At 68.7% G+C, this 57671-nt stretch carries 48 protein-coding genes and 6 pseudogenes; 25 read left to right on the forward strand and 29 right to left on the reverse strand.

The genetic code is table 11. The features are described 5' to 3' along the window. Positions 1-319, reverse strand: a 319-nt coding sequence (locus ACGFML_RS17400) for a beta-ketoacyl synthase N-terminal-like domain-containing protein (protein ID WP_393544699.1), incomplete at its 3' end; no start/stop codon positions are given. A gap of 326 nt (positions 320-645) precedes the next feature. On the opposite strand from ACGFML_RS17400, the gene ACGFML_RS17405 reads away from it, so the two are divergent. Then, entirely contained in the window at positions 646-1641 is a 996-nt protein-coding gene (locus ACGFML_RS17405; protein ID WP_393544534.1) for a hypothetical protein, read from the forward strand. Between the two features lie 448 nt (positions 1642-2089). Here ACGFML_RS17405 and ACGFML_RS17410 read toward each other — a convergent pair whose 3' ends face one another. Continuing rightward, positions 2090-2632, reverse strand: coding sequence for a DUF1707 domain-containing protein (locus ACGFML_RS17410; protein ID WP_393544536.1), 543 nt, complete (start codon positions 2630-2632; stop codon positions 2090-2092). Between the two features lie 408 nt (positions 2633-3040). Next, complete coding sequence (locus ACGFML_RS17415) at positions 3041-3739, reverse strand: hypothetical protein (protein ID WP_393544537.1); 699 nt, start codon at positions 3737-3739, stop codon at positions 3041-3043. A gap of 115 nt (positions 3740-3854) precedes the next feature. Between ACGFML_RS17415 and ACGFML_RS17420 the strand changes: the two genes are divergently transcribed. After that, positions 3855-4505 carry a TetR/AcrR family transcriptional regulator gene (locus ACGFML_RS17420; RefSeq protein ID WP_393544539.1) on the forward strand — a complete coding sequence of 217 codons (651 nt, stop codon included), beginning with the start codon at positions 3855-3857 and terminating at the stop codon, positions 4503-4505. 210 nt (positions 4506-4715) lie between these two features. Here ACGFML_RS17420 and ACGFML_RS17425 read toward each other — a convergent pair whose 3' ends face one another. From ACGFML_RS17425 to ACGFML_RS17435, 3 genes and pseudogenes are all read right to left on the reverse strand, one after another. Beyond that, positions 4716-5954, reverse strand: a complete 1239-nt coding sequence (locus ACGFML_RS17425; protein WP_393544541.1) for an aldehyde dehydrogenase family protein — start codon at positions 5952-5954, stop codon at positions 4716-4718. Positions 5955-6105: 151 nt separating this feature from the next. Beyond that, a pseudogene (locus ACGFML_RS17430) lies at positions 6106-6366 on the reverse strand (aldehyde dehydrogenase); the annotation flags it as partial. Positions 6367-6770: 404 nt separating this feature from the next. Continuing rightward, positions 6771-7898 (reverse strand): PP2C family protein-serine/threonine phosphatase, encoded by a 1128-nt coding sequence (locus tag ACGFML_RS17435; RefSeq protein ID WP_393544543.1) that lies wholly within the window; start codon positions 7896-7898, stop codon positions 6771-6773. 438 nt (positions 7899-8336) lie between these two features. Here ACGFML_RS17435 and ACGFML_RS17440 point away from each other — a divergent pair, with 438 nt between their 5' ends. Both ACGFML_RS17440 and ACGFML_RS17445 read left to right on the forward strand, forming a co-directional pair. Beyond that, entirely contained in the window at positions 8337-9557 is a 1221-nt protein-coding gene (locus tag ACGFML_RS17440; RefSeq protein ID WP_393544545.1) for an MFS transporter, read from the forward strand. Positions 9558-9980: 423 nt separating this feature from the next. Next, positions 9981-10880 (forward strand): MBL fold metallo-hydrolase, encoded by a 900-nt coding sequence (locus ACGFML_RS17445; RefSeq protein WP_393544546.1) that lies wholly within the window; start codon positions 9981-9983, stop codon positions 10878-10880. A 217-nt stretch (positions 10881-11097) separates the two neighbouring features. Here the strand turns inward: ACGFML_RS17445 and ACGFML_RS17450 are convergent, their stop codons facing one another. The 3 genes from ACGFML_RS17450 to ACGFML_RS17460 form a co-directional block, all read right to left on the reverse strand. Further along, positions 11098-11628, reverse strand: a complete 531-nt coding sequence (locus ACGFML_RS17450) for a GNAT family N-acetyltransferase (RefSeq protein WP_393544548.1) — start codon at positions 11626-11628, stop codon at positions 11098-11100. Positions 11629-12013: 385 nt separating this feature from the next. Beyond that, positions 12014-13492, reverse strand: a complete 1479-nt coding sequence (locus ACGFML_RS17455; protein WP_393544550.1) for an MFS transporter — start codon at positions 13490-13492, stop codon at positions 12014-12016. Positions 13493-13867: 375 nt separating this feature from the next. After that, entirely contained in the window at positions 13868-15226 is a 1359-nt protein-coding gene (locus ACGFML_RS17460) for a diacylglycerol/lipid kinase family protein (RefSeq protein ID WP_393544551.1), read from the reverse strand. A gap of 424 nt (positions 15227-15650) precedes the next feature. Here ACGFML_RS17460 and ACGFML_RS17465 point away from each other — a divergent pair, with 424 nt between their 5' ends. From ACGFML_RS17465 to ACGFML_RS17480, 4 genes are all read left to right on the forward strand, one after another. Continuing rightward, complete coding sequence (locus tag ACGFML_RS17465; RefSeq protein ID WP_393544553.1) at positions 15651-18341, forward strand: LuxR C-terminal-related transcriptional regulator; 2691 nt, start codon at positions 15651-15653, stop codon at positions 18339-18341. 106 nt (positions 18342-18447) lie between these two features. Further along, positions 18448-18648 (forward strand): hypothetical protein, encoded by a 201-nt coding sequence (locus tag ACGFML_RS17470; protein ID WP_393544555.1) that lies wholly within the window; start codon positions 18448-18450, stop codon positions 18646-18648. Positions 18649-18901: 253 nt separating this feature from the next. After that, positions 18902-20206 (forward strand): hypothetical protein, encoded by a 1305-nt coding sequence (locus ACGFML_RS17475; protein WP_393544556.1) that lies wholly within the window; start codon positions 18902-18904, stop codon positions 20204-20206. Between the two features lie 184 nt (positions 20207-20390). Further along, the gene (locus ACGFML_RS17480) at positions 20391-20804 is read left to right on the forward strand and encodes an SHOCT domain-containing protein (RefSeq protein WP_393544558.1); all 414 of its coding nucleotides are present in this window, start codon (positions 20391-20393) and stop codon (positions 20802-20804) included. Between the two features lie 198 nt (positions 20805-21002). Here ACGFML_RS17480 and ACGFML_RS17485 read toward each other — a convergent pair whose 3' ends face one another. From ACGFML_RS17485 to ACGFML_RS17525, 9 genes and pseudogenes are all read right to left on the reverse strand, one after another. Further along, a complete protein-coding gene (locus tag ACGFML_RS17485) occupies positions 21003-22187 on the reverse strand; it encodes a PP2C family protein-serine/threonine phosphatase (RefSeq protein ID WP_393544560.1) in 1185 nt (394 codons plus the stop codon). A 1849-nt stretch (positions 22188-24036) separates the two neighbouring features. Next, entirely contained in the window at positions 24037-24591 is a 555-nt protein-coding gene (locus ACGFML_RS17490) for a hypothetical protein (protein ID WP_393544561.1), read from the reverse strand. Positions 24592-24661: 70 nt separating this feature from the next. Then, positions 24662-25129 carry a hypothetical protein gene (locus tag ACGFML_RS17495; protein WP_393544710.1) on the reverse strand — a complete coding sequence of 156 codons (468 nt, stop codon included), beginning with the start codon at positions 25127-25129 and terminating at the stop codon, positions 24662-24664. A gap of 313 nt (positions 25130-25442) precedes the next feature. Further along, positions 25443-26026, reverse strand: a pseudogene (locus ACGFML_RS17500) (acyltransferase domain-containing protein); the annotation flags it as partial. Further along, entirely contained in the window at positions 25969-27120 is a 1152-nt protein-coding gene (locus ACGFML_RS17505; protein WP_393544701.1) for an acyltransferase domain-containing protein, read from the reverse strand. The pseudogene ACGFML_RS17500 and the gene ACGFML_RS17505, both read right to left, overlap by 58 nt. Positions 27121-27132: 12 nt before the next feature. Next, positions 27133-27833, reverse strand: a pseudogene (locus ACGFML_RS17510) (polyketide synthase); the annotation flags it as partial. 255 nt (positions 27834-28088) lie between these two features. Beyond that, positions 28089-28643 (reverse strand): EF-hand domain-containing protein, encoded by a 555-nt coding sequence (locus tag ACGFML_RS17515; protein WP_393544563.1) that lies wholly within the window; start codon positions 28641-28643, stop codon positions 28089-28091. A gap of 367 nt (positions 28644-29010) precedes the next feature. Beyond that, the gene (locus ACGFML_RS17520; protein WP_393544565.1) at positions 29011-29817 is read right to left on the reverse strand and encodes an alpha/beta hydrolase family protein; all 807 of its coding nucleotides are present in this window, start codon (positions 29815-29817) and stop codon (positions 29011-29013) included. 122 nt (positions 29818-29939) lie between these two features. Continuing rightward, on the reverse strand, positions 29940-31484 hold the full coding sequence (locus ACGFML_RS17525; protein WP_393544567.1) for an FMN-binding glutamate synthase family protein: 1545 nt from the start codon (positions 31482-31484) through the stop codon (positions 29940-29942). A 611-nt stretch (positions 31485-32095) separates the two neighbouring features. Between ACGFML_RS17525 and ACGFML_RS17530 the strand changes: the two genes are divergently transcribed. After that, positions 32096-32278 carry a DUF5132 domain-containing protein gene (locus tag ACGFML_RS17530; protein ID WP_393544569.1) on the forward strand — a complete coding sequence of 61 codons (183 nt, stop codon included), beginning with the start codon at positions 32096-32098 and terminating at the stop codon, positions 32276-32278. Positions 32279-32411: 133 nt separating this feature from the next. Here ACGFML_RS17530 and ACGFML_RS17535 read toward each other — a convergent pair whose 3' ends face one another. Together ACGFML_RS17535 and ACGFML_RS17540 are read right to left on the reverse strand one after the other, a co-directional pair. After that, positions 32412-33050 carry an ABC transporter ATP-binding protein gene (locus ACGFML_RS17535; RefSeq protein ID WP_393544702.1) on the reverse strand — a complete coding sequence of 213 codons (639 nt, stop codon included), beginning with the start codon at positions 33048-33050 and terminating at the stop codon, positions 32412-32414. Positions 33051-33132: 82 nt separating this feature from the next. Next, positions 33133-34572, reverse strand: coding sequence for an ABC transporter permease (locus ACGFML_RS17540; RefSeq protein ID WP_393544570.1), 1440 nt, complete (start codon positions 34570-34572; stop codon positions 33133-33135). Positions 34573-34761: 189 nt separating this feature from the next. On the opposite strand from ACGFML_RS17540, the gene ACGFML_RS17545 reads away from it, so the two are divergent. The 6 genes from ACGFML_RS17545 to ACGFML_RS17570 all read left to right on the forward strand — a co-directional run bounded on the left by ACGFML_RS17545 (position 34762) and on the right by ACGFML_RS17570 (position 41599). Continuing rightward, positions 34762-35424, forward strand: coding sequence for a response regulator transcription factor (locus ACGFML_RS17545; RefSeq protein ID WP_393544572.1), 663 nt, complete (start codon positions 34762-34764; stop codon positions 35422-35424). Next, entirely contained in the window at positions 35421-36644 is a 1224-nt protein-coding gene (locus ACGFML_RS17550; protein WP_393544574.1) for a sensor histidine kinase, read from the forward strand. Before ACGFML_RS17545 ends, ACGFML_RS17550 begins: the two co-directional genes overlap by 4 nt. A gap of 413 nt (positions 36645-37057) precedes the next feature. Next, positions 37058-38341 (forward strand): NAD(P)/FAD-dependent oxidoreductase, encoded by a 1284-nt coding sequence (locus tag ACGFML_RS17555; RefSeq protein WP_393544575.1) that lies wholly within the window; start codon positions 37058-37060, stop codon positions 38339-38341. A 180-nt stretch (positions 38342-38521) separates the two neighbouring features. Then, positions 38522-39145 (forward strand): TetR/AcrR family transcriptional regulator, encoded by a 624-nt coding sequence (locus ACGFML_RS17560; RefSeq protein WP_393544577.1) that lies wholly within the window; start codon positions 38522-38524, stop codon positions 39143-39145. Then, the gene (locus tag ACGFML_RS17565; protein WP_393544579.1) at positions 39138-40802 is read left to right on the forward strand and encodes an FAD-binding dehydrogenase; all 1665 of its coding nucleotides are present in this window, start codon (positions 39138-39140) and stop codon (positions 40800-40802) included. The genes ACGFML_RS17560 and ACGFML_RS17565 overlap by 8 nt, the downstream gene beginning before the upstream one ends. After that, the gene (locus ACGFML_RS17570; protein WP_393544580.1) at positions 40799-41599 is read left to right on the forward strand and encodes an SDR family oxidoreductase; all 801 of its coding nucleotides are present in this window, start codon (positions 40799-40801) and stop codon (positions 41597-41599) included. The genes ACGFML_RS17565 and ACGFML_RS17570 overlap by 4 nt, the downstream gene beginning before the upstream one ends. Before the next feature lie 577 nt (positions 41600-42176). Here ACGFML_RS17570 and ACGFML_RS17575 read toward each other — a convergent pair. Then, positions 42177-42773, reverse strand: coding sequence for a DUF6461 domain-containing protein (locus ACGFML_RS17575; RefSeq protein WP_393544582.1), 597 nt, complete (start codon positions 42771-42773; stop codon positions 42177-42179). Between the two features lie 260 nt (positions 42774-43033). Next, positions 43034-43685 (reverse strand): annotated as a pseudogene (locus ACGFML_RS17580) (phosphotransferase); the annotation flags it as partial. 295 nt (positions 43686-43980) lie between these two features. On the opposite strand from ACGFML_RS17580, the gene ACGFML_RS17585 reads away from it, so the two are divergent. Then, positions 43981-44394, forward strand: coding sequence for a hypothetical protein (locus ACGFML_RS17585; protein ID WP_393544584.1), 414 nt, complete (start codon positions 43981-43983; stop codon positions 44392-44394). Here the strand turns inward: ACGFML_RS17585 and ACGFML_RS17590 are convergent. Then, a pseudogene (locus ACGFML_RS17590) lies at positions 44360-44738 on the reverse strand (IS5/IS1182 family transposase); the annotation flags it as partial. The gene ACGFML_RS17585 and the pseudogene ACGFML_RS17590 sit on opposite strands and share 35 nt — an antisense overlap. Before the next feature lie 205 nt (positions 44739-44943). Between ACGFML_RS17590 and ACGFML_RS17595 the strand changes: the two are divergent. Further along, positions 44944-45870, forward strand: a complete 927-nt coding sequence (locus ACGFML_RS17595) for an endo-beta-N-acetylglucosaminidase H (RefSeq protein ID WP_393544586.1) — start codon at positions 44944-44946, stop codon at positions 45868-45870. 137 nt (positions 45871-46007) lie between these two features. Then, positions 46008-46433 carry a transposase gene (locus ACGFML_RS17600; protein ID WP_393544588.1) on the forward strand — a complete coding sequence of 142 codons (426 nt, stop codon included), beginning with the start codon at positions 46008-46010 and terminating at the stop codon, positions 46431-46433. Between the two features lie 608 nt (positions 46434-47041). On the opposite strand, the gene ACGFML_RS17605 is transcribed toward ACGFML_RS17600, so the two are convergent. Beyond that, complete coding sequence (locus ACGFML_RS17605; RefSeq protein WP_393544589.1) at positions 47042-47602, reverse strand: GNAT family N-acetyltransferase; 561 nt, start codon at positions 47600-47602, stop codon at positions 47042-47044. A 69-nt stretch (positions 47603-47671) separates the two neighbouring features. Further along, positions 47672-48506 (reverse strand): annotated as a pseudogene (locus tag ACGFML_RS17610) (transposase). A gap of 616 nt (positions 48507-49122) precedes the next feature. Here ACGFML_RS17610 and ACGFML_RS17615 point away from each other — a divergent pair. The 5 genes from ACGFML_RS17615 to ACGFML_RS17635 all read left to right on the forward strand — a co-directional run bounded on the left by ACGFML_RS17615 (position 49123) and on the right by ACGFML_RS17635 (position 52832). After that, on the forward strand, positions 49123-49965 hold the full coding sequence (locus tag ACGFML_RS17615; RefSeq protein WP_393544591.1) for a DUF1206 domain-containing protein: 843 nt from the start codon (positions 49123-49125) through the stop codon (positions 49963-49965). A gap of 136 nt (positions 49966-50101) precedes the next feature. Next, complete coding sequence (locus ACGFML_RS17620; protein WP_393544592.1) at positions 50102-50308, forward strand: DUF6207 family protein; 207 nt, start codon at positions 50102-50104, stop codon at positions 50306-50308. 984 nt (positions 50309-51292) lie between these two features. Further along, positions 51293-52150, forward strand: a complete 858-nt coding sequence (locus ACGFML_RS17625) for a SigB/SigF/SigG family RNA polymerase sigma factor (protein ID WP_393544704.1) — start codon at positions 51293-51295, stop codon at positions 52148-52150. A 152-nt stretch (positions 52151-52302) separates the two neighbouring features. After that, positions 52303-52437 carry a hypothetical protein gene (locus ACGFML_RS17630; protein WP_393544594.1) on the forward strand — a complete coding sequence of 45 codons (135 nt, stop codon included), beginning with the start codon at positions 52303-52305 and terminating at the stop codon, positions 52435-52437. Between the two features lie 266 nt (positions 52438-52703). After that, complete coding sequence (locus ACGFML_RS17635) at positions 52704-52832, forward strand: LPFR motif small protein (RefSeq protein WP_350254921.1); 129 nt, start codon at positions 52704-52706, stop codon at positions 52830-52832. A 105-nt stretch (positions 52833-52937) separates the two neighbouring features. On the opposite strand, the gene ACGFML_RS17640 is transcribed toward ACGFML_RS17635, so the two are convergent. From ACGFML_RS17640 to ACGFML_RS17655, 4 genes are all read right to left on the reverse strand, one after another. Further along, positions 52938-53267, reverse strand: a complete 330-nt coding sequence (locus ACGFML_RS17640; protein WP_393544596.1) for an STAS domain-containing protein — start codon at positions 53265-53267, stop codon at positions 52938-52940. Continuing rightward, positions 53264-54553, reverse strand: a complete 1290-nt coding sequence (locus tag ACGFML_RS17645) for a PP2C family protein-serine/threonine phosphatase (RefSeq protein ID WP_393544598.1) — start codon at positions 54551-54553, stop codon at positions 53264-53266. Before ACGFML_RS17645 ends, ACGFML_RS17640 begins: the two co-directional genes overlap by 4 nt. Continuing rightward, positions 54553-55356 (reverse strand): alpha/beta fold hydrolase, encoded by an 804-nt coding sequence (locus tag ACGFML_RS17650; RefSeq protein ID WP_393544600.1) that lies wholly within the window; start codon positions 55354-55356, stop codon positions 54553-54555. The genes ACGFML_RS17645 and ACGFML_RS17650 overlap by 1 nt, the downstream gene beginning before the upstream one ends. Before the next feature lie 273 nt (positions 55357-55629). Then, positions 55630-56277 (reverse strand): type III effector protein, encoded by a 648-nt coding sequence (locus ACGFML_RS17655; RefSeq protein ID WP_393544602.1) that lies wholly within the window; start codon positions 56275-56277, stop codon positions 55630-55632. Between the two features lie 130 nt (positions 56278-56407). Here ACGFML_RS17655 and ACGFML_RS17660 point away from each other — a divergent pair, with 130 nt between their 5' ends. Beyond that, a complete protein-coding gene (locus ACGFML_RS17660) occupies positions 56408-56842 on the forward strand; it encodes an Hsp20/alpha crystallin family protein (protein ID WP_393544603.1) in 435 nt (144 codons plus the stop codon). A 332-nt stretch (positions 56843-57174) separates the two neighbouring features. Then, positions 57175-57618, forward strand: a complete 444-nt coding sequence (locus ACGFML_RS17665; protein ID WP_393544604.1) for a DUF2267 domain-containing protein — start codon at positions 57175-57177, stop codon at positions 57616-57618. The last annotated feature ends 53 nt before the right edge of the window (positions 57619-57671 follow it).

Consider the following 57671-nt stretch of genomic DNA (forward strand, 5'->3'; position numbering starts at 1 on the left):
CGTCCGCTCGCGCCAGAGTCGGTGAGGAGGGCAGGGGGGGACCGCGACGTCGCACCGAGCCCCATAGAGAAGTCGATTTCGTCCGGGTCGGCGATATGGCGCAGCCAGAAGTCGCTGTAGCAGCTGCCGACGAACACCCCGCCGGCCGTTGGGCGTGACGGTCGCCGGGAATGCCCGCGTCCTCGATCGTCTCGTGGGCGGTCTCCATCAGGATGCGCAACTGCGGGTCGACGCACGCGGCTTCACGCGGCGAGATGTCGAAGAACCCGGCATCGAAGCGGTCGATGCCCGGCAGAAGGCCGCCGCGAGCGGTGGGAATGCGTGAAGTCCGACGAAGACCACACGGGCAAGAACGGCCGAGCCGGTACGGCCCTCACCACCCGCACCACCTCCACCAGGCGGGCGAGCAGGCTCTGTCACGGCGTTTCGCCCTGGTGCTCAGCCGCTTCGGCCCCCTTGGGCGCAGGCGACCGCGGAGGATCGGTGCGGCCGCCGGCCGCGTGCTGGTGCGCACGCACGATGGTGGAGTCCACCGAGAATGGGTAGGTGGTGCGCCGGGCTGAGCCATTTGATACCAGGGCGACCTTCCCACGACAACAATGGACTTTGTTGCCAACACAGTTGGGGGTGCTGATGGTTGAGACAGTGGTTCAGATCTTCACGCAGATGGCCGGCGGGGCTCTGACTTCGGTGGGAACCGGGGTGGGGCAGGCGGTGTCAGACATCGTGCGCGAGCGCTTCGCGACAGATGAACGTGGCCGTTCGGCGGTACAGGCAGTCGACGACCAGCCCGGAAGCCCGGAGGCGACAGCCTCGCTCAGATCCGTGCTGCGCGCCGAGTTGGAGGCCGACCCGGAATTCGCCCGGAAGATCTCCGCCGCCTTGGAAGAGTCCCCGCCTGCCGCCTCCTCACGCTCGGCCTCTGGCAGCATCACGATCGACGGCACAACGATGCGGGGTAACCAGACAATCGCCCTTGGCCCCGTGACATTCCACAACACACGCAATGTCCGTCTGTCCCTGGCCGGAGCCGCCTTGGTCTTTCTCGCCCTGGTGGCCTTGGGAATTTACGGCGGGACACGGCTGGTCACCGGGGGCGATCCCGGTCAGGAGAGAGCTGTGACGGCGCTGAGCGTCGCAGATCTGCGTCAGGTAATTCCCGGCCCGGGAAGCCTGCCGGCAAAGTGGACGCGGCCCAAACCGCCCGAGCACCTGACGGGAAAGCAGGCTCCAGGGTTGGTCGCGGTCGAGGCCGTCGACTACCTGATGGGGGACCCGGATGCCGAGCTGTCCATTATCGCCGCCGGTTTCACGGACGCGGGCAGGGCCGGCGACTTTCTCCGCGCCGCGAAGAAGTCGAGGGACCCGGACGGACAGGCGGAGAAGGAGGGCGCCGGCGTTCCGATGCCGAAGATCGGGGATGAACTCTGGGCCGTAGCAGGGCCCGCCGGCAGCACGCACCCCGGCGGCGCCTACCTGGTTCTGCGTGTCGGGACAGTTGTCGTGAGTATCAATGGCTATGACACTGACGACCAGTCATTCGCCACATCGCGGCTGGAAATTCTGACGAGAATGATGGCTGAACGGGCGCAGCAGGCGCAGAACGGCCAAGCTCCGACCGCCTATGTACGCGATGCCTGAATCGCGCGTCAGCCCCGGGCCGGCGAGCCGACTGCACCCAGTTCGTGGCGGTGCTGGAGCAGATCCGCGCTCCCCGGCCCGGGCTGGGCAGGTCCCGCAAGAAGCCCGACAGCATCGCCGCTGATAAGGAGAGGGCCGTCAACAAGCTCAAGAACTCCCGGGCCGTGGCCGGCGGTTATGACAAGCGCGGCTACGTCTTCCTCGGCACTGGCGCCGCTGCCGCTCGTGTCATCCGGCTTCGTGGAGGGGCGGCCGGACGAGAGTGCGGCACCCCAGAAGCCACGAGCCGGGTTCGGCCGACAGGAGGATTCGGGACGGTTCGAGGTCGACGGTGATGATCCGCACGGAGATCTCCTGGCCCTCACGGAGATCCTCCGTGGGGGCCACAACGGGCCAACGGTGCCGGTCACATGACCGGTCGGACAGCTCCTAGTGGTGCCGATGGGCCTCAACGCCGCGCGTGGCGGATCTTCAGCCGTCCGTACCCCATCTCCCCGGAGATGCGGATGCTCGGCCCGCCCGGGAGGGAGCGCCGCCGGCGCTTGTATCTCGGGTCCTTCCACGCGGTGCGCAGATCCCCGATCTCGACGCTCGCGTCGCGAGGCACCGTGATCCTGGCCTTGCCGTAAGGGAGTTGCAGCTCGATGTCGACGACAGGGTGCTCGATGACCGCCCGGGACAGGTCCAGGTCCACCTTTCCGTATGTGGACTCGATCTTGAGGATCCGCGGTACCCGCCATGCGCCGCGTCGCCGGATCCACCCGCTGGCGGCGGCAATCGTGGACGTGGTGGCAGGCTTCTCCGCCGGGAGCGAGGCCATGGCCGACACGAGCTCGCCGTGCGTCGTGACGGTGAGTACCTGGTGGAGGCGTTCGTCCATCTCCTCGTGCGAGATGTGTCCTTCGGCGTACGCCTCCTGCAGCCGGTTCACGGCCGTGTCACGGTCGTCTTCGTCAATCGCTGGCAGCGGGTCTTCCGGCAGGGGCGTCACCGTCTCACTCTAGTGCCGCGCCGGCGGTGCGAACTGGCGGATTCCTCGTCGGCGGTGGTGACGTCGACCACGACCGGGCCCGGCTCGCCGACGTGTCCATGGATGAATTCCATGGGCCGTCAGGCGCCGTGCCTGACTGGTGAGTTGGCCGGGTTCGCGTGCGCGGCACTCAACCGGACGTGTCACTCTGCCGTTGGCCGGCGCCCTTCGCGGCAGGTGCCACAGTGACAGGTCATTGCCCCGGATGGCGGGTAGCACCCCAGGGGCGCCCGTGTATGCCGAAACGGGTGGCCCATGTCGCCCTGATGCGTCGGCGGTCGGCGGTCGGCGGTCGCGCGGCCTGCCGGTCATACGTCGGGTCCCAGGGCCCCAACGGGGCCGAAGCCGCCCGACGTATGGCCGAAGACCTCAGGCGCGGGCGGCCGCTGCGGCGGTGATCCAGTTTCTGAACTCCACGGCGTAGTGCCGCAGGTGGTGCTCCAGGACGTCCTGTGGGCACGTGGTGGGTACGTAGACCGTCAGGTGTGCGGTGAAGCCGTCAGCGGTGTCGCCGAACTGGGTCAGTGCCCGCCCGACGACAGTGCCGTCGTCCAGGAAGAGGTTCGAGGACATCTTGTGCGGAAACTCGGACTCCGGGAGGAGTTCGTCCGCGTCCGCAGCCCATGCCATCGCGTCCGTTCCCCAGCCGCCCATGTAGAAGGAACAGACGTGGGGGCCGATGTTCTCCACCACATTGAACGATCCGTCGGTCCCGGGGGCCATCACGTAGTGCTCGGGATGCGCGGCGAGGAGTGCGTGCTCGTCGCCTGCGAAGGCTTTGTCCATCCAGGCCAGGAACGCGGCCGAGGTGAGGCCCCGCGTCGAGAGCACGGTCGTGCCTGCCGCGAAGCTGCCGTCGGAGGCGCGGGCGCTGTCCCGCAGGAAGGCGTTGCCTTCTTCGCTGTCCGCGGCCAGGAGGTCAAGCAGGCCCTGGCGTCCCAGTCGCGTCCGGAGACGGTCCAGGGCACGGCGGGCGTAGAACAGCTCGAAGTCGTCGATGGTCCCGGTGCCGGTAGGTCCCGATACGAGCGTGACGGCTACGGGCGGGGATGTCTGGTCGTCGGTCATGGTCGGTCCTCCATAGAATGCGAATGCGAATTCACATTCGCATCCAGAGGATACCCAGGGGAGTGCGCCACCTGTCAAAGAACCTGCTCAGACCGCCGCCGATACCATGCGGGACATGACCGAGGAGCCAGACCGCCCAGCGCACTACCGGGAACCCCGGCAGGCACGCAGCGCCGCGACGCTGGCCCGCGTCCTGCGGGCGGCCGAGGAGATCGCCTCCTCGGCCGGCCTGGAGGAGATGACGATCGCCCACGTCGCCGAACGCGCCGGCGTCTCGGTCGGCACGATCTACCGCCGCTTCGAAGACAGGGAACAGTTGATCACCGCCCTGACCGAGCGGATGCTGCAACGGCGCGAGGAGTACGTGGCCGAGCAACTGCGCGCGGCCGAGCCGTCGCTCTCCGGCGTCATGGATGCCTACGCGCACGCCCTGCTGCAGTCCTTCGCCGACAGCAGCGGTCTCTTCCCCGAGCTGCTGCGCGTGCGGGGGGCCAAGTCCCTGGACCGCGGGGCCCGCACCATCACGGAGATCCACCGCCTCCTGCTCGAAGCCGCAGACCCCTATACCGACCAGATCCGGCGCTCCCACCCGGAGACGGCGCTGGACACCGCGGCCCGCGCCGTCCTCGGCGCCTGCTTCCACAACTCCGTGCGCCCCGACCCCGCCACCGGCGAAGCGGCCAGGCGTCAGTACGGGGACGAACTCAGCGACATGGCGATCGCCTATCTCCTCACTCCTGACCACCGCCGCACCGCCCGCACCTGAGCCGAACGCACTGCCCGGCGATCTTCACGGTGCTGACGCCGCCGTATCGCCGTCACCTGGCACCGGGTCGCCAAAGGCCGCTGACCGATGACCCGTTGGTGAGATCTGGTCACACCCACCAGCCCGAGGTCCGCCGCAGTCCTGCGGCTGCGGCGCACCGCCATCTCGGGCCGGCTCTCGCCCGCACCCGGTGATCGCTGTGACCGCATGTCATCCACCATGCCGATCACACCACGGGCCGTCCGGCACCAGGGCACCGAGCACACTCAGCAACTGCGGCGGCTCCACCGGGTCAGGCAGCGAGCCCGGGTCCGACCACGCGAACCAGGCGTGCGTATCCAGATGGGTCTGCAGGGGCCGGAACGCCGCGTTGAAGCCGTCGGAGGAGTTGATGAACGCGCCCTTCATGCCGGCGCGAGACTCCTCGGGGGTGAGCCGCTGGTCCCCGTCGGCGTCGGCGGCGTCCGACAGGGCGTCCCAGAACTGCACCATGCCGTTCATGAGCGCGGTGCCCTTGGGCGAGGTGGGCGACTCCCCGAAGGCGGAGAGCAGCCGGGTGCCCAGGGTGAGCAGGTCCTCGCGGTCCACGGAGCCGCTGCCGTTGGCGTCGACATGGCCGAAGCACACGTCGATCTTCCGGTCGAGCAGGCCGTCCCCGGTCAGTGTGGTCATGCTGTGCCTTTCCTCTCGTTCCCCGGACGCCGTCGGTTGTCGGCGTCCGGAAGCTGGTGGGGCGGCGGCCGCCGCCATGTGATCGAAGAGCGCGGGATCGGCCGGGTCGGCGGCCACGCTGATGCCCTGCAGGCGGGTGGTCCGTACGAAGGCGAGGTTGGCCTCGCCGAATACACCGCCGGTGGCGCCGGTGCCGCAGATCATCGGCAGGACGGGGAGGGTGCCGATGTGACTGTCGTTGACCTTCGGTACGCCGCCGTTGGTGACCTCGGCACAGAAGCGTTCGATCACTTCCGGGTCGCGCGCCCAGAGGGAGTTCCGCAGGCCGTAGCGGTTGCTGTTGACGAACGCGATCAGCTCGTCGAGGAGACGTCGGTGCCGGGAGCCGCCCCGAACCTCAGGTCGCCCGGTGGCCTCGGCCATCTCCGGTACGACCACGCACATCAGCGGGAAGAACGTCTCCTCCCGTACGGCGCGCATCTTCGCCGCCGGCGCCAGACCGTCCGCGCGCAGCAGAACGGGACGGATGAAGGGCCCCCGAGGCGTGGGCTCGTCGTGGACATCGACGAGTTCGCCGCCGCAGATCAGACGAGCGCCGAGCCCCACCGCCTCCTCCATCACCTCCAGGCACTGCGCCCGTTTGACGACGGGGCTCAGGACCACGTCCGGATCCTCGGGCGGCCCGACGCGTAGGCCCGCCACATGCCGGTGCAGGCGCTCGGTGAACCGGTCGGCGATCTCCGGGTGGACGAGCGCGAACTTGGGCGCGATGCACAACTGGCCCGACCCGCACTTGCCGCCCGGCCTGTTCGCCCGCCCACTCCAGCGTCTGCCGGGCGAAGGCGAGGGAGTCGGGGTGGGTGATGCTCAGCAGGGACGCCAGTTCCCAGCGAGCCACCTGCACCGGGTGGCCCTCGGCCACCAGGACGTCCACGAACTCCTCGGCACGCGCACGCAACGCACAGTGGAACGCGGCAGCGAAGTCCAGCCGCCGTTCCAGGGGGACCCGGAACCAACCCGGCTGAGCCCGACGCGCCAGCCCCAGCGCTTCCCGGGCCTGCGTATCGGTGGAGTGGGCCACCCGCCCCGCCAGCCGCGGATCGCGTCGGTCGGCTTCGTTTCCCTTGCCGCAGTCCAGCCGGGCTCTGAGCGCCATGACCTCATACAGGTCCTGCAGCAGGGCGCCCATGCGCGGCCAGTGGACCCAGCCCTCGCCCGGCTTCGGTGTGCCGCCGAGGAGGACGTCGTAGGAACGGGAGCGGAGGGGGAGTGGGAGTCATGCACGAGCGGAGCATGCGTAGCGGGGTGTCATGTGACACCACGCACGCTCAACTATCGCCGCTATGAGTGGACTTGAATATCATCAGGTTTACGGCGCCCTCGTACGCCAACCGGGCGGGCGTTCCCGTACAGCCCTCTTCGCCCCAGCATCTCCCCAGTTCCCGTGCCCCGGAGGTCGGATCCCAGCCCTCACGCATCACGCCTCGCTGACGCCACTGGTGGCCTTCTCCAGGCGCGGGGCCGGGCGGCGCTCTGCGCCATGGGGACGTGACGCAGGCCCAATTCTGGAAGAAGCCGAGCGGGGAGCCAGGCTTATGCGGGCCGATCCCGCCGGCCGTCGAGCGACTCCGGAGCGGCGCACAGGCGTACGGCGAGGGCGGCGATGTCGTCGTCGAGGCGGCCTCTGCTGTAGTGGAGGAGGTCATGGTGAAGAGCGCTGAGCAGTTCGACGGGTCGCCCTGGGCGCTGCTGCCGCAACCAGGCCGCCACCGGGAAGAACTGGCCGTCGAGGTCGCGGGCCTCGGCGACACCGTCGGTATAGAGGAGCAGCAGGTCGCCAGGGGCGAAGTCGAAGGCGTCGATGCTGTAGTGATCACCGATCAGCTCCGCGAGGTTGAGAAGCGGCGCGGGATCGGTGGGCTCCAGGGTGCGGACCTCTCCACGGTTCAGGAGCAGCGGCGGGGGATGTCCGCAGTTGAGGATTCCGATCCTGCCGCCCCCGTGCGGGATCTCGGCGAGAAGGGCGGTGGCGAAGCGCTCCATCATGCCCTCGCTGGGAAAGGCGGCGTTGTAACGGGTACTGCTGGCCTCCAGCCGACGGGCGATATTGACCAGGTCGGCCTCGTCGTAGGCCGCCTCCCGGAAGGAGTTGACCAGCGCCGCGGCCGTGCCCACCGCCGGCAGACCCTTGCCCCGCACATCGCCGATGAGCAGCCGGACCCCGTACTTCGTGTCGACCACCTCGTAGAAGTCGCCGCCGATACTGGCCTCCGCCGCGGCCGCGAGATACAGCGCCTCGATCTCGATGCCCCCGAAGCGGCGCGGCATCGGGCTCAGGACCACCTGCTGCGCCGCGTCGGCGACGAGCCGGACCTGGAGCAGGGTCTGCTCCCGCTGGAGCCGGACATGACTTCCGTACGCGGCCGCCACGGTGACAGCGATGATCCCCGCCGCCGTCCACCACGTCCCCAGGTCGGGGAACACGATGCCGAGGCCGATCATGAGAAGGAGGCCGGCCGTCCCCAGCAGGACGGTGGGGAGCACGGGCCACATGGCGGCGGCGAGGGCCGGCGCTGCGGGCAGGAGTCGGCTGAACGCCAGTTCTGGGGGAGTGGCGTACGCCAGGCCGGCGATGAGAACGGTCAGGATCACCGGGGACAGCAGAGTGAGTCGCCCCCGGACGCGGCGACGACGAAGGCTCAGCCGTCCAGACGTGATCACACTTCGCAGGATATCTACGCATAGCGGATATAGCCCTATGGTGGCTCGGAGTCGGCCGCCTGCGTCCGGACCGTGCACCCTGCTGGGCGATGGCGCCGAGGCCGAGCAGAGCCGGGCCGGGATTCAGGACGTGCCGAGTGCCGCCCGCATGAGCAGCGCGGTCACCGGGTCGGTCGCGAGGTGAGCGCGGCAGCCAGGCAGGTGCGCGGGTAGCCAGGCCGCTTCGCCCGGATGGGCGCCCGGTACCCGCGTGCAGCGGATTCAGGCTCGCGAAGGTCCCGGCGCACGGCGAGAGCACGAACCGACAGCGGGCGAGGGCGTCGGCGTCCGTGTCGATGGCGGTGGCGATGTCTGTCGGTCATGGGCCCATGCGTACGCCCCTTCGTCTGTCGGCGAAACGGTGAACACGGCCCCCTGGCCGCTCCGAGACTCCGACGCATGCGCAGCTATCGAACTCTCTTCCGCACCCCGGAGTTCACCCCGTTCCTGTTCTCCTTCGCCGCCTTCGCCGCGGCCCAGACGATCGGCGGTCTGGCTCTCGGCACGCTGGTCTTCCGGGCCACCGGCTCTCCGCTCCTGTCGGCGGTGAGCATGTTCGGCCCGCAGCTGGCGCAGTTGCTGGGAGGCCTGTTCCTGCTCTCGGGCGCCGACCGTCTGCCCCCGCGCGCGGTCCTTTCCGGCCTCGCCCTTGTCTTCGCGGCCGGTACGGCGGTACTGGCGCTGCCCGGCCTGTCGATCGGTGCGGTCTTCGCCGTCGTACTGGCGCAGGGCCTGATCGCGTCCCTCGGCGGGGGAGTGCGCGCAGGACTGCTGAACGACATCCTGTCGAAAGACGGCTATGTCCTTGGCCGTTCCGTGTTCAACATGCTCTGGGGCCTGATGCAGGTCGCCGGTTTCGCGACGGGCGGCGCGCTGCTTTCGCTCCTGACCCCGGGGACGTGCCTGCTCCTGGCGGCGACCCTGTACGTGATGTCGGCCCTCGGCACCCGCCTGGGCCTCACGGCCCGCCCGCCGCGTTCCACCGGTCGTCCGTCCGTCTCGGCGACCTGGCGCACCAACGCCCTCCTGTGGTCCTCGCGCCCCCGCCGCCTGACGTACCTGGGCCTGTGGGTCCCCAATGGCCTGGCGGTTGGCTGTGATTCGCTCTTCGTCTCCTACGCCCCCGGGGCGGCCGGGACGCTGTTCGCGTGCGGGGCGCTGGGCATGTTCGTGGGCGATGTGACGGTGGGCCGCCTGGTGCCGCCCGCGGTGCGCCCCCGTCTCGCGGTCCCGCTGCGCCTGCTGCTGGCGATGCCGTACCTGTTCTTCGTCCTACGGCCGGGAGTGGCGCTGTCGGCCGTGGCCACCGCCGTCGCCTCCGTCGGCTTCGGTGCGAGCCTGGTCCTGCAGGAACGCCTGATGTCCCTCACTCCCGACGACCTCGCGGGCCAAGCCCTCGGCCTGCACTTCGTCGGTATGTCCACCCTGCAGGGCCTCGGCGCGGCCCTGGCGGGCACGGTGGCCCAACTGACCTCCCCCGCCACGGCGATGACGGTGATGGCGGTCGGATCGGCCACCGTGACCCTGACCCTTGCGGCGCTGGGCAGGCACGAGAAACGACGGCCGGCCGACCCCGGTACGGGTCCGGGCACCCTGCCGGAAACCACCGCCACGGACTAGCGACCTGAGTCAGCAGTTCTCAGGTGGTCCCACCACGCACAGGGCCGTGAGAGCTACGGCGCCTGAGTGTTCATCCATTCGCACCAGCAGACGCGGTCACCCACTCCAACCGGGTCACCAAGGTGGGCCACCGGGGTGAATGCCGGAGCCAACGGGTTTCCCGAACCTGCGAGGCCGAGTTTCTCGTAGAACCTAACGGCGAACGGTGTCCTTCGCGATGCCCGTATGTGCGGCCGGCACCCCGACACGTATGCCCCTGCGTCGGATCATGGCTTGACCTTGGAGCGTACTCCACTGTTTAGCGTGAAGCGTCGCTGTCCGACACGACACCACCGTGGTGCGCTCGGCCTCCCGGCCCGTGGCCCACCACGACGCGAACTGACTGTTCGTCACCGATTTCGAACCGCATATTGGAGGGGGAACATGATGCGCATCCATCACCTGAACTGCGGCACGATGCAGCCGGTCGGCGGCCGGCTCATCAACGGCAACCGGCTGCCGTTCCAGACCGCCCGGATGATCTGCCACTGCCTGCTGATCGAGACCGACGAAGGGCTGGTGCTGGTGGACACCGGGGTCGGCCTGCGCGACATCGCCGACCCCAGGCAATCCCTGGGCCGCGAATTCCTGTTCCTCACCCGTCCGCGCCTGGACCTCGCCGAGACAGCGGTGCGTCAGGTGACCGGGCTGGGATACGCAGTCGACGATGTCAGGCACATCGTCCTGACCCACCTCGACCTCGACCATGCCGGCGGGCTGCCCGATTTCCCCAAGGCAAAGGTGCACCTCCACGCGACCGAGCACCAAGCCGCGACGAGGGCCGCCACACGGGCTGAACGTCGCCGACACCGAGCCGGCCAATGGGCCCATGGGCCCGACTGGGTCACCTATCACCCCACCGGCGGAGACCACTGGTTCGGCTTCGAGGCCGTACGACAACTCCAGGGAATCTCAGCCGACATCGCGCTGATACCGCTCCCTGGGCACACCCGTGGCCACACCGGTGTGGCCGTGCGCCGCCACGAGGAACCGGAAAGCGCAACCGGCCCCCGATGGCTGCTGCACGCCGGGGACGCCTACTTCTCCCATCGCGAGATCGATCCCTTCGCTCCACGCTCCACACCAGGATTGGCCCTCTTCCAGAGCCTGGTCCAAGTCGATGGCCCAGCCCGCCACCGCAACCAGGCCCGGCTGCGCGAACTGGCCCAATGCCATGGGGATCAGATCGAAATCTTCTCCGCCCATGATCCGGTCGAACTTGACCGCTACCGGAAGGACGAGCCGCGGACCCTTGCGCAAGAACGCCGCCATCGCGCCCAGTAGCCCAGTAGCTCAGTAACGACTCGGTCCGTGATCGAGGGTTGGGCGTGCTGGCCTGGCGGGTCGGCTGGTGGCTGATCAGTAGGCGGCCTGCCGGGCGGGCACGAGCTCGGTGCTCGGCTTGCGGCGGGTCGGTCGGCGAGCCGAACGGTCCGAAACTCCGAGCTGGGAACTTCCCTGCAGACGAGCAAACGCGGCCGGCCAAGCACCGGACCGAGCATCAGGGCCTCAGCAGTCCGCCCACCCACCAGTCGTGCGGCTTGCCATCGTTGGCGATGCCGCGATTGCGCAGTGTCCCTTCGACGGTGAAGCCGAGTTTCTCGGCGACGGCGCGCGAGCCGGTGTTCCCAGCCATGGCCCACCACTCGATGCGGTGGACGCCGAGGGTGTCCCAGCCCCAGTCACACAGGGCCCGAGCGGCCTCCACCGAGTACCCGCGTCCGCGCTGATCCTTGACCGCCCAGTAACCGAGCTCCCAGACGCCGCGGCTGACGAGGGTCAGGCAGTACGAGCCGACCAGGGCGCCGGTGTCCTTGCGGAACGCGCCGAGGGTGTAGTCCCTGTCCTCGGCCCACTGAGCGGGCAGCTTCTCGCCGACCAGTTTCTCCGCGTCCGCACGCCGGTACGGCACCGGTACCGGGGTGTAGAACTGGATGTCCTCGTCCTGGCAGGCTTCGTACACCGCATCCACGTCGGCAGGTGTGAAGGCCCGCAGCACCAGACGGTCGGTCTCAAGCGTCACTGGATCCATCGCGGCAGTATGGCCACCATCAACAAGCGGCGACCATCGAATATCGCGACCGAGCACCGCCCCTCACCACACCCCCGGGGCTGGTCAACGGTCGTCGCACGCCCCAGGTCAGCTGTCCCCGAGACGGAGCTGCTCTCACCATCAATCGCGGACCGAGCCGTAAGGGATTTCGGCGAAATGGTCTCCGTGTGCAGTGGCTCTGGGGCATCTCCCGGTCATGGAGGGGCAGGCGAGGTCGCCTGCTGCGGACGGAGGGGTAGCCCCTGATACGACGGTTCTCAGCACACACACGCCGCCGGAGTGGCGCCCATCGATGGCTTGCTCGGGAAGGGGGCGAGGGGGCGGCGGCACGGGAGGCGGGTGCCGCCGCCTTGAAGCAACCGGCTTACTCGGCCTGGCTGTTCGTCTGCCGGGGCAGGAAGAACATCAGGGCCCACATCACGCCGAAGGCGCCGCCGACCCACCAGAGCACGCCGGTGAACGCGTCGCGGTTGACCGCGCCGTCGGGTGAGCCGCCGGTGGCGGAGAAGAACACGAGAGCCGTCAACGCGGTACCGAGGGCGATGCCCAGATGGACCGAGGTGTTGAACAGGCCCGAGGCGGAGCCGGCGCTCTCGTGCGGCACCTTGCGGAGCGACATGTCGGCGAGCGGCCCGCCGATCGTGCCGAAGCCGATGCCGAGTAGCAGGAGGGGGGCCGTCATGGCGAGCAGGGTGAGATCGGTCTGCCGGCTGCTGATCTGGAGCCCGTAGGCCGCCGTCGAGGCGAGTGCGATCAGGGCTCCGGTCTGTGGCACGCGGCGCCCGAAGCGCCCGGCGGTTTTGATCGCGATCAGCGCGCCGGCCATCTCGCCGAGGGCGATCACCACGAAGGCCAGGGCTGCCTGGAGGGGGCTCATGTCCAGGCCGCGCTGCAGGTACAGCGTCCAGGTCATGAAGAACATGCCGGACAGCAGGCCCAGCATCAGTTGCGCGGACAGGCCACCGGAGAACGGCTTGCCCTGGAAGAGGGACAGCACCACGAGCGGGGCGTCCTTCTTGCGCTGCTGGTGGCGCAGGAAGACGCCGAGCACGAGGAGTCCGGTGGCGAGCATGGCGAAGCACCACAGCGGCCAGTGGTGGGCGTGGCCCTCCGTGAGCGGGAAGACGATCAATACCATGGCCGGCGCGGAGAGCAGCATGCCCGTGAGGTCGAGGCGGTCGGCCGTCTCGGCGGTCGACTCGGTGATGATTTTCCGTCCGAGGATGATCACGGCGAGGCCGACGGGCAGATTGATCAGGAAGATCGGCCGCCAGGACAGTCCGAACAGGTCGGCCTGGGTGAGCACGCCGCCCAGGATCGGACCCATGACGGCGCCGAGCGACAGGACGGCGCCGTAGAGGCCGAACGCCTTGCTGCGGTTCGTGCCGTCGAAGGTGACATGGATGGTCGCCAGGACCTGCGGGATCATTACGGCCGCCGCACCGCCCTGGAACACGCGGGCGGCGATCAGCATGCCGGGCCCGGTCGCGATGCCGCACAGCAGCGAGGCGAAGGTGAACACGGCGGTGCCGATGAGGAAGACCTTGCGTCGGCCGTACGCGTCGCCGAGCCTGCCACCGGTGATCAGCCCGAGGGCGAGGGGCAGCGCGTAGCCGGCCGTCAGCCACTGCACTGTGGCCGGTCCGGCGCCGATCGACCTCTGCAGGGTGGGGAGGGCGGTGAGGACGACCGATTGGTCGAGGACGTCCATGAGTTCGGCGGCCAGGACGATCACGAGGGCGATCTTGGCGGCCGGGGCCGTCGTGGACGACGTGCCCGCTGCGGTGTGAGCCGAGGGCTCGGGGGTGTGCTTCGGCTCGCTGTCGAGCACGGGGGAAGCCACGGTAGGACTCCTGGTTCAGGAATCGGGGAGCCTGCCGTCAGCCGAACCGGGCCAAACACGAAACCCGGGGCAGTCGGCAGAGCTGCACCCGGGAAATGACAGGAAACTGCGGGGGTGGGTGACGCAACTCAGGCCGGCGCGACGTCCGCCCCCGGGCACGTTCCACAAAGCCGGAACGTCGGGAAATGCGGACGGCTACCGGGCCTGGGAGATACGTCGTCACCTCGAAACCACTACAGAAGGACCAGGAAGTCCGAAACTGCCGCCGAAGGGATCTTCGGGGCAGGGAATCATCCACGATACGACACCCCCAGAGCCCTGCGCACGCGAGATACGCGGATGTCCTCCGTGAGGACGAGAGACGGGCGGGTCCCGCTACCGATGGAGATCCGGTCGGCCGTCCGTGCCTGATGCGCGACGTCCCATCGACAGCGCGAGCCTTCGCAGTTGCCGCCAATCCATCGGGGGCTTCGTCCGCGGGACACCAGGCCGGTGCCGAGGAACGCGTACGTGCAGGACACGGGGCCGGATCGTGCAGTGGACGGGCGTCGGCAGAGTGAGCGCCTCGCCGTCGACGCCGGCCGGGATCTCCGGCTCGTCGGCGTCGATGACGACCTCCTGGGCAGTGAGGCCGATGAGCCCCTGAGCATGCCTGCCTCTCAGGATCCCCACCGCCTGCGCCGCGTTGTCGACCCTGATGCCCAGGATTCCGAGGACGCCCGAATCCAGGCCCACCCTTCGTCCCAGTCCGGCCGGGTCACCTTGGCGGTAGGGGTTGTTGCTGACCAGGACCGCCTGGGGCGCCTCGATCGCCGTGTCCGCGGCGCGGACTGACAGCCTCGGGCCACGCTGGTGCGTCAGCAGGTCGGGAAGCATCTCCAGGGTCGTCTGCACCTTGTCGTTGCGGTACGCGGAGCTCTGAACGACGGATGCGTACGTTCCGAAGGACGCATTGTTGACAAATGGCCGGTCCTGGATGAAACCGAGGTCGACGCAGAGGTCGACTCCGTCGGTGAGGGCGTCGAGGCAGGCCGAGGGGTTGCCCCGGTCCAGGCCGAGGTCGAGTGCGAAGTGGTTGCGGGTGCCGGCGGAGATCACCATGAACGGGATGCCGTGCTGTGCGGCCACGCCGGCCACCATGGCCTGTGTGCCGTCTCCGCCTGCGACGCCGAGCAGGTCGGCGCCGTCGTCCACGGCGCCGCGCGCGAGTGCGACCACGTCCTCGTGGTGAGCGGAGTCCAACAGGTGTACTTCGGCGCCTAGTTCCTCCGCCCGTTCCTTCAGGTGGAAAGCGCCCACCTTTCCGCCGCCCGAGTGGGGATTCATGATGAGGAAAGGTTGCTGGGGTGGCGCGGCCGGAACTTCCGGTGGGCGTCGCGGCCGGACGTCGCCACCGAGCGCTGCGCCGCCGACGGAGACGGCCAGTGCCCCCAGGGCGAGCGAGACGAGGACGACCCAGAGCAGACCGGCCCATGCGTAGAGCAGGAGTGCGGCGGCCGGAGCCACGGCGGCCAGCGCACTCGCCAGGGCCCGGGCGATTCCGCGCCGCGTCAGGGCCCACCACACGCCCGCTGCGGCGACGGCCAGTCCGGCCAGCCCGGCGCCCAGCAGGACGACGCTCCTGATCCCGGCGAACGCGAGAGGGGCCAGGACCGCCGCCGCTGCGGCCACCAGGGCCAGGCGCGCGTACCAGCGCTGTGCCCTGCCGCCGGGGGCGCCGGCATCTGTGTCCATGCGGCCTCCAGACATCATGCGGCTCGTGTACGGGCTTGCTCTCGGGCCTGCCTGACCTGCAGCAGCGGCATCGTTCCGGCCGGACGTCTCTGTCATTCCACCGTCCGCGGTCGCCCGTCACATCACCCGGGATGGGTGAGCGCTCGACGAAGCAGTCATGGTTGCCCGAGGCACCAGCAGAGACCGATCGCCACGCGGGCGGGGACGGCCTTCGCCCCGCCCGCATGGCGATCATGGTTCCGACACCGTCACGATGGAATCGGGCTTCACGAAGCGGTCCGACGTGAGATGGCCGCATCACCCGGCCTCCGCAGCGGCGGGCGGGTGGCGGTGCCGGTGAGCCCGTACCCGGGCGGTGGTGTCCATGCCTCGCAGTGCAGGCTCAAGGGCGGCAGGCCCCCACGGGAAGTACCGTGCCGCCCGTATGCCGAAGACCGCCCCGGTCTCCGGCCGTGTCGGCGCGGCCGCGCATCTCGGGCCGGGCGGCGACCCGCTGCTGGCCGCGAAATTCTCCGTCCCGGAAGTCCCGCGGGCGTTCATCCGCAGGCAGCGGTTGCTGGACCGGCTCACCGAGGGCACGGCCGGGCCGCTGACCCTGATCACGGGTCCGGCGGGTGCGGGGAAGACGACTCTGGCAGCTGCATGGGCACGTCAGAGAACCGCACCGGGCCCGGTGGTGTGGCTGACCGCCGAATACGACGACCGGGCGCCCGGGGTGTTCTGGGCCTATGTTCTCGAGGCACTGGGCCATCATGAGGTCGTGCTGCCGGAAGCGGTGGGGCAGCCCAGGTCCGCGGACGTTGCCGATCACTCCCTGCTCGCGCGCATCGCGTCCGCGCTGGCACACCTGCGCCGGCCGGTCGTGCTCGTGATCGACGGACTGGAACAGGTACCCGTGCGGGCGGTGGCCTCGGGCCTGGACTTCGTCCTGAACCACGCGGAACCGCAGCTGCGCCTGGTGCTGATCAGCCGCGTCGACCCGCTGCTTCCACTGCACCGCTACCGCGCCGACGGCCGGATCCATGAGATCCGCAGTGCCGATCTCGCGTTCACCCGCCAAGAGACCGCGAGGCTCCTGCGCGGACACGGCCTGGCGCGCTACGAGGAGAGCGCCGATGCCCTCGTGGCGCGCACGGGGGGCTGGGCAGCCGGATTGCGGCTGTGTGCGCTGGAGATGCAGCGGGCCGACAACCCGGCCGGGTTCGCCCGGACTTTCGCCGCATCCCAGAGTGCCGTCGCCGACTACCTGCTCACCGAGGTCTTCGCCGCCCAGTCCGCCGCCACACAGGATCTGTTGATGCGCAGCAGCATTCTCGACCGCGTCCACCCGGATCTGGCCAACGCGCTGACGGGACGCGAGGACGCCGAGTGGATCCTGGCCGAACTCACCCGCGCCCACGTCTTCGTCGAGCCGATCGACGCCACGCCATGGTGCCGTTTTCAGCCGCTGTTCGCCGAAGTGCTGCGCATGCACCTGCGCCACCACCGGCCCGGCCTCGAAGCCTGCCTGCGGCGCCGGGCCGCGTCCTGGCTCGCCGACTCCGGCAGGCTCGCCGAGGCAGTGGAACAGGCCGCCACGGCCGGGGACTGGGAGTGGGCCTGTGCGTGCATGGTGCACCGCTTGGAGATCGGACGGCTGCTCACCGGGCCCGAGGCACACCGGCTGGAGCGGATCCTCTCCGGCATGCCGGGCGACCTTGCGGGGGCGGAGCCCGCGCTGGTCACGGGTGCCTGCGCCCTCGCCCAGCACGACACCGCGCGCTCCCGGGCGCGGCTGGACCGGGCCGAGGAAGAGATGCACCAGCCGGGAGCACGGCCCTCGCCGGAAGCACGGCTTGCCCTCTCCCTGCTCAGGCTGCTCGCCGCACCCGATGCGCAAGGCGGTGACAGCGTCTCCCGCTCCGCGCAGCCGACCCGCGAGCTCGCCGAGCCGGTGCCGCGGCCGCTGGCTGAGGCTCATCCCGAGATCGAGGGCCTGCGGCGGTACGGGCTGGCGTGCGCGCTGGAAGGGGCCGGCCGTCCCGATGCCGCCCGGAGGGCTTTCACCTATGCGCTGGCGGGCTGCACCGGTGAGGTGACACAAGCCCTGCGGCACCACTGCCTCGGCCGACTGGCCCTCATGGAGTCCCAGCACGGGGCGCTGAGCCAGGCCGAGGAGCACGCCCGGCTGGCTCTCGAGGTCGCCGGGCACCGGTCCGTCCCGCCGACCCGGCGATCCGGCATGGGCCACCTTGCCCTGGCCGCGGTCGCTTTCGAACGCGGCGAACTCCCGGATGCCGGCCATCATCTCGACCTCGCAGCCGCGTCCCCGGACGCGGGACACGACCCGGTCCTCGACGCCGACATCGCCGTCACCCGTTCCCGGCTGGACCTCGCGCACGGCCACTGGCAAGCCGCACTCATGGCCGTCGAGGCAGGCAGGACTCATGCCGGACCGCTTGCGGCATGGCCGGCGCAGCGCCTCGCCCTCGCGTGCTCCGCGGCCCACCTGGCCCGAGGCGACCCGGCGTCGGCGATCGCCGTCCTCAACGAGGCCGGCCCTGGTGGATCGGCGCACACCCTCGCCCTCGCTCAGGCTCGGCTCGCCGCCGGGGACCTCGCCGGAGCCCTCGGCCTCCTCGCGCCCCTGGACCGCCGCCAGGACGCCGGAATCGCAGAATTCGTCCGCATCCGCCTGCTTCAGGCCCGCGTCGCCACCCTCACCCGGGACACCCGGAGGGCACACGGTCTGCTCCGCGACGCGCTGGCCGCGGCTCATCCCGAGCGGATGCGTCGGCCCTTCACCGAAGCGGGCCCCTGGGTACGGCACCTGCTGGAGCAGCTGCCCGACCTGGCGACGGAGCACGCGTGGCTCACCGCCCGCCCCGGGGTCGGCAAGGACACACTTCGCACCGACGGCTGCCCACCGGACTTCGTCATAGTGGAACGGCTGACCGACCGTGAGCGCGAGGTGCTCCGTCACGGGGCAGAGATGATGTCGACACAAGAGATCGCCGAGGCGATGTATCTGTCGGCCAATACGGTCAAAACGCATTTGCGGAGCGTCTACCGCAAGCTCGCGGTCTCCCGCCGCAGCGATGCCGTGCGGCGCGCACGGGAACTTCGTCTGATCTGATCCCACGAGGGCCGGGAGGTCACCTGGTCCGGGTGATGCGGCCGAACCGGGATGCCGTTCAGCATCGAAGGGAACGACGTCACCGACGGAGGGCAGGACCACGCCCATGAGATACGAGATCCGCGTGACGGGCCGCCTGTCGACGGTCGTGGCCGAGGCGTTCCCCGAGCTGGAGAAGGCGCTCGTTCCGGAGCAGACGCTCCTGTTCGGTCAGGTCACCGACGAGGCTCACCTCTACGGGCTGCTCATCCGCTTCCAGGATCTGGGCCTGCGGGTCCTGGAAATGCGCCAACTGCCGGAACCATGACAACTGCGGGGATCATGACAACCGCCGGAACCATGAGCGCACGCCGACCACAACGAGCGCGACCGTCGGCTCTCACCGGACGCCGCACGGGTGGGACGCCGCACGGCCCAGACCGGCTGAGAGCGCAGGGCTCGCCCGTCACGGGTGAGGTGGATCCGCCCGGACGGCGCGAGGGTGGATCGAGGAACAGTGCGAAGGAGCACCCATGGACCCGTCGCCCGCTGCCTCCGCCCCTGAAGGTCCCCGGGGCCCCTTGAGCGCCACTGAGCGAGCGGAATACGAGCAGCTGCGCCGCGCCGCCGGTACCCGGCACCGCCGGCTGCGCTACACCGTGACCTCCCTGCTTCTGGTTTTGGCCTTCGTCCTCGCGCCCCTCGGCGTCGTCGCCGCCTGGGTGGACTCCCAGGTCTCGGACACGGACCGGTACGTCCGCACCGTCGCACCCATCGGCAGGGCACCCGCGGTCCAGAACGCGCTGACCGACCGTGTGACGGACCGGGTCGTCAGCTACATCGACACCGATGAGATCGCGGCCGCACTCACGCGCGCTCTGCAAAAGGCCGGCGCACCGCCGCCCGTGGTCGACAGATCGGGCGCACTGGCGGGCGCGTTGAAGAGCGGCGTCACCAGCGCGGTACACGGAGTGGTGAACAAGGTCGTGACGAGCGACCAGTTCGAGAAGGCGTGGGACGCCGCCAACCGCAGGGCGCACGCGGCGGTGGTGAACGTCCTCACCGGTGACGGCGGTAGCGCCGTCGAGGCCAAGGGCGACACCATCAGCCTCAATGTCGGCACGGTGATCAAAGAAGTGCAGAAGAAGCTGGTCGACGCGGGCTTCAAGAAGGCCGACAAGATCCCTGACATCGACAAGTCCATCGTGCTGGTCAAGACCGACAAGCTGAACAAGGCCCAGGACGCCATGCTCCTGCTCAACATCGTCGGCGTCTGGCTGCCCGTGCTCGTGGTCGTACTGGCGGCGCTTGCTGTGTGGGTGGGGCCCGCGCACCGTGTGGCCATGATGAGCGCGGGAGTCGGCGTCGGCGTGATGATGGCGCTGCTCCTCATCGCGTTCGCTTTCTTCCGCCAGACGTACCTGGACTCCGTCCAGCCCAAAGTGCAGTCGCCGGACGCCGCCTCCGTCGTGTACGACAACCTTGTGCGGTTCCTGTCGCAGAGCACCCGCACCGTGCTGGTCATCGCAGTGATCGTTGTGATCGCGGGCTACCTGTACGGGCCCGGACGCGGCGCCCGCTCGATACGTCGCACCACCGTGCGCGCCACCGAATCCGCCGGGCGGCTCCTGGCTCGGGCGGGGCTGCGCACGGGCGGCGTGGGTCGCTGGCTCGACGGTCACCGCAGCTGGACGACGGGAATCGTCTTCGGCGCGGGAATTCTGGCGCTGTTCCTGCTGAACTACCCGACCCCGGGCTGCGTGGCCACCGTCCTCGGCCTGGGGGTGCTGGTCCTGGCGATCCTGGGAATCCTTGCGGCCGCGCGGACGACACCGGCACCGACGGAGACGGGCCCCGGCGCCGCTCGCCCACGCCACGGCCCGTGAGCACTCCGTGAGCACTCCGTGAGCAGTCCATGAGCAGTCCGGGCTCCTGCCGACCGTTCTCGGCCTCCTACGGACCGGACGAGCAGACCGATGGCGAAGCCTCGTTGTTCACCCGCAAAGGGTGATGTTCACGCCCCCGGAGCGGCGGAGCCTGAACGTGACGACGAGCGGCAGGAGGAAGAATATGGGCAGCCTGTACCTGGCGTACGACTATCCCGTGCTGGGCGCCTTCTGGACAGTTATGTGGATCTTCCTTTGGGTCCTGTGGCTGATGGTGCTCTTCCGTGTCATCGCCGACATCTTCCGTGATCACGAACTGCATGGCTGGGGGAAGGCGGCCTGGCTGCTCTTCGTGATCATCGTCCCCTTCCTGGGCGTTCTGGTCTACGTGATCGCACGCGGAAAGGAAATGAGCCAACGCGAAGTACGGCAAACCAAACAACACCAAGAAGCCCTCGACACGTACATTCGCGAAACGGCGGCAGGTGGCGGAGGCAAGAGCGGCGCTGACGAGCTGGCGAAGCTCTCGGACCTCAAAGCAAAAGGTGAGATATCGCAGGAAGAGTTCCAGCGGGCGAAGGAGAAGTTCCTGCAGTGAGCCCTTGCCAACCTGCGGGGCGGGGCCGGCAGTTGGGAAGGCGGCGCGGTGAAGCCAGTGAAGCCTCTGGTAGAGGGGTTTTCGACCAAGAGAACCGTCTCCGCCAGAGGCTCATATGGCTGTCCACTCGCCGCGCACCGCGTCGACGTCGGTGTTCGCTCCTGCCTGGCCCGGGAGCTCAGCGATCGCGTGAGCTGCTCAGTCGGCGTGGTCGGGCGAACCTGTGAGGTGAACCATTTTCCTGAGCTGGTGGCCTGGGGCGAGTCTCGGCGAACGTTGGATCGCCACCGCGGCCGCGTCATCGTTGAGCTGCCCTCCGACATAGGCCGTCAGGTCGGTGCGGATGTGGTCCAGTAGTGCTTCAGGACCGCTGTCGGTCCATTGAGCGACGCGTTCGGCGAGCGGGTAGAACGTTCCGTCGGACGAGCGGGCCTCGATGATGCCGTCGGTGTAGAGCAGGAGCGTGTCATCGCCCTCAAAGACCAACGGGTCGATGGTCAGGCCCGTCCTCGGCAGATCGCACATGCCCAGCGGAGGCTCCGTGTGGCGTGGGTACAGGGCGGTCACGTGGTGCTTGTGCAGCAGCAGGGGCGGGGGATGACCACAATTGATCATCCGAGCCACCGGATCCTCATCGGGGATGTCGAGCATCAGGACGGTGACGAACTGCTCGTACAACTCGTCCGCCTCGGAGTGCGGGGCGTGCTCGACCAGGTGCCGGCAGATGCTCTCCTCAAGGACGCCGGCCAGTTCCGCGAGAGTGGCGGAACGGTGGGCGGCGTCCCGGAAGGAACCCATGATCACGGAGGCGTCACTGATGGCGGTCATGCCTTTGCCACGGACGTCACCGATGAGCAGCCGCGCGCCGTTCCCGGTCCGGGTCGCCGCGTACAGGTCCCCGCCGATCAGTGCCTCGTCATCGGCTGCCCGGTACGCCGAGGCGATCCGCAGCGGGCCCAGTCGATGGGGCAACGGCGGCAGAACCACCCGTTGTGTGGCTTCGGACACCGACCGTACTTGCTCCAGCTGACGCATGCGGTGCTCGCGCTGGCGGCTGAAGATCACGATGACGAGCGAGAGCAGTGCGAGAGCGGCTATCTGCACCTGGTGGTTGGTCGAGAACAGTTCGTTCGGGTCCCGCAGGACCGCGATGATCGCCTGTGCCACCACAGCGAGCGCGCCGACCAGTCCGGTCAGCCAGGGACCGGCGAACCAGGGAGTGATGGCGGGGGCGACAATCAGCAGCGGCCCCAGGTGGATGTCACCCGGGACCAGAACGTCCACGACCGTGATCGCGACGATCAGCCCGAGCGGTATCGCCAACAGAGCGTGATCCGTCTGCCATGGCTGCCACAGATCCGCGATGCGCCGCCGGAAGCCCATATCCCCACTCTGCACCGGCTACAGATGGACCGCAGGGCGTATGCCGGCCCTCGCATGCGACGTGCCAAGCCCGACGAGGCCGAAATGGTGCTGCCGAGCCGCGACTTGCCTTGGCCGTGCCGGCCCGGAGGCAAGTGATGAGACAGCCTTGGGCCCGTGCCTGGGGTCGGTTCGGGGGGACACCCCTATCAAGCCGGGTCTGCTCGTGACAGGCGCTCATCAGAGCGCGCTGTTCAGCGGCCATACGTTCCGGGGCATGCCAGTCGCATTGCTCTCTGGCGACCAGGGATCCCGCTACGGACGGTACGTCGCCGACCGTGAAGGGCAGTCAGATCCCTTGGCAGTCAGACCCCTTCGGTCTCCGCCTCGCTCATCGCGAACGCAGCTGCGAGCGGCATCATGCGGACCGCTGCCAGGCGACCATCACCGACGGCGCACCACGCCCGGTCGGCGCCGTACGCCGCGTCTCCCGCACCGGCGGACCACGAACAACCCGGCTGGCGGGGACCGTCCGTCGCGATCGCATCCCCATGTCCCGTCGGAGGCCGACGAGGGCTGGCAGTCGGCTGCCGGATGGGGCTCGAAGCCGGCCGCCCGACGGATCTCCACGGGTGCGTACGCGGAAACACGGCATGCTTCAGCGCGCGGAACAGCACATCCGATCTGCGGGAAGGGGGTGGCAGCGTGACTACGGAGGGTGTTTGTGCCTGGTCGGGCCCATGATGAGGGGATGTTGCGCACCCCTGCGGACGTCACCGGGTGCAACCGTGCATCACGCGGAGCACTGGCGGGGCGAATTGCCCTTATTTATAGCCCTATTGCCTTGTTGATGGTCGGGTCGGCGACGTAGCGTGAAAGTAGACGCAGTCGGAATGGCTCGTCAGCAACGAACACTCAAGGAGGCGACTATGAGCTTCCGTATGACCTTCCCAGGTCGGCGCCATGGTTGCGGTGATGACTGGGGCTACGGTGGAGGCTACGGCTACGGCCGTGGCGGTTACGGACGCGGCGGCTACGGCCGCGGCGGCTATGGACGCGGCGGCTTCGGCCGTGGCGGTTACGGACGCGGCGGGTTCGGTCGCGGGGGCCGTTTCTAACGGACACCGCTACTGACCCAACGCTCTGAGACGAGGCGGCTCGCGCCCCCGCGCGGGTCTGCCTCGTATGTATGGGGAAACGAGGAGCACGGACAACTCGGTTGCCCATCGCTCGAGATCCGGGGCCCCCGGGTTCGACGGTGCTGCCGGACGCAGGGGCGGCTACCCACGAGGTGTCGACAACTGCCCTGCGGTGGGCGCGGATTGAGACCTTGCCTGGTGAACCCGACACCACGACCGAGGGCGGTGGCGTGGTCGAGGCAGATGCTCGCTGACACGCGGACCGGAAAGCGTCTGCCGTCAAGTACACCTCTTGCACTTTCACTTCGGCTTGCCGTGGCTTGCCGTATGCGCTCTTCGAGCATGGTCGCGGTCGTCGTCTCCAGTTGCCACGACCACGACAAGAAAACTTCTGGCCATCTTTCCAGCGATCACCTCTCACTGAACTCGAGCAGCACGGCCGCTCCTCGCCATTGCTGTCGGAAAAACCAGGGGTGACCTCATGTCAAAACCCGAGTCGTCAGTGGATGCGGCGGCTCCTGCGGCAACTGGAGAGGTGTCCACAACCGGCTGCGGATGTGGGCCCTGGATGGCACGTGGGAGCGAGTCTTCACCGTGCTGATGGCCCAGCCGACGCCCATGAGGACCTGACCTGACCTGACCTGGGCGGTGTCGGTGGACTCCACGATCGTGCGAGCTCACCGGCATGCGGCCGGAGCCAGTCGGCGCGTCTGCCGATTGCCGCTACCGAGTCATTGCGTTTTCAGCTTGCGGCTTCCGGCTCGGTTCTTCGCGATGTTTCGTGTCTTCTTCCTGTTGCCTGAGTCGGCGAGCAGGGCGAGTACCGCCGGCGACGTCGACCTCTCGGCGAGGAGGCGCTGCATCCAGTCCGTGACCTTCGCCAACTCGGCCGGTGTCGGCACGTGACCGTCCTTGATGGACAGGTAGAACAGCCAATCGTGGATGCGGCGGCGGATGAACTCGCGGTACCCCTCGGTCTTGAGCCGGTCGGTCTCCGGCAGTAGTTCGGCGGACCACTGCCGGAACTCGGCAGGGCCGGTCACCTTCATCGCGATGCTGTCCACGAGGGCGACCACCGCCGTCTTGGACGAGATCTCGTGGGGGTCGCGCAGGATCGTGGCCACGGTCGCGCGGTCTCGGTCGCGGCTCGGCGAGGAAGCGGTCACTGAGACGACGCGTTGGTACGCGGACGATCGGACGTGCTCGTCCGCGACGGCATCGTCGACGTCCACGTCGAGGATGCCGGCCCCCGCGAGCAGCTCGGCCACATCGGTGTGCCATGTCATCGCTTCATCCCGTCTCGCAGGGTTGGTTCTTGGCGCCTCGCATCGCTCCCGTTCGGCCGGAGCATCGAGACTATGTCCCGTCGGTCGGTTGGGGCGAGGTGCGGAGCTGTGGGTCGGCTGCCGACAGGCCGAGGGCGGCGGGGGAGTACGGACTGGTCTCGCCCACGGGCGCGGGGACGATGAGCCGGTCCGTCAGGTCACCGAAACGGTCACGGAGTTCGACCCCGAAGTCGCTGGGGGTGGCACTGCGCACTGCGAAGATGCCGAGGATGTCGTCGTCGATGTGGTCGGCCATCCGTCGCCATCGCTCAGGGTCGTCACTGACGCTCAACACCGCCAGTTCGTCGGCGAGTTCGCCGAGCCCATGCGGCTCGAAGACCGGTCGGTAGGCGCGGGTGGCGCACCACAGCGCGATCAGTATGCGGGCGTGGCGGGTGTCCTCCGAGGTGATGGCGAGCAGCGGCCCGTGGGAGATGGTGAAGTCGGCGCGGGTACGGCCGGAGCGGGCCAGGCCGTGTTCCGCTGCAGGGAGCAGCACGTCGGCCAGACTGCGCCTCCAGGGCGTCCGGATCGCCCTCCGGGTCCGCCGACTGATCGTTGCCGACGGGGGAGGGGGATGGGGACGGGGAATCCGTCCGGTGCCAGGGGTAGGTGGGGAGGTCGATGTGGTGGGTGGGTTTGCCGAGGATGGTGGTCCAGTTGGGGTTGGCTCCGTTGGTGTAGAGGGTGGCCAGTGAGTGGTGGAGGGTGGGGAGTTCTGGGCGGTGGCGGCGCAGGGAGGGGGGTGCGGGGGAGCCGGTGGTTCGGAGGGGGTTGGTGAGGACGGGGTGGGGTGAGATTTGGAGGAAGATGACGGGGTGGGTGTGGAGTTGGGAGCGTACGGCGGTGTCGAGTCGTACGGTTTCGCGCAGGTTGCGCCACCAGTAGTCGGCGTCGAGGGTGGTTCCGGGCAGTTCGGTGCCGGTGACGGTGGAGATGAACGGGATCTGTGTGTGGCTCGGGGTGAGCCCGTCGAGCGCATCGAGCAGGGGCGCGCGGACCGGATCGACACTCGGCCCATGCGCCGCGTACCGCACCAGAACCGGAAGGCAGGAGACACCGAGCCGCTCGCAGCCTGCGATGATCCGCTCGATCTGCTCGCTGTCACCGCTCAGTACCGTTGTCCGCGGGCTCTCCTCGACCGCGACAGTGGCCCGCGCCCCCAAGGTGCCCAACAGTTCGGGGATGTCCGCGGCAGGTCGCTCGACCCAGCACATGCCGCCATCGGCCGCGCGTTCCTCGATGAGCCGGGCCCGGAGACAGCTGATCCGCCCGCCTCGCGCAGCGACAGCGCGCCCGCCACCTGCGCGGCCGGAACCTCCCCCTGGCTGTAGCCCATCACGGCGTCCGGCTCGATGCCCCACGCCCGCCACTGCGCGGCCAGCGCGGCACCCATCGCCCACAGCGCGGGCTGCACACCACAGCGGTCCTCTCCAGCCACGCCTCGTCGTCGTCCGCCAGGTGCTCCAGGAGGGAGAATCCGCCGTACTCCCGGATCACCTCGTCGCACTCCCGCAGCGTCTCCGCGAACACGCCGCCGCCTGCGAGCAGTTCACGCCCCATGCCCGACCACTGCGCCCCCTGGCCGGAGAAGACGAACACGATCCTCGGCCGTGCGGAGGCAGGTCCCTCGGAGGCGGCGACACCGGGATGATCCTGGCCGTGGGCGAAGACGTCGAGAGCAGCCGCCACCTCGACCGCGGTCCTGCCCGCGACCGCGAGCCGGTACTCGTAGTGGGACCGCCGGGTGGCCGCAGCGGCGCACACCTCCCGCAAGGGCGGAGCCCCGGGCGCGCTCAGCAACTCCCCATAGCGCTCCGCCAGCGTCCGAAGGGATTCGGCGGAGCGCGCGGAGAGCGCCAGCAGGCAAGGGGCTTCGGGCCCCGGATCCGGCGTCGCGGCGACATGCTCCGGTGCGGTGGCCAGCACCACGTGAGCATTGGTGCCGGTGGCGCCGAAGCTGTTGATCCCGGCCAGCAGCCGCCCGACGGGGGGAAGCTCGACCCGCTCGCGCGGCAGCCTCAGCGGCACCCGGCCCCAGTCCACGGCGGAGGTGGGCACCTCCAGGAAGGGCAGCGCGGGCACTGCCCTGCGTTCCAAACTCAGTACGGATTTGATCAGACCCACCACGCCTGCCGCGCCCTCGCTGTGGCCGAGATTCACCTTGGCGGATCCGACCACACACGGAGGGCGGCCGTCCCGACCCGCCATGACATCCGCCAGGGCTTGCAGCTCCGCCGCGTCCCCGGTGAGGGTGCCGGTGCCGTGGGCCTCGATGAAGTCCAGGTCGGCCGGCTCCACACCGGCCGCCGCGCAAGCCGCCCTCATCAGTTCGGCCTTGGCCCCTGCGTGCGGCGCCGCCATTCCTGCACCGGTGAAGCCGTCGTTGTTGACCGCGCTGCCGAGGATCACCGCTCGCACCCGGTCGCCATCGGCCAGAGCGCGCGCCAGGGGCTTGAGGACGACGACCCCTACCGCCTCGCTGCGCACGTACCCGTCGGCGGCCGCGTCCCCGAACAGGCAGCGCCCGCTCGGATCGACCGCCCCGGCACCGGCCAGCGGAACGGTGTGGACCGGCCCGAGAATGGCGTTGGCTCCACCCACCAGCGCCACGTCGCAGTCACCTCCGCGCAGTGCCGCACAGGCAAGGTGGGTCGCGGTGAGCGACGAGGAACAGGCGGTGTCCACAGCGATGGAAGGGCCGCGCAGTCCGAAGGCGTAGGAGATGCGGCCGGCCAACGTGGAGCGGGTGCAGCCGAGTTCGGCGTAGAAGTCGAGCGTAGGGAGATCGTCGATCTGCCGCAGCCAGTACTCGGATTGGAGGCAGCCCATGAAGACGCCCGTACGCGGACCGGCCAGCGTGTGCACGGGAATCCCGGCGTCCTCGACGGCCTCGTACGACGTCTCCAGCAGGAGCCGCTGCTGAGGGTCGGCTCGCCGTGCCTCGCGCGGGGACATATCGAAGAAGTCCGCGTCGAAGAGCGCGAGTCGGGCAGGAACCCGCCGCGCGAGCTGGGTACCTTGCCCGGGGTGCGGGTACCGGGGTCGAGCAGTTCCCGCATCCACGGCCGGTCCGCCGGGGCTTCGGCGACGCCCTCCCGGCCGGTTACCAACAACTCCCACAGCGCGTCCGTGTCGGGTGCGCCGGGAAAACGGCCGCTGAGACCGATCACGGCGATGGCGTCGCCGGACAACTGAGACATCGGGAACTCCCTGGTACATGTCGGTGTGCCCTTCAGACCGGTTGGCGCCGGCGCCTCACGTCCCCGCTCGTCGGCCGTGCGTCACTGAACTCACCAACAGGGCATCGGCGTGCAGGCACAGCGGCGGTGGCAACCGGGGTCGCACGGCCCGAGGCCGAGGCGGATGCGACCGGAGGCGATGGCGCACTCACGTCGGCGAGACGTCGCCCGCAGCCCGCACCGGGACCGGCCCTTCGCCCAGCCTCGGCATGAGCGTCAGCTCGCCGAGTCGGCCGGGCCGAGCAGCCAGTTCCCCGGGGCGTCGGGGTCGGCGCTGAGATAGAACTCGGAGATCGCCGCACGGAACTCGTCGTGGCTGATCACCCCGTTCCCATTCCGGTCGAGCCGCACGAAGGCCGCTCCCGAGTGCTCCGGGGGGATGCCCAGCGCGTGGTACATGCGCACGTATTCCTCGCGGCTGAGCACCCCGTCGGCATCGGTGTCCAGCGCCTGCATCAGGGCGTCGGCGATCGCGAGGACAGCACCCTCGAAATGCTCGGGGGAGGTGACGTTGGCCTCCATGACGGTGATGAACTCCTGCCGGGAGACCCGCTCGTCGCCGTCGGCGTCGCCGTGCTCGCGGAGCAGCTGCCACCACTCCTGGAAAGCGTTCCGCATGGCGGTGGCATTCGCGTGGTCGTCCTTGGCGGCCAGCTTCGTGAACAGCTCGGCCATGGCCTGAAGGTCGTCTTGGGTGAGCTGCCCGTCGCCGCCCTGGTCGAACCAGTCGAAGAGGATGCTGAACTTCTGGTTCTTCACCGCACTGGTCATTCCGTGTCCCTCGGCTCCGTAGGAGGCGGCGCAGCTGAGCAGTGCGCCGTGATCACCGGAACGCTAGAAACAACCCGCCGCCGATGGCCATGGGGGCAGGAGTAGACAACCAGTTCGAGCGAAGGGCGCGTCACAAACATCGAACATGTCGACGATGGGGAGTGGCCCCAGAGTGGGTCGCCCTGCCGAGCCAGTGACTGTGATAGTGGCAGGCCCTGGGCGCAGCCCGCACCACCGGCCGGTCGCCGTCGGCATCGACGGAACTGGCGGTCGGCCCGAGCTCTGCCGCCTCGGCGCCTCGCGCATGGGCCCCACGCTGGACCGTCGGTTTGTGCGGAGCCATCGGAACATGCGGGCGTTCCCGTACCTATTCGGGCGAGGTCTTCGCCACCTGAGATGTCCTTCCTGCGGGCCGTGACGCGTGGATGTACTGGTCGGCCCAGGCGCTGATGATGTGGGCGGCTCGCTGCGCTTGTCCTCGGGCGGTCAGGAAATGGTCCGCTCCTTCGAGCGAGACGAAGCTTCGCGGGTGTCGTGCCTCGCGGAAGATCTCCCCGGCGTTGTCGATGTCGACGGTGTTGTCGGTCGGCGAATGCAGCACGAGCAGCGGCAGGTCCAACTCGCCAATGCGGTCGCGCAGGTGAGCTTGGCGGACGTCTTCGACGAAGGCGCGCTTGAGGACCAGGGTCCTCCCGCCGACGAACCACTCGTGCGACCCTTCACTGAGCACGCGCTCCACGACCGCGTCGTACTGTCGCTCGACGTGGCTGGGATCGACCGGCGCTCCGATCGTGGCGACCGCGCGGACGCCGGTTGCCTCGGCCGCCGCGGCGAGGACGGCGGCGCCTCCCCATGAGTGCCCCACCAGCAGGTCTGCCGGAGTCCCTCGCTCCGCCATCAGGGCTGCGGCACGGATCGTGTCCTGGACCTTGACGGTGAAGGAACCGTCCCCCCAGTCGCCGTCGGAGTCCCCGATTCCGAGGTTGTCGAAGCGCAGCATTCCGATCCCCTCGCGTGCCAGCTGCTTGCTGACGCGCGAGGCGGCCGGCGAGCCCTTGCCGAGCGTGAATCCGTGCACGAAGATTCCCCAGCCGCGGATCTCGCCGTCCGGCAGGTCGATCGCTCCGGCCAGTTCGGGGCCGACGACGCTCGGGAAACTCACTTTTTCGCTCATGTTGTGATCACCTAGGCAGGGGCTGTTCGTGGAGCAGGGAAGACAAGGGTGCCACCAGCCGGCGCCACGCGCGCGCTCCGGGCAGCGGAGCAGTGAGCGCGGTGCCTGCTGTGATCGGAGGGTCAGGCGGGCGGCTTCTGGTCGGAGGACTGCTCGGTGGTGAGCAGTGCAGTGATCTCATCGGCGAGGTGCGGGCCGAGCTCGCCCCAGCCTTCCTTGTAGCCGTAGACGCCGGCCAGGGTGCGGGCCTCGTAGTCCCCGTTCATGATCTCGACGTCGGTGGCCGTGATGAGTGCCGGGTGGGCGACGCCGACGGCAGCCGAGACTTTCATCAGCTCCTTGCGGAGGGTACGCAGGTAGACAGCGGCCCGGGTGGCCTTCGAGGTCGGGTCGAGGCCGCGGGCCAGCCACGGGTTCTGGGTGGCGATGCCGGTGGGGCACTTGTCGGTGTGGCACTTCTGCGCTTGGATGCAGCCGATCGACAGCATCGCCTCACGGCCCACGTTGATCATGTCGACACCCAGTGCGAAGGCGACCGCGGCGTTCTCGGGCAGGCCGAGCTTGCCGGAGCCGATGAAGGTCAGGTCGTCGGTCAGCCCCAGCTCGGCGAAGGCGCCGTAGACCCGGGAAAATCCCATCCGGAAGGGCAGTGAGACGGAGTCGGAGAAGGTCAGCGGTGCCGCGCCGGTGCCGCCCTCGCCGCCGTCGATGGTCACGAAGTCGACACCACGGTCACCACGCGCCATCAGTGTGGCCAGCTCCTGCCAGAACTCCATCTCTCCCACCGCGCTCTTGATTCCGACCGGCAGGCCGGTCTCGGTGGCGAGCAGTTCGACGAAGTCGAGCATCGAGTCGACGTCGCTGAACGCGGTGTGCCGCGACGGGGAGGCGCAGTCCTCGCCGAGCGGGATGCCGCGGATCTCGGCGATTTCCGGGGTCACCTTCGCGCCCGGAAGCATCCCGCCCAGCCCTGGCTTGGCGCCCTGCGAGAGCTTGATCTCTATCGCCTTGACCGGGGCGCCGGCGACCACATCCTTGAGCTTGTCGATGTTGAAGCTGCCGTCCTCGTTGCGGCAGCCGAAGTAGGACGTACCGATCTGAAGGACGAGGTCGCCGCCGTTGCGGTGGTACGGCGAGAGGCCGCCCTCGCCGGTGTTCTGCAGGGTGCCCGCCAGCGCCGCCCCGTTGTTGAGCGCCGTGATCGCCGCGCCGGAGAGCGATCCGAAGCTCATCGCCGAGATGTTCACCACGCTCGCCGGCCGGAACGCCTTGGCCCGCCCGCGCGGCCCGCCCAACACCTTGGCCGAGGGCAGCGGGGCCTGTGGGTCGTGCGCGTCGGGCAGCGTGCCGGCGAACGTGCGCTGCTTCAGGTATGCGTGCCCCTGAATGTGCTCGACGTCGTTGTCGGTGCCGAACCCGAAGTAGTTGTTCTCCCCCTTCGCCGACGCGTAGATCCAGGTGCGCTGGTCACGGCTGAACGGGCGCTCCTCGTCGTTGGAGGTCACTATGTACTGCCGCAGCTCCGGCCCGATCGTCTCCAACAGGTACCGGGCATGCCCGATCACCGGGAAGTTCCGGAGCAATGCGTGCTTCTTCTGGACAAGGTCACGAGCGGCCACCAGTGCCAATGCTGTAGCGGTGGCCGTGGCGATGCTCCGGGCGCGCATGAACGTTCCTCTCCTCGATGCTCGACTCCATTGCCGTGCGGTGGAGTCGTCGTGTCGTGTCGGGCGTTGGGCGGCGGGCACGACCCCGCGGGCGTCAGCGTCCGTCGGAGAACGCGAAATGATATTAGGGGCACGCTCGGACAGGCGTGGGGTCAGGGTCGTCGGGTGGGGCGGTCGTCCCAGCGGTGGGCGGTCCAGGCGCGCCCGGGCCTGCAGTCAGGCGCTGGAGCGCGGACCGGCAGGGGACCGGAGGGGGCCGGGGCCGGTGAGCACGAAGCCGTGGCCGTCGCACCGGACGACGTGCCGGAGCCGGCCAGGTCGGGGCTGCCCGGGGTCGGCGTCGAGGACAGCTTCCCGATCCCTTTCCGCGGCCGCTGTCCGCTCCGGCGCGCCTCCGTCCGAACGAATGAAAGGCGTCGGCGCCCCCGGGCGTATCGGCCGAGGGCCGATTAGGGTGATTTCGGTGGGGGATTCCTGCCCAGCGCCGCCGGCCACGAGGGATGGGCGCGTGCGGCGGCAGCCGTGCCGTGTACACAAGAGAGGCTTCGCACATGCCCCCTGTAGTTCCTCCCTTCCTCGTCGGCCTGATCACGGCCCCTCTGATCAAGAGAGTGGCCAAGCCGCTGGTGCGGGGCATCATCAGGACGTCGGTCGGCCTGACCCTCGAAGTCAGGCGTGCAGCCATCGAGGCGGGCGAGGAAATCCAGGGCCTCACCGCCGAAGTGGCTGCCGAGAAGCTGGCGAGTTCGGCTCGCAGGCCTCGTCTGAAGGCCGACGGTGAAGTAACGGCGTAGGGTGCCCCGGCTCGCTGAGTACCTACGGTCCGCGCGAAGTCGGTCCGCGTGGGATACGCCTGCGGGGCACGATCTCCGGAGCCCCGTCGCCGCGCACGGCGACGAGGACACCGGCCCCTCGTGTGCCCCCGGATCAGCCCTGGGGGACCAGCTTCCCGCGCTTCAGGTTCAGCGTCTCGTCGCAGGCGGCGGCGACCTCCCTGGAGTGCGTCACAACGATCACGCACTTGCCGTCGTCGTGGGCCAGCTTCTGGAAGATCTCGATGATGCCGGCGGCGGTCTCGTGATCGAGGGCGCCGGTCGGCTCGTCGGCGAAGAGGATGTCTATCTCGCAGGCGAGTGCGCGGGCGATTGCCACGCGCTGCTGTTGGCCGCCGGAGAGTTGGAGGGTGCGGCGGGTGCGGTCGCCGGGCTCGATCCCGAGGAGGTCGAGTAGTTTGTTGGCGCGCTGCTTCCTGCATCCGCCCCTGACACCGGTGATCTCCATGGCGGAGGTCACGTTCTGGACGGCGTTCATGTAGGTGAGCAGGTTCAGCGACTGGAACACCGTGGCCACGTGTCGGTTGCGGTACGTCCCGAGGCCGAGTGTGGCCACGTCGCCTCCCCTGAAGCGGACGCTGCCGGAGGTGGGCGCGTCAAGTCCGCTGGCCAGGGACAGCAGCGTCGTCTTGCCGGAGCCGGACGGTCCGACGATGGCGTACATGCGGCCGGCCTCGAAGGCGTACGAGACGGACTTGAGGACGACGCGACGACGGTTGCCGGTGCTGTACATGCGGCTTACGTCGGCGAGTTCGAGGACCGGCGCGGTCGTGCCGCCGGGAGCGTTCGTGTCGGTGCTGGGAGCGGAGTTCACGTCAGTCGCCCTTCGTGAGGATGTCGCGCGGGTTGAGGCGCAGGATGCGGGCGCCGGGAACGAGGGTGGCCAGGGTGGCGATGCCGAGTCCGGTGGCGCCGACCTTGGCGATGTCGGCCGGGCCGAGGTGCACGTCGAGCGAGTCGATGGGGTCAACCGCGGGCCGGTCGTCGCCCTGCTTGCTCATGCCGCTGGGGTCGCTGTGGTCGGGTTGGAGGTTCTCGTTCTCGGCTTCCTTCTTGGCCGAGTCGACCTCGCCGGCGAGCAGCTTGTTGCCGATCGCCCCGGAGATGAACTGGCTGCCCACGCCGGCGAGTCCGATCGCGATGACGGAGCAGGCGACGACCTCGATGAGGTGCTGGCCGAGCAGCTTGGGCTTCTTCTCGCCGAGGGAGAGCAGGATGCCCAGTTCGCCGCGGCGCTCGCGCAGGTGGGAGGCGACGATGAGTGCGAGAATGATCGTGCCGGCGACGGCGACGAGCCACACGGTGACCGTCGCGAAGCTCGCGGTCCTCGTGATGGGGCCGACGAGCGTCTTGTACTGCTTGTCGTTGACCGAGATCGGGAAGATCTGAAGATCGGCGCCCGCCTTCTTCGCGTCTTCCTTGAGCTGCTCCAGGTCATGGGGGTCGTTCAGCTTGAAGGTGGCCGACTTGAGGGTGCCGCCGCCGTCGGTGGTCTTGCCGCCGAGCAGGCTGGCGCCCTCGATGTTCGTGTAGACCTGGTTGGCCGGGTCCATCATCGCGGGCACGTACTGGCCCGTGTCGGCCATGGTGTTCTTGTAGATGCCGATGACCTTGAACGCGTGCTCCGACTTGTCCACGCCCGGCATCAGCTCGCCGATCTTGAGCTTGACCTTGTCGCCGATCCTGAGCTTGTTGTCCTCGGCCACACGCTCCTCGACGACGATCTCGTCCTTCTCGGTGTCCGGTCCGATGCCCTTCCCGGCGATCATCTTGGAGTCCCCGTTGCGGAAGGCGCTCACTTCGTTGAGTTTGCGCACACCGTCCACCTTGAAGAGGTCGGTGCCGGTGGTGTCCTGGCCCGCAGGCGCCGGGACCGGCTGGTAGAGCTTGGTGGTCCCGGTGGGAAAGGCCGCCCCGTCGGCCGTGTAGTTGCAGTCGGCGACCACGGACGACGTGCAGATCTTGTCGACCAGGTCGCGCTGCAGATCGCCGGCGGACCCGATGGTGCCGGGAATCTGCCCGTGGCCCTCGCTGCCGTTGTTCTTGCCCGACGCCAACAGCCCGTTCACGTCGAGCTGCATCGTGGCCACCGCGCCCACGCTCTTCTTGGCACTGTCGGCCGCGCGCGCCGCCGCCGACTGGATCAGAAAGCCGGACAGCACCAGGGTGCAGATGACGAAGAACAGGCCGACCAGCATCAGCGTCTTGCCCGGGGCGCCGGTGAGCCGCCACCACGCACGTTTGAAGAGGTTCATGGATGGCACGCTATGAAGCCGGTGCTTTGAACGACGTTTGCAAAAACGTCACTCACGCGCACCCCCATACACGAATCAAACACGGCATCTGGTAAATGTGACGGAAACGCTGGGAAACGGTCGGTATCCCTTTGTCCGCGCCCCGCGTTTTTCAGGGAATTCTCAGGAACGGTGAAAGGGTCGACGTACGTGCGGGTTTTGGTGGTCGAGGACGAGCAGTACATGGCGCGTGTCCTGGAACTCGGACTGCGTCGCGAGGCCATCGCCGTCGACGTCGTCCACAACGGGGCGACGGCCCTGGAGCGGGTCAGGGTGTACGACTACGACGCCGTGGTCCTGGATCGGGACCTGCCGGGGGTGCACGGCGACGAGGTGTGCCGCCGCATCGTCGAAATGGGGTTGGACTGTCGCGTGCTGATGCTCACGGCGGCGGGTCGGCTCGGCGACAAGGTGGAGGGCCTGGGCCTCGGCGCGGACGACTATCTCGCCAAACCCTTCGACTTTCCCGAACTGGTCGCCCGATTGCGCGCATTGTATCGACGCAGCCCCATGGCGCATTCCCCGATCCTGACGTTCGCCGACCTCACCTTCGACACACATCGACGCCGGGTGATGCGCTGCGGTGCAGAAATCAAACTCACGCCGAAGGAAATGTCCGTCCTGGAACTGCTGATGCGCGCCGACGGCGGGGTCATGAGCGCGGAGTATCTGCTCGACAAGGCGTGGGACGCGCACGCCGATCCGCTCACGAACGCCGTGCGACTCGTGGTGCACACGCTGCGCAAGAAGCTCGGCGAACCGCAGCTCGTGCACACCGCGATCAGCGCGGGCTACTACCTGGGCACGAAGTGAGGTGGCGTCGGGGCCGCGAGCGCCGGCCCCGCACGCTGAGCATCCACGCCCGGCTCTTCTTCGGCTTCGGGGCCGCGCTCGCAGCCTGCTCGGCGCTGATGGTGGCGGTCATCTACATCGGGATCCGTTATCTGCCGACCTACGACTTCACGACGCCGGTCGTCGTGCCGCAGACCGAGGCGAGCCCCCCGCACGTCGCACCGAAGCACGAGTCGGATCTCCAGGATCCGCCCCTGAAGCGAGGCGACACGATCGATGTGTCCGGCCTGATCCGCGACAAGGAGGACGTGTGGGCGACGGTCCTCGCGCTGTCCATCGGCGGCGTGATCGTGGTCCTCGGCGTCGGCCTGGGCGCGGGCTGGCTCCTGTCGCGACGGTTGCTCGCACCGCTGCACACCATCAATCAGGCGGCGGCCAAGGCCGGCGAGGGTGACCTGACGTATCGGATCCGCGCCCAAGGCCCCCATGACGAACTGAAGCAGCTCGCCGACACCTTCGACACGACGTTGGGGCGCCTGGCGAAGTCGTTCGCGGCGCATCAGCGGTTCGCCGCGAACGCCTCGCACGAGCTGCTCACACCGCTCGCGACGACCCGGGCGATTCTTCACATGGCCGACGGCGATACGTCGAAGGAGGAATTCGCCGAGCTGATGCCGATGCTGCGCGAGACCAACGAGCGCAACATCCAGGTCGTGCAGGAGTTGCTGCGGCTCGCGGCGGTGGAGCAGGAGACCCACGACACCGAACCGGTGGACATGGTCGAGCTGACGGAACAGGCCGTCGCCGAGCAGCGGGCCGGGGCCGGGGCCGGCGACGTGACGATCACCGCCGCGACCGACACCCTCGAACCCTGCCATGTCATGGGCAGCGAGACGCTTCTGCGGCAACTCGTCGTGAACCTCCTCGACAACGCCCGTACGCACAACGTGCCGGACGGCGCGGGCGATGTACGGATCAACCGCGTGGACGACGCGATCGTCCTGGAGGTCGCCAACACGGGTCCGCCGGTCGACCCCGAGGTGGTGGACCGCCTCTTCGAGCCCTTCTACCGGGCCCACCCCCGCGTGGCCAGCGACCGCAGCGGCCATGGTCTGGGCCTCGCGATCGTCCGGTCGATCGTGGGCGGCCACCACGGCACCGTGACGGCACGAGCGCGGGCCACCGGCGGCCTCCTCGTACGGGTCGAGCTGCCGGCGTGGCATCAGGCACCGGACGACTGAGCCGCCCGCCCATCCCTGACGCCACGCCCGCAGCTCGACCCGCCGGGTCGGCTACGCGGTGAGCGGTGAGCGGTGAGCGGCGAAGAGGGGGGAGGGGGCCGGGCCCGGGCCCGGTGGCCAGGTCGGTGTGCCGGCCGTCCTCGTCACGCCCCAGGTCCGGGCCGCCGAGCATGCCGATGCCGCCCATCGGCACCGCCGTGCCGTACTCCCGGACCGTCATCGCCGCGGCCCGTGCCGGCGTCCGGCGCGAGGTTCGAGAACGGCGCCCCGGTCGAGCGCACGGAGGAGGCCGCGGCAGTCCGATCAGACATCACCCGATCATCCAACCCTTGACAACTGCTCTGTTCCTGACGGCAAGTGGGCCTACACCACTCCCACGAACGGCACCACACCTCGAAGGGGGCGATCAGCGCATGACCAAGCCTGAGAGCGCGGGATACGACTACGACGTCGTCATCAGCGGAGCCAGCCTCGCCGGCAGTGCCGCGGCGGTCTTGCTCGCTCGACGCGGTGTCCGCGTCGCACTGCTGGAACGGCGCTCGGACCCCGAAGCGTACAAGGTGCTGTGCACCCACTTCCTCCAGCCCAGCGCCTACCCGGTGCTGGACGAACTCGGCCTCGTCCCCGCTCTGGAGGAGGCGGGAGCCGTCCGCAACGCGGCCCGCTGGTACACCCGTTGGGGATGGATCGAGCCGAGGGCCGCGCCGGCGGGCCCCGAGCTGCCGTACGCGTACAACATTCGGCGAAGCACCCTCGACCCGTTGATCAGATCCCATGCGGCCCAGACGCCTGGCGTCGATCTGCTCCTCGGTCACCAGGTGACCGGGCTGGTCAGGGAAGCCGGGCGAGCCGTGGGGGTGCGCGCGTCGACACCACAGGGCGAGCGCGAGATCCGGGCCCGTCTGGTGGTCGGCGCGGACGGCAAGGACTCGGCCGTAGCGAAGTTCGCCGGGGTGCCTGCTCGGCAGTACGAGAACGCGCGGTTCGGCTATTTCGCACACTTCCGCAATCTTCCGCTGCACGGGGGGATCAGTCACGCCTGGTTCCTCGAGCCCGACATGGCGTACGCGTTCCCGAACGACGACGGGGTGACGGTCATCGCGATGCTCCCGGACAAGAAGCGGTTGCCGGCCTTCCGGGAAGACCTGGAGGGCCGCTTCTTCGCATTCGTCCGCGCCCTGCCCGAGGCGCCGCCCATCGACGCCGCCGAGCGCATCACGAAGATCACCGGCATCGTCAACCACCCGCTTCACAGCCGCAAGCCGACCGCACCGGGCGTCGCCTTCATCGGCGACGCCGCCCTGACCGGCGACCCCCTGTGGGGAGTGGGATGTGGGTGGGCGCTGCAGTCCGCGCAATGGTTGGCGGAGACGGTCGCCTCGGCCGCAACCGGTCGGGGCGACCTCGACAGGTCGCTCGTGGTGTACGCACGCAGACACCGGCGCCGGCTGCGCGGTCACCAGTACCTGGCCGCCGACTTCGCCAAGGCCCGTCCGTTCAATCCCTTGGAAAGGCTGATGTATTCGGCGGCGGTGCGCGATGAGTCGATGGCGCGGCACATGCATCGGTTCGCGTCCCGCCTGATAGGTCCGCTGCGTTTCTTGAACCCCGTGGCAGTGGCCAAGGCTTCGGCCATCAACATCAAGCATCGCGGGGAGGCCGCGCCACCCGCGCACCTGTCACACACAGAGCCATGACCGGCTCCCTCCCACTCCGCTCGGTGTTGCCGCCCAGCCGGTTGCGCCGCAGGAGCGCAGGAGCGCAGGCGCGTCGGCGTGGCTGTGCGGACGACCGGACAGCCGTGTACGACCCTTGTGGATACACGAACGTATCGAATACGTTTGTGTATCCGATCAGCCGAGCAGGGGTAGGCGACCATGCCCGTCACCAGGACGACGCCCGTCACCAAGAGGCGTGCGCGCACCCGGCAGCGGCTGCTCGACGCCGCGCTCGACGTGTTCGCCGAGGAAGGCTTCGGGCGCGCCACCGTCGAGCAGGTCTGTGAGCGCGCCGGATTCACCCGCGGCGCCTTCTACTCGAACTTCTCCTCCCTGGACGAGCTGTTTCTCGCCCTGTGGGAGGAGCGTTCGGCGCGCATGCTCGAAGACGTGCGGGCTGCCCTGGCCGGGATCGACCCGGCCGACCCCGAGGCCGCCGTGCGGGCCGCGATCGACGCGAACCCCGTGGACGACGCGTGGTACCGGATCACCGCCGAGTTCACCGCGCACGCACTGCGCACCCCTGGGCTTCGCCGGGTGATGGCTGCCCGCGAGGAGGCCATCCGTGATGCGATCCTGCCGGTCTTCGTAGCCGCTCTCGAGCGGCTCGGGCGACGGGTCCCGGATGAGCGCGCGCTGGGCGACGCGCTCGTGGCCGTGCACGACGGGACCGCCGTACAGGTTCTGCTCGAGCCCGAGGACGAGGGTGCCCGAGAGCGCCGTCAGGCCCTCTTCATGAACGTACTCAGCGCCTACAGCACACCGAGGGAGACCCGTGAGTGACACGAGTGCCGATGTCATCGTCGTGGGAGCCGGGCTCGCCGGGCTCGTCACCACGTATGAACTCATCCGCGCGGGTAAGCGAGTGGTGCTCGTCGACCAGGAGAACGAGGCCAATCTGGGCGGCCAGGCGTTCTGGTCGCTCGGCGGGCTCTTCCTCGTCGACAGCCCCGAGCAGCGGCGGATGGGGATCAAGGACAGCTACGAGCTGGCCCGTGCCGACTGGCTGGGGTCCGCGGGCTTCGACCGGGAGGACGAGGACCGCTGGCCACGCAAGTGGGCCGAGGCGTACGTGGCGTTCGCGGCCGGGGAGAAGCGCGACTATCTCTACGGGCTCGGGCTGAAGGTCACGCCGAACGTGGGATGGGCCGAGCGCGGGGCCGGGACCGCGACCGGGCACGGCAACTCCGTGCCGCGTTTCCACATCACGTGGGGGACCGGTCCCGAGGTCGTGCGGGTGTTCCGGGAGCCGATCCTGGAGGCCGCTTCCCGGGGACTGGTGACCTTCAAGTACCGCCACAGGGTTGATGAGCTCATCGTGGAGGGCGGGGCCGCTGTCGGCGTGCGCGGCGCGCTGCTCGAAACCTCCGAACAGGCCCGGGGAGTCGCCTCCTCGCGCGAGACCGTCGGGGACTTCGAACTGCGGGCGCAGGCCGTCGTCGTCACTTCGGGCGGCATCGGCGGAAACCACGAACTCGTCAGAAAGAACTGGCCTGTTGAGCGGATGGGCCCGGCTCCCGAGTCCATGGTGACCGGCGTTCCCGCATACGTCGACGGGCGCATGCTGGAGATCACCGAGGGCGCCGGCGCCTCGATCGTCAACCGTGACCGCATGTGGCACTACACGGAGGGCCTGAAGAACTGGGACCCGATCTGGCCCGGGCACGGCATCCGGATCATCCCCGGCCCGTCGTCCCTGTGGCTGGACGCGGAGGGCAAGCGGCTGCCCGCGCCCCTCTTCCCCGGGCACGACACCCTCGCCACGCTCAAGCACATCACCGCCACCGGGCACGATCACACCTGGTTCGTCCTCACGCGAGCCATCGTGGAGAAGGAGTTCGCACTCTCCGGGTCCGAGCAGAACCCCGACATCACGGGGAAGGACCTGAAACTGGTTTTGCAGCGCGTGAGGAAGGGGGCGCCAGGGCCGATCCAGGCGTTCCTCGACCGGGGCGAGGACTTCGTCGTGCGGCGAAGCCTGAAGGACCTCGTCGCCGGGATGAACAAGCTGACGCCCGCGACCCCCGTCTCGTACGAGCAGGTTGAGCGCGAGGTCGTCGCCCGGGACCGGGAGGTCGGGAACGGGTACTCCAAGGACCTGCAGCTGATGGCTGTCCGTAACGCGCGCTCCTACCTGCCGGACCGGATCACGCGCGTCGCCAAGCCCCACCGCCTCCTGGACCCGGCGCAGGGCCCACTGATCGCCGTCCGCCTGCATGTGGTGACGCGCAAAACACTCGGCGGTCTGGAGACCACCCTCGACTCGCAGGTCGTGCGGCCCGACGGGTCGGTCTTCGACGGGTTGTACGCGGCCGGGGAGGTCGCCGGGTTCGGCGGTGGCGGGGTACACGGGTACAACGCGCTCGAAGGGACCTTCCTGGGCGGCTGCATCTTCTCCGGGCGGGCCGCGGGTCGTGCCCTTGCCAGGAGCCTCGCGTGAGCGGGCGCGGCACGGCCCTGGTGACCGGAGCGTCGTCGGGGATCGGCGCGGCGGTTGCGGCGGCGCTCGTACGGTGCGGATACCGGGTGTACGGAACGAGCCGCAATCCCGAGAAGGTCGAATCCCCCGTCCCCGGCGTCACTTACCTCGCGCTCGACCTCGCCGACGAGGCGAGCATCGAGGCATGCGCGGCCGCGGCGGGCGAGGTCGATGTGCTCGTCAACAACGCCGGCGAGTCACAGAGCGGCCCCTTCGAGGAGCTGCCGATGGACGCGGTGCGGCGGCTGTTCCAGCTGAATGTGTTCGGGGCGGTGCGGCTCAGCCAGCTGGTCCTGCCGGGGATGCGCGCGCGGCGGCGCGGCCGGGTGGTGATGGTCGGGTCGATGCTGGCCAGCTTCCCGCTGGCATACCGGTCGTCGTACGTGGCGTCGAAGGCGGCGATCAAGGGGTTCGCGAACGCGGCGCGGCGCGAGTACGCCGCGTACGGCGTCGGCATCACGACGGTGGAGCCGGGCTCCATCGCCACCGGGATCAGCGCGCGGCGCACGCAGTACGTGGCCGATGACTCGCCTTTCCGGACCGCCTACGACATCATGCTCACCGCCCTCAACTCCCATGAGGCGAAGGGGATTTCGGCCGAGAAGGTCGCGGCGAGGGTCGTGACCGCCATCGAGGCGCCGCGGCCTCGTTCGCTGTACGCCGTGGGCAGCAGCGCGCCGGTGGTGTTCGCACTGCGCCGGCTGTTGCCGCGCAGCGCGAGCGAGCGGATGGTGGCGCGGCGGCACGGGTTGCGTTAGGCGGCGGAGCCTGCGGGCGGGGGCCCTGTCGGTGCCGTCCCGGCCCCCGCCGGCCCGGTCCCGCCATCCCGCCCCCCCGGCGGCGGACGCCCGGTCGTCGTGGCCAGGCCGGCACGCGCGTGGCTCGATGTGAGGACCAGAGCACCGGACCGAGAACAAGGCCGGCTTCGTGTTCTTCTCCTGCTTTTTACCCGCCCCGCGGAACTGAGGCTGTCCTGCTGGTCGCCACGTTTGCCCCGAAGGGCATCAAATTTCTTTATGAGGACGTCCCTTCGCTGCCTCCCCGAGGTAGTGCTCGCCTTTGGTCTCCCTCTCGTGGATCCACCCTGCGCGCACGGCCCGATCGACTTCTCGGGAGAAGTGTGAAGGGATGCGCTCGCTCGCTGGAAAGCTGTCTGATGTCACTCTGAGTGAATGTTTCGCGCCCTTCTTCCTGAGAGGGGAAGTCCTTCATCTCGCAGAAGCTGTCGGGGAGGGGGCGTCAACCACAGGCAGCAGTGTGCCGGGCACGTGGCGTCTTCGGGCTCTGACGCTGCACGGGCAGGAGCCGGGAGTCGTGGACCGTTCAATCCTCCAACTACGGGGGACCAGTTGTGCACAAGCCCCCGACCCAGTGGCCTTCGAAGTCGTCGTCGGTCAGTGTGACGCCGGTCAGGGCCTGGACGGCGAGGGTGACAAGGGTGGGGCGGTCTTCGGTGTCGGCTGCGCCGGTGGGATCGCCCTCGTCGGTGGGGTCGAAGCCGAGGGCGGCCAAGGCGTCGATGACGGGGTGGTCCTGGTCAACGTCGTTGGTGAAGGTTCCGGTGTTCAGGTCGAGTTTCCCGATGACGGCGCCGTCGGCGGCGGCCAGCAGAATGCACTGGTTGGGGTCGCAGAATACGGTTACGGCGGTGCGGCCTTCGGCCGTCAGGAGGCCGAGGACGGAGTTGCCGGCGCCGATCCATCCGGCGGTGCCTTCGAGTTCGAGGACGAGGGACCAGCCGCGGGGAAGCTCGAGGGCGAGGGGGAGAACGCCGCCTTCGGTGACGTGGTCGGCGATGCGGTCGGAGGCTTTGGCGACTCCGTCGGGCTCGGAGCCGGGTTCGGGGACGCCCATGAGGTTGAGGGTGTCGGTTTTGGGGATCTGGGCGAGCGTGATGCACCAGCCCTCCCCGTACTTGTCGGTGAGGTCCATGGTGGGGGCCTTTCTTCCCGGCCGACGAGACCCTCGCTTCGTGCGCCCGAAGACTTCGGACTTACTCGTCTGGGTAACTAGGTGAGCCGGCCCTTCGGGGGGCGTTCGAGCTGGTCTGTCCTACGCGAGGTCCGGCAGTCGGCGAGTGTAATGGCGGATGTCGTCGCCGTTGCTGCCGAGGCTGAGCCGCCCACGCGGCAAGTGTCTCGGGTGAGGAGGCGTCGGCCAACAAAGCGGCGGCCAGGCCGGACGGCCGGCCGGCGTACTCGTTGCAGGCTTCGCAACGACCACCACGCGCGGATCACGTCGAGGTCGACGCCGGTGCCGTAGCCGGCGGTGATGTCCCCGAGGTGCCCTCGTGTCGGAGCGTGAGGGTGGCGAGGTCATACAGGACATCGCCCTGGCCCGCCTCGGACCGGTCGATGATGCCCGTGATCTCGTCGCCGTCGACGAACGCGTGAGCGATCTGCAGGTCGCCGTGCGTGAAGACCGGAGTCCACGGCCGGAGCGCGGCCTCGGCGACCTGGCGGTTGCGGGTGACCAGATCAGCGGGCAGGACGCCGTCTGCCACGAGCAGCTTGCACTCGCCGTCGAGGTCCGCTGCCAGCTCATCGAGGTCCCGGCCGGCAACGGCGCGTCGTGCAGCTTCCGGATGGCGGCGCCCGCCGCGGCCCATGCTGCCGGGGGCGCCGTCGACAGCTCGCCGAGGCGGCCGAGCGCCGTCCCCGGGACCGCGGCGATCGCGAGCACGGGCGGCTTGCGCCATAGGACCTCGGGGGTCGGGACCGGAGCCAGAGCCATCGCATCGACCTCGACGTCGATGCGCGCCTGATCGGCGTCCACCTTCAGGAACACGTCGCCGATGCCCAGGGTCGCGCGCTCGAAATGGGCGACGACCTCGACCTCATGCATGGCGACCAGTATCCCGAGAATGACCGTCGACGTTGATGGATTCATCGCGTGCGATTGCGCGGCTGACCAGGGCTCGATACTCGGTGGCCTCGGGCATGGCGCCGACCGCCGACCAGGTAGTGTCCGGCGGATCACGGGTCGCCCGGGGTGCCCGTCGGCAAGCCGTCTGCGCCTCAGCTCGCCCGCGCTCCAGGGGAGTTGGAGTCACCCTGCTCATGGTGTTAGGTGGGCATGACCATGATCACGAGTGGCAGGGAGTGACGGATGTTTCGGGGGATGGCGGGGCAAACAGCCTGTGCTCTACGAAGATAGCGAGGCCCTGAAGTACTGCGGGTATCAGGGCATGTCCTGCTCGGGGGTGACGTCGATGGGTTCGGCTGTCTACTACGAGAAGGACTCGGGGAAGGATACGAGGTTCACCTTGCTCGCCTACGACTCGGTGGACAACGCCAAGGTCGGCATGAAGACCTTCGTCGCCCATCGGCACGAGGCGGCGGGCGACAAACTGAAGCCGCTCAGCGTCCAGGCGGGCGCCGACGAGACGGACGCGTACGCCAAGGAGAACGCGTCCAGTGCCATCCTGCGCGTCGGCACTGTCGTCGCGTACGTGGCGGCACCGGAGCTCAAGCCCAAGGATCTCCAGACCCTCGCCAAACTCCAGGTCGACCGCATCAAGGTCGCCGCCACGGGCAAGAGCCCGGACGCCTGAGTGGCACGGGCCGGTGAATGATGCGCGAAGCCATAGGCGGATCGCCGCGGCCGTGAAAAAGGGCCATGGGGCGGCATCCGCCTTCACCGGCGAGGTGGACTTTGCAGGTCAGGCCGCCCCGTGACCGTTCGAGTCCCTCGTCGGGGCGGTGGTGCCGGGGCGTCGTCCTTCCTTTCGGGACACGCGGCTCCTTCTTGCGGGCGGCCCCGGCCGCGTGCTGATGGGCCCGGCTCACCGTTGATCACCTTGCGGTGATCGTTCCAACGTCCGCCCCGAAGTCCGGACGCCGGCAAGTGTGATTCCCACCGTGCCCACTCGGCATTCATCAGATCACCCCGCCCCATGCCGAGGGCAACGAGCTTGAAACCCGAGAATCATGTGAACCGCTGGACAGCCCCTGTGAACCGGATTGTGGCGCGATGTGCGTGGGGGCTGTGAAGAGTTCGGGCGTGACTCTCGGGATTCGGTCACGGGAGCGGAAAACTCGGAGGGCTCACTCGGCGCTTTCGGACAGGTCGGGCGCCGACCTATGCGATGGGAGACCGATCAATGAAGTTCACTCTGGTACGGAGCAGAGTGCGGATGGCCGCGCTCGCGCTCTCGGCCGTCGCGGCCCTTGCCTTCGGCGCGACCGTCACGACCGGCGCGGCAGCGGCCCCCGCACCCGCACCCGCGAAACAGGGGCCGACCTCGGTGGCGTACGTCGAGGTGAACAACAACAGCATGCTGAACGTCGGCAAGTACACCCTCGCCAACGGTGGCGGAAACGTCTTCGACGTCGCGGTGATCTTCGCGGCGAACATCAATTACGACACGGGCACGAAGACGGCGCATCTGTCCTTCAACGAGAACGTGCAGCGCGTCCTCGACAACGCCGCCACGGAGATACGGCCGTTGCAGCAGAAGGGCATCAAGGTCGTCCTCTCGGTGCTCGGCAACCACCAGGGCGCGGGCTTCGCCAACTTCCCGTCCCAGCAAGCGGCTTCGGCGTTCGCGAAAGAGCTGTCGGACACCGTGGCCAAGTACGGCCTCGACGGCATCGACTTCGACGACGAGTACGCCGAGTACGGCAACAACGGCACCGGCCAGCCCAACGACAGCTCGTTCGTGCACCTGGTGACCGCGCTGCGCGCGAACCTGCCGGACAAGATCATCAGCCTCTACAACATCGGCCCGGCCGCGTCGCGCCTCTCCTACGGCGGCGTCGACGTCTCGTCCACGTTCGACTATGCGTGGAACCCGTACTACGGCACCTGGCAGGTCCCCAGCATCGCACTGCCCAAGTCGAAGCTGTCGCCGGCGGCCGTCGAGATCGGCGGGACCTCGCAGAGCACGGTCGCCGACCTCGCCCGCCGCACCGTCAGCGAGGGGTACGGCGTCTATCTGACGTACAACCTCGACGGCACCGACCGCAGCGCCGATGTCTCCGCGTTCACCCGGGAGCTGTACGGCAGTGACGCCGTCTACACGCCGTAAGGCGACCGCGCGCCCCAGTGCGCGGTGTTCCCTCGGGGCTTGCCGCATCCCGTAGGGCCGCGATCCGTGCAGGCCGCGCCTTCGACAACGATGTCGGGGGCGCGGTTGTCGGGGGTTGGGGGTGCCGTGGATGCGCTGTGGGGTCCGCTGGTGGTACCACGCGTGCGGACGACAGCTGTCGCCCGCTGTCCCTGATCGTCACGGGTGGGCAGCGGGCGGACTGCACGCAGTTCAAGGCGGTACTGGAGAAGATCCGGGTCCCCAGAGTCGGGCCGGGCCGCCCCCGCGAGAAACCGGCTGGCGTCGCGGCTGACCAGGCATACAGCAACGGACCGTGCCGCGAGCACCTGCGGCGACGCGTCGTCCGTCACACGATTCGGGAGAAAATCCGATTCCCGCGCCGCCCGCCTGCGCAAAGGCTCACGCGGCGGACGGCCACCCGGCTTCGACGACGCGGCACAAGAAACGCAACACCGTCGAACGGGCGATCAACACGCTGCAAACCCACCCTGCCGTCGCAACACGCTACGACAAGCGCGGTTGCGTCTATCTCGACACCGTAGCCGCCGCGGCAGTAACCGTCTGGCTCCGGACATGAATGGACGGTCAGAGAACGGCGCCGCTCGCAGTTCAGCTGCGCGGCCTGGCTGCGGACCTGGCCCGGGCAGCAGCGACTGCAAGAACGACGGAAGCAACGATGAGTACGGCCCTTACCGCAGTCTGCTCGTAGAAGACCACACCGCCTACGGCTGCTGTCACAGCAGCCAGCGCCAAGAGCAAAACGAGCACCTTGGATCGATCCTGACCCATCAGCTGCTGGTTCACGGAACTCCCCCATCCCACCACGGCATTGACTCTTCCGCCTCAGCCTCTCCCGGGGCTCAACGGCCCACCACGGCCCGCAAGTGATCGCCCGTACATGACCTAGTAGGGCTTTGTTACGTGGTCTTGTCACGATGGGTGTGTGGTAGTTCGCTGGTTGTATGAGGGCTGGGGAACTTGCTGCGTGTCGGGGCCGGTTGGAAGGGTTTGCCGGGGAGGTGTTCGCGCCGCTGGTGCGGCGGGATCAGCGTGAGAAGGGCGCCCTGTATCTGCGGGGGCTGCGGGCCCTGAAGGGATGTGGATCAAGTGGAGAGAAATTGTCAAGAGTTGTGGATTGGGCCGTTGATGTCTATCGAGGCTGCTCCCACTCGGTCCGGGTGAGTTCGTACTCGACTTCACCGTGCTCGGAGCCCTTGATGGCCTCCGGCCAGTCCCCGGTGAAGGTCCGGACGAAGAGCAGGCCCGATCTCTCCATGACGCGACGGGAGCGGGTGTTGACGGCCATGGTGTTTGCGGTGACCCGCTCGACCCCCAGTTCCGCGAATCCCTTGTGGACGAGGGCCCGGGATCCCTCGGTGGCATAGCCGCGCCCCCATGCCGCCTGGTTCAAGCGGTAACCGAGTTCGACCACGGCGGGGCTGTGCTCCTCCAACGGCCGGAACTCGAACCAGCCCAGGAAGGTGCCGGTGGGCTTCTCCTGCGCGGCCCAGTAACCGCGGGTCTTCCAGCATGGGTAGTCGTGCAGGAGCCGCGGGAGCGTCCTTGTCTCGATCGACTCCCGACTTGTGGGGCGGCCACCGTTGATGAAGCGCATGACCTCGGGGTCGTTGTCCAGGGCGAGCAGGTGGTCGATGTCGGTCGCCGTGAACGCGCGCAGGACCAGCCGGTCGGTCTCCAGGAAGTTAGGCATGCCGCGATCTTCACCACGGGCTGACCGGGCCTGCCACTGAATTTTCTGACCGGCGGCAGGCGGTGGTGTTCATGCCGCGCGGGCCTCGGATCGCTCGACCAGGACGACCCGCTCGAAGCGGGCGCCGGCCCGGACCAGTGCGACGAGGTGGGGTGCGTTCACGGCCCGCCAGCGTTCCTGGGCTGACTCGATGAGCTTGAAGACCATGGCCAGGGCGGCGGCCCGGCTGCCGGCTCCCGTGGTCCGCAGGCGCACAGTGGCGAAGGCCGACTCGATCGGGTTCGTGGTCCGCAGGTGGATCCAGTGCTCGGCGAGGAAGTCGAAGAACGCGAACAGTTCTTCCTCGTCGTCGGTGATCCGCTTGACGACCTTGGGGTATTTGCCCAGACGTAGACGTAGTCCGTGGCGGACGGATCGCGGTCCATGAACGCCGTGGTCGGCCTGCCACTGCGCGGTCAGCCGCGTGATCGTGGCGGGCGACAGGCCGGCGGAGGAGCCGAGGAACTGCTCCAGCGCGGGCACGAAGTCACCGGACGACACGCCGTGCAGGTAGAGCAGCGGCAGCACCTCGCTGTTCTTCGGGGTTTTAGGGGCCCAGGGCGGCAGGATCGCCGAGGAGAAACGCTTGCGTTCGCCGGTGGCCTTGTCGACGCGCTTGTCGTTGACCCGGGGGGCCTTCACCTCGATCGCCCCGCCGATGTCGTCACCTTCCGCGGCTGGTGGAAGCCGTTGCGCACGACCAGGCGGCGGCCTGAATCGTCTCGTTGATCGGCCAACTCGGCTATGTTCGCGTTGACTTCTGCTTCCAGCGCGGTGGCCAGCATCCGCTCCCGCCCTCGCGGACGATCTCGTCAATCAGGGAGCCGTGTGGCGTCGTTCCGTCTTCGTTGACTCCCGTGAGCACGGGCGTGCCTTCCCGACCGACCCGCGAGCGTCGGCCTACTCGATGACCATCACAGGATCATTCGGGAAGGTACGCCCTTCGCGTGCCAACCCAAGGCCGATCCACAAGTCTTGAGCATTGCTCCCAAGTGGCATGGATGGCTGTCTCGGCGATGCTTTTCGGCGCGTGGTCAAGTAGTGGCGGTGAAGTGATAAAGATCCGCGGGATCGCCGTTTTGGCTAACCGGCGATCCCGCGCTGTGTTGCGCCGCTTCGAAGCGGCTGGCCGTCTATCTCGCCCCAGTCATCTGGCCTACCACGAAGGCCGGCTCGACGATCACGCCATGGTCCCGCTGCTGGAGAGGAACGGCCCCACCCCCTACTGCCCCGCACGGGTCGACGTCCTCGGCGGGCTCCCTGGGCACACCACTGAAGACCCGCCCCTGCCACCCCCTGGAGCACACCCACCAGAGACGTCCGGTGAACGCCGGGGCCGCACCGCGCCAGGGGCCTCCTCGGCAGGGGCAACCGGAGTGTGTCGCCGACGACGGGGCAGAAGTATCCCGCTCTCGTCGGTCCCGGCGCGGCCGGCCGGGTGCGCCCCCGACGACGGAGCGGAAGCCCTCTGGAGGTCACACATGCCATCGACTGGTGCGGTACCGCACATCGGACGACGCACCGCCCATCGCGCCGCGCGCAGCTCGGCGGTGCGGGCCGCGGCGCGTGGTGGGTTCGCGGCCCGGGGCGTGATCTACGTCCTCGTGGGGGTACTGGCGCTGCGGATCGCGTTCGGCGACCCCGGTGAGCAGGCCGACCGGGGCGGAGCGCTGGCGGAGATCGCCGCCCGGCCGTTCGGCGGCGTGATGATATGGGCACTCGGTCTGGGACTGGCCGGGATGGCGCTGTGGCGCCTGTCCGAGGCGGCGTTCGGTGCGGCAGGGCCCGACGGGCGCAAGGCCGGGACGCGACTGCTGTCGCTCGTCCGTTGCGTCTTCTACGCCGTGGTGTCTTTCTCCGTGCTGTCCTTCGCGGCGGGGAAGAAGGGCAGCGGAAGCGGTGCGAGCGACCAGCAGTCCCGGGACGCCACGGCCACGGCGCTGGAACTGCCCGGCGGCCCCTGGCTGGTGGCCGCGGCGGGGTTGGGCATTGCCGTGGCGGGAGTGTGGATAGCGGCGCGGGCCATCCTGCGCACGTTCCACAGGCACCTCAACAGGAGCGGCATGTCGCGGTCCGCCCGGCGCGGTGTCGATGTGCTCGGCGTCTCGGGTGGCATCGCCCGCGGTGGAGTGTTCACGCTCGCCGGCGTCTACGGCGTCAAAGCCGCGGTCACCTACGACCCCGACCGCGCCAAAGGCATGGACGATACGCTCCGTTCCTTCGCCCATACCCCGGCCGGACCCTGGCTGCTGGCCGCGGTCGCCGCGGGTCTGGCCCTGTTCGGCGCCTTCTCGTGCGCCATGGCCCGCTGGCGGGATGTCTGAGCTCGCGACGGCGGCAGATGGTCGCGGTGGCAGGCCGCCAAGCCGTTCTCCACGCTGCGGACGGCGGTCCGGCGGATCGCACCGCACCGGAGTGATGTACCGGCCCGCGGCAGACGAGCGGGGCGTCTGGCGCAGCATGAAGAGCTTTCCTGAGCACTTCTGCGAGCCGGGCCTGCTCGTCATCGACATCACCGCCTCCGACGAAGAAACCGCCACCCACCCCCCGTCTCGGATCGTCATTGTCCGGTCCTGTCTGCCCGGTTCCGCTTGTTCGGTCCTGTCTGTCCGGTCCTGTCTGTCCGGGATTTGTGCTCCGGGCTGTGGCCCGTTAACCCGGCAGTGATGGCTTGGTTCCCGTCCTCCATCACTGTTCGAGGTCGATTACCTCACCGCCGAACACGCGGAAATCTATGTTGGCCGGAGTAGACATTGAATGGCGGTGTGGGTATGGTTTCTGCCGTAGCCCAGAGAGACCGCAGGGCCCGGCAGAGATGAACTGCCGGGCAGCAGTGCACGCAGTTGCAGTTCGCAGGACGGTGCGGTGGTGGAGTTTCGAAGCCAGGGTTGTTGCAGGACGGCGACGGGGCTGACGACCGGACCGGGTGGCCGGCAGTGACAGGGGCCGCCATGAGCAGTGCCGCAGTTCGGTAACTGCAGTTCGCAGTACCCAGCAGTGAAGTCAGTGAGCAGTACCTCGGTGAAGGCGTCGGCTGCGGGCGCGCGCACCGGGAAGTTCGGCAGTGGGGTTCCACGCCAGAGCAGACGCAGGACGGGCAACGGGGCCGGCTGCCGAAGAGTGACGCTGCCACAGGCCACAGGCCACAGAGCACTACGCACGAGAGCAGTACCCGCAGTAGGTAAGTGATTGATCCCAGAGGGAAGAAACGGAGGAGCCAGGCGCCATCAGGATCGCCCGGGCGGAAGCCTTGAGCCCGGGTACCGCAGGACATCGATAGTGAGGTGGTCTCCGGTCAAGCAACCGCGATCCCCGCATTGCCCATCCACTCCCAAGTGGGCTTGCGGAACAAGAAGGCCGGCGCAGTACCAGGGCCGGCAGATGGTGTAACAGTTCCTTCGGGGCCCGGGTGCCATACGGCACCAGGACCCCTCCACACGTTCCAGCCCTTGGAAGTCACCGCACTTGCAGCGGAGGTCGGTGTCGCCAAGCTGCGCTCGAAGCTCATGACAAGGTGATGCTCGCCGAAACCAACGCGCCTCCCAGGCTTTCCGCCACTTCCATGCGTGTGGGTCTTGGGCAGGCAACGGCGTGACGGAGGGCGGTAAAGAGAAAGGAGCAGCCGTGGCGACGGCAGCGACACAGGCCCAAATGCCGGCGACCCGCACAAATCTGGACCGGACGCCTGAGGCTGCTCAGCCTTCTTTGCCGCTGGTGGAGGACGCGCAGCGAGTGGCCCCGCATGATGCGCGCCGCTTGTCGAAGCTGTTCTTCGAGCGGTTGTCGGTCCTGGAGGAAGGCACCGCGGAGTACCAGTACGCGCGCAACACACTCATCGAGATGAACCTGTCGCTGGTGCGCTATGTCGCGCGCCGCTTCCGGAGCCGCGGGCAGGAGATGGAGGACGTCGTGCAGGTCGGCACGATCGGTCTGATCAAGGCCATCGACCGCTTCGACGTATGGATGGAGAACGAGTTCACCACCTTCTCGATCCCCTACATCACTGGTGAGATCAAGCGGTTCTTCCGTGATACGACCTGGTCCGTACATGTCCCACGGCGTCTGCAGGAGCTGCGCGCGGACCTCGCACGCGCCCGCGAAGAGCTGGAGGGGCGCGGCATCGCCGAGCCCTCCGTTGCCGACCTCGCTAGTCACCTGGAGCTGAGGGAAGACGAAGTCATCGAGGGGCTGGTTGCCTGCAACGGTTACGACGCCGACTCCCTCGACCGGCCCATCGAAGCCGGCGGAGGCAAGCGGCAGGCCGGCCTCGTCGCCGACCTGATCGGCAACGAGGACCCCGCCCTCGCCCTGGCCGAAGACCTCCAGGCACTCAAGCCGCACCTGGCCCAGCTCGATGAGCGTGAGCGCACCCTCATCCAGCTCCGTTTCGGCGCGGAGATGACACAGTCGGAAATCGGCGTGGAACTGGGAATGTCCCAGATGCACGTCTCCCGTCTCCTCTCCCGCGCCTACGCCACTCTCCGGGAAGCTCTCCTCGCCGAAGCATGAACACCCGGGCCGCGCCCCGGTTAGGGAAGCGGAGCCGTGGCGGTTCGGGCGCCGGCCGCCGCGCTGGGGCCGGGCTGACTCGCCCGGTCGCGGTCGGACATATTTCGGAGTGGAGTGGAAGACAGGCACCGTCGTCTGTCTCGGGAGGCAGCATGACCACGCTCCAGGTCGAACACTCGATCACGGACTTCGATCTTTGGAAGGCCGCGTTCGACCGGTTCTCCGCGTTCCGCCAGCTTTCAGGGGTACGCCGGTATCGCAACCGGCGCCCGGTCGGTCATCGGTAGTACGTCGTGCTCGATCTCGATTTCGTGACCTCGCCCAGTGACGTTCCTCGGACTCCTGCAGACCAAGGTCTGGTCGTCGAGTGAGTACCTCCCGGTACCCGCCGGGACGCCACAGACCGAGATCCTTGAATCTGCGGAGGAACGTCAGGTGGCGTGAGCTGGCCGAACGTTTCCTGGGCTGGCCACCGGGCACCCGCCCGATGATCGGTCGTGCAGCGGCAAGCCAGACCCGGCGCTCTGCGCCGGTGAGGAGATGGAGGTTCACCGTGTTGTCGGCAATCGCAGATGTACTTCGGTCGATCGGCGGGGCCATCGCTACTGTCGTCACCCTGCCGTTCCGCGCCGTGGCCCGGCTGTTCGGAGGCGCCTCGAGCTCCGCCCACGGACACCACTGACAGCGTCCGTGCGTCGGCGCACGGAACCCCTGAAGCCCAAGCCCGGCTGGTACCCCCGTCCAGCCGGGCTTGCGGCGTATCGGCAGGAGTGCCGGTCCTCGCAGGTCAGGATCGGAGGGCGGTGCCGCTGTCGGGGAGGACAGCGAACATCTGGTCGAGGCCGACGATGCGCAGAATGTGGGTGGGCACAGCGGCGAGTGCGACCTCTGCGTGAGCGGTGTGGGCGTGCTTGCGGGCGGCGATCAGGGCAGCGATGCCGCTGGAGTCGCAGAATTGCATGCCGGCCAGGTCCACGAGGAGGCGCTGCCCCGGCTGGAGAGTGAGCGTGGTGAGCACTTCACGAAGCTCGGTGGCAGTGGTGTAGTCGAGTTCGCCGCGGATCTCCAGAACGGGACCGGTCGTGGTGTCTCGGGCGGTGATCTCCAGCGTGCTCATCGTGGGTTGGTCGTCGTAGGGCCGGGCGCGGGGACGCCGAGGGCAAGCAGGGCGGTGTCGTCGTCGAGGCCGTCGCCGAAGTCGTCCAGTAGGCCCGTCAGGGCCTCGATGACAGCCTGTGAGGACTCTCCGGCGTGGCCGGCGGCGAAGGCGCGCAGGGCGTCATCCCCGTACAAAGCAGTGCGGTCTTCGCCGATACGGGCTTCCGTGATGCCGTCGGTGTAGAGCAGCAGGGTGTCGCCGGGGGCGAGAGTGGTGGCGGCGGGGGTGAAGTGCGCGGCGGGCAGGATGCCGACGAGGAGGCCGCCGGGAGTGGGCAGGAAATCGGCTGTGCCATTGGCACGCAGGATGAGGGCCGGCGGGTGGCCACCTGAGGCGAGGTGGATGGCGACCTGCCCGGTGGCGGGGTCTGGTTCGATGGTGCCGAAGATGGCGGTGCAGTAGCGCGGGTCAGCACCGGAGTAACGTTCGTTCAGCACCTTGTTGAGGGTGGTCAGGGCGGAGACGGGGTCGGAGTCGTGCAGGGCTGCGGCACGCAGGGTGTAGCGGGTCAGCGACGTGACCGCGGCGGCCCGGGGGCCCTTGCCACACACATCGCCGAGGAAGAATCCGAACCGATTTCCGTCGACGGGAAAGACGTCGTAGAAGTCGCCGCCGAGCCGGTCAGGGGAAGCGGTGTGGTAGTGGGCGGCCACCTCAACCCCCGGTACCGCCGGCAGGGTAGCGGGCAGCAGCGACTGCTGGAGCACGGCGAGGGCGTCCTGCAGCCGGGCGCGGTCGGCATCCGCCTGTTTGCGCGCCTCTTCGGCCTCTTTCCGGCCGCGCAGGAGTTCCTTCTCATAGGCGCGGCGGTCTCGCGCGTCGAAGACCGTGGTGCGAATCAGCAGCGGCTCGCCGGTGCCGCTGCGCTTGACTGCGGCGGAGACCAGCACGGGCATGCGGCCCCCGCCGGCCTGTTTGATCTCCAGTGCGATGCCGCCGATCTCGCCCTTCATCTGCAGCAGCGGCGCGAAGTGCGTCTCGTGGTACAGCTTGCCGCCCACGGTCAGCAGGTCGGTGAACCGCATCCGTCCCACCACCGCCTCCGTCTCCAGTCCGAGCCATCCCAGCAGCGTGGCGTTGATCTTCGCGATGGTGCCGTCCATCAGCGTCGACAGATATCCGCACGGTGCGCTCTCGTAGAGCTCCTCGACGCTGTCCTCCAGCAGCGCGGCGAACGCCGCATCCGAGGCTGTTTCCCTGTGGCCGGGATCGCGCGGGTCGGGCTGCTGCCCGGCGCGGCACATCACCGCAGGTCCGCCAGGAAACCGGTGATCGCCTCATTGGTGGCTTCGGGCGCGGACAGATGCGGGCAATGCCCGGTCGCGTCCAGAGTGACCAGCGTCGAGCCGGGGATCGCCTGATGGACGAAGGCGCCGACCTCGCGGGGGGCGATGACGTCCTGGGTGCACTCCAGCACCAGGGTCGGCACCTTCACACTCTTCAGATCGTTCCTTGAGTCCGACAGGAACGTGGTCCGGGCGAAGACGCGCGCCATATCCGGATCGGTGGCGCAGAAGCTGTTCGTCAGCTCCTCACCGAGCTCGGGCTGCTCCGCATTGCCCATGATCACCGGTGCCATCGCCGCCGACCAGCCCAGGTAGTTCGACTCCAGTGACTCCAAGAGCTCGTCGATGTCCTGCGCGCTGAACCCACCCCGGTAGCCGTCGTCGTCGATATACCGAGGAGAGGGAGCGACCATCACCAGTGCCCCGATACGCTCCGGAGCCATTCCGGCGGCCACCACCCCGATCATCGCGCTGACCGAGTGCCCCACGAACACCGCATCGCGCAGGTCGAGCGCTTCACACACCTCCACCACATCTCGGGCATAACCTTCCAGAGACCCGTAACGGTCCTCCGAGAACGCGGACAGATCCGAGCGGCCCGAACCCACGTAGTCGAACAGCACCACCCGGTAGTCCTCGGCCAGGGCAGGCACCGTGAGCCGCCACATGTTCTGGTCACAGCCGAACCCGTGAGCCAGGACCACTGCCCGACCTTGCGGGTTGCCGGTGACGGTGACGTTGTTCCTGCGCTCGATGTCCATGCCTGGGAGTCTCTCAGACTCCGCCCACCGCTCCGGCAGGGTTCCGATTGCCCAAGAGCCCGCCCGGCATCTCCACCCAGCGGCATGCCGTCGAGGCGGTGGCTGCCGACGCCGGGCGGGGCAAGGCGGTATCGCGTGGTGACGGGCGTCTCCCGCAGGTGGCTACTGCAGGGCCTCCTTCATCACCGCACTGGGGTGCCCGCCGCCCGGGACAGGGGTAAGTACCCAGGTCGCGCCGGGAATTCGCGAGACCTAGGAGGTGAGGTGGTGGCTTCAGTGGGGGCTGTTGCCGGCCTGGCGGAGTCGGTTTGTGTTGTGGGTGATGGTCTCGACGCGGGCTGCGAAGTCGGGGTGGTCGGCCTTGAGGTGTGGGTGGGTGTCGGTCAGGGGCGCGATGAGGTGGGCTGCGTCGTCGTCGGCGAGAGCGTCTGCGAGCCGGGCCAGAGGTGTGCGGGCACCGGTGGGGAGATCGGTGAGGGCGGTGATCTGGCCGGCGAGTTGGCGTAGTTCGGCGGCGTGGGACCGGGCCCAGGTGTTGATGCTGCGGTCGGCGGCGCGACGGTTGCGGGTGGCTTGCACGCGCTGTTCGCCGGTGGTGCCGGGGTTGCCGGGGCGTACGCGCAGGTAGCGGCGCTCGGCGGCCTGGCGGCTGGCGACGCCCAGGGGGTGGGCGAGTTCCGTCCAGCTCGAACCTGCTGCCCGGGCCGCCTCGATCAGTCCCGGCTCCCATCCTGCGAGGTTGTCGCGCAGTTCGCGCAGCAGCAGGAGTGCGGCCAGCGCCTGGTCGGCGCTGGCTTGTCCGTCCTTGGGGTGGGTTTCGCTCTGAGGGGTCTGGGCGGTGCGTACGGCTTCGTTGATGGTGTTCAGCGCTGCTGCTGCGGCGAAGAACGAGCTGGGGCCGTGGGGCTCGGGGGCATTCATGGACCTCTCCTTTCAGGTTTGTCATCGCTTGGGCGACACTCCGCTTGTCATCGTTTCGATGACATGTTACAACGGTGCCAAGACGAAGCGCATTGGCAGTTTCTGCCAGACCTATGGAGGTGTTTTCGCGATGTTGATGCGCACCGACCCGTTCCGCGAACTCGACCGGCTCGCCCAGCAGCTGACGGGGGTGACCGGCACCTGGTCCAGGCCCTCGGCGATGCCGATGGATGCCTACCGTGAGGGTGAGGAGTATGTGATCGCCCTCGACCTGCCCGGTGTCGCGAAGGACGCGATCGACATCGACGTCGAGCGGAACATGCTCACCGTCAAGGCCGAGCGCCGCCCGGTGGCGAAGGCCGACGACTTGCAGATGGAACTCTCCGAACGTCCCCTGGGCGTCTTCTCGCGCCAGCTGGTCCTGGCCGACACCTTGGATGCCGAGCGCATCAGGGCCGACTACGAAGCAGGGGTGCTGACCCTGCGGATCCCGATCGCCGAGCGCGCCAAGCGCCGCAAGATCGCAATCGGTGGGCAGTCCGAGCCCGAGCAGATCAGCGGCTGAGAAGCCAGCTCCTCGACCTCGCCGACGACGGAGGACGGGCATCGCCCCCCCCGGCCCCGTCCTCCGCCCCTCCCTCGCAACAGGCGGATCGGGAGGGATGGCCATGCGACGTCTCGAAGACGTCGGCGCTGCACTGACGTGGGCGCCAGCCCCGGCGGGGAACGAGGCCACCCGCCGCATCCGGCAGTTCCCCTCGGCTGCGCCCTCCTCTTGGTCGCCCCGAGCGCTGAGACCAACGGGGCGTGGCCAACTCCCTACTTCCAGGGCGGCCGGCCTGGCCATCCCTGGCCGCCGATGACAGCGCCCTCGACGAGAAAGGCAACCACCCTCCGATGCTTCCGCTGTGTGAACCGGCCCCTGCCCGCACTGGCATGACGTTTCACCAGATGCTGGAGAAAATCCGGTACGAAGGCGCGTACCCCAGCCGGGAACGGGCCGAGGAGGTCACACGTGCCGTGCTGGCGGCCCTGGGCCGCCAGCTCACCGGCGACGAACGCGTCGACCTCGCCGCCTGCCTCCCCACCGAGGCAGCCCTCCTCTTCACCGGCCAGGTCCCCGACACGCAACAGCTGACCGGCTGGGGCTTCGTCAAAGACCTGGCCACCCGCACGGGTGCCACCCCCGCGACCACTCGCTGGGACACTGGAGCCGTCCTTGCCGTTGTCGGTCACCTGGCCGGCGTCGGCCTCCTGGAACGCATCTTCGCCCAACTCCCGCCCGGATACGCGCTGCTGTTCGGCCGCGCCGAACTCACCCCTCGGCCGTCTGGCGCGTAGATGCAGAGCCCGTTCGCCCAACGGTGGGCGGAGGGCTTGGCCGAGGAAGGCTG

The sequence above is a fragment of the Streptomyces sp. NPDC048650 genome, assembly GCF_043199095.1.
In the GTDB taxonomy this organism is placed as follows: domain Bacteria; phylum Actinomycetota; class Actinomycetes; order Streptomycetales; family Streptomycetaceae; genus Streptomyces.

Excerpts from the sequence above, each read along its gene's own strand:
- ACGFML_RS17615 (WP_393544591.1), top strand. The coding sequence starts at position 49,123 with ATGCCATCGACTGGTGCGGTACCGCACATCGGACGACGCACCGCCCAT.
- ACGFML_RS17515 (WP_393544563.1), bottom strand. The coding sequence starts at position 28,643 with ATGACCAGTGCGGTGAAGAACCAGAAGTTCAGCATCCTCTTCGACTGG.
- ACGFML_RS17555 (WP_393544575.1), top strand. The coding sequence starts at position 37,058 with ATGACCAAGCCTGAGAGCGCGGGATACGACTACGACGTCGTCATCAGC.
- ACGFML_RS17470 (WP_393544555.1), top strand. The coding sequence starts at position 18,448 with ATGAGATACGAGATCCGCGTGACGGGCCGCCTGTCGACGGTCGTGGCC.
- ACGFML_RS17445 (WP_393544546.1), top strand. The coding sequence starts at position 9,981 with ATGATGCGCATCCATCACCTGAACTGCGGCACGATGCAGCCGGTCGGC.
- ACGFML_RS17460 (WP_393544551.1), bottom strand. The coding sequence starts at position 15,226 with ATGGACACAGATGCCGGCGCCCCCGGCGGCAGGGCACAGCGCTGGTAC.
- ACGFML_RS17465 (WP_393544553.1), top strand. The coding sequence starts at position 15,651 with ATGCCGAAGACCGCCCCGGTCTCCGGCCGTGTCGGCGCGGCCGCGCAT.
- ACGFML_RS17595 (WP_393544586.1), top strand. The coding sequence starts at position 44,944 with ATGAAGTTCACTCTGGTACGGAGCAGAGTGCGGATGGCCGCGCTCGCG.
- ACGFML_RS17660 (WP_393544603.1), top strand. The coding sequence starts at position 56,408 with ATGTTGATGCGCACCGACCCGTTCCGCGAACTCGACCGGCTCGCCCAG.
- ACGFML_RS17485 (WP_393544560.1), bottom strand. The coding sequence starts at position 22,187 with ATGGGCTTCCGGCGGCGCATCGCGGATCTGTGGCAGCCATGGCAGACG.
- ACGFML_RS17535 (WP_393544702.1), bottom strand. The coding sequence starts at position 33,050 with ATGTACAGCACCGGCAACCGTCGTCGCGTCGTCCTCAAGTCCGTCTCG.
- ACGFML_RS17420 (WP_393544539.1), top strand. The coding sequence starts at position 3,855 with ATGACCGAGGAGCCAGACCGCCCAGCGCACTACCGGGAACCCCGGCAG.
- ACGFML_RS17415 (WP_393544537.1), bottom strand. The coding sequence starts at position 3,739 with ATGACCGACGACCAGACATCCCCGCCCGTAGCCGTCACGCTCGTATCG.
- ACGFML_RS17655 (WP_393544602.1), bottom strand. The coding sequence starts at position 56,277 with ATGAATGCCCCCGAGCCCCACGGCCCCAGCTCGTTCTTCGCCGCAGCA.
- ACGFML_RS17620 (WP_393544592.1), top strand. The coding sequence starts at position 50,102 with ATGAAGAGCTTTCCTGAGCACTTCTGCGAGCCGGGCCTGCTCGTCATC.
- ACGFML_RS17605 (WP_393544589.1), bottom strand. The coding sequence starts at position 47,602 with ATGCCTAACTTCCTGGAGACCGACCGGCTGGTCCTGCGCGCGTTCACG.
- ACGFML_RS17450 (WP_393544548.1), bottom strand. The coding sequence starts at position 11,628 with ATGGATCCAGTGACGCTTGAGACCGACCGTCTGGTGCTGCGGGCCTTC.
- ACGFML_RS17540 (WP_393544570.1), bottom strand. The coding sequence starts at position 34,572 with ATGAACCTCTTCAAACGTGCGTGGTGGCGGCTCACCGGCGCCCCGGGC.
- ACGFML_RS17520 (WP_393544565.1), bottom strand. The coding sequence starts at position 29,817 with ATGAGCGAAAAAGTGAGTTTCCCGAGCGTCGTCGGCCCCGAACTGGCC.
- ACGFML_RS17480 (WP_393544558.1), top strand. The coding sequence starts at position 20,391 with ATGGGCAGCCTGTACCTGGCGTACGACTATCCCGTGCTGGGCGCCTTC.
- ACGFML_RS17665 (WP_393544604.1), top strand. The coding sequence starts at position 57,175 with ATGCTTCCGCTGTGTGAACCGGCCCCTGCCCGCACTGGCATGACGTTT.
- ACGFML_RS17575 (WP_393544582.1), bottom strand. The coding sequence starts at position 42,773 with ATGGACCTCACCGACAAGTACGGGGAGGGCTGGTGCATCACGCTCGCC.
- ACGFML_RS17650 (WP_393544600.1), bottom strand. The coding sequence starts at position 55,356 with ATGGACATCGAGCGCAGGAACAACGTCACCGTCACCGGCAACCCGCAA.
- ACGFML_RS17560 (WP_393544577.1), top strand. The coding sequence starts at position 38,522 with ATGCCCGTCACCAGGACGACGCCCGTCACCAAGAGGCGTGCGCGCACC.
- ACGFML_RS17640 (WP_393544596.1), bottom strand. The coding sequence starts at position 53,267 with ATGAGCACGCTGGAGATCACCGCCCGAGACACCACGACCGGTCCCGTT.
- ACGFML_RS17525 (WP_393544567.1), bottom strand. The coding sequence starts at position 31,484 with ATGCGCGCCCGGAGCATCGCCACGGCCACCGCTACAGCATTGGCACTG.
- ACGFML_RS17490 (WP_393544561.1), bottom strand. The coding sequence starts at position 24,591 with ATGACATGGCACACCGATGTGGCCGAGCTGCTCGCGGGGGCCGGCATC.
- ACGFML_RS17625 (WP_393544704.1), top strand. The coding sequence starts at position 51,293 with ATGCCGGCGACCCGCACAAATCTGGACCGGACGCCTGAGGCTGCTCAG.
- ACGFML_RS17630 (WP_393544594.1), top strand. The coding sequence starts at position 52,303 with ATGACCACGCTCCAGGTCGAACACTCGATCACGGACTTCGATCTTTGG.
- ACGFML_RS17645 (WP_393544598.1), bottom strand. The coding sequence starts at position 54,553 with ATGTGCCGCGCCGGGCAGCAGCCCGACCCGCGCGATCCCGGCCACAGG.
- ACGFML_RS17440 (WP_393544545.1), top strand. The coding sequence starts at position 8,337 with ATGCGCAGCTATCGAACTCTCTTCCGCACCCCGGAGTTCACCCCGTTC.